The organism is Methylobacterium sp. BE186, assembly GCF_031457035.1.
GTDB classification, from domain to species: domain Bacteria; phylum Pseudomonadota; class Alphaproteobacteria; order Rhizobiales; family Beijerinckiaceae; genus Methylobacterium; species Methylobacterium segetis.
On record NZ_JAVDVV010000013.1, the window covers coordinates 1 to 55,539 of the forward strand.

The following is a 55,539-nucleotide window of genomic DNA, read 5'->3' on the forward strand; positions in this document are numbered from 1 at the left end:
GGACGCAAGCCCCGGGCCGATCCGACGATCGGTCCGGGGCTTGCCGTTCCGGGTGATCACCGGCCTGGACCGCGATCTCGTCTCGAGCCCCGCCCACGTAGATCGCGATCAAGCCGGGATCGAGGCCGGGACACCTGGCCGTCAGGCGTTTGGCCCGGCCTCGCCGTTCAGCAGATCCTGCAGCGAGTGGATCAGGTCCGAGGCGCGGTAGGGCTTCTGCAGCAGCTCGAAGCCGTTCGTGTCCTGGTCCTCGCGCAGGTATCCGGAGGCGAGCAGGATCGGCATCGTCGGCCATTGCTCCCGGATCCGGTGCCCGAGGTCGATCCCGGTGATGGCGCCCGGCATGTTCACGTCGCTGAAGACGAGCGCGACGTCGGGCTCGTGCTCGAGGATGCGCAGGGCCTCGTTGCCGTCATGCGCGCTCAGAACCTTGAAGGCGAGGGATTCGAGCGTCGAGACCACCGTGCCGCGGACATCGGCGTCGTCCTCGACGACGAGGACGGCGCGCCCGGCGCCGTCGATGGCGCAGGGCGCCTCGCCCGGGTCCGCCCCCGTCGGATCGGCGGGAGGACGCGCGAGCGCCGGCAGGGTGATGACGAAGCGCGTACCCTCTCCGACCACGCTCTCGACCGCGATGCTGCCGCCGCTCTGCTGGACGAAGCCGTAGACCATGCTGAGGCCGAGCCCCGTCCCCTTGCCGACCTCCTTCGTGGTGAAGAACGGCTCGAACACGCGGGCGAGGACCGAGGGCGGCATGCCCGTGCCGGTATCGGCCACCGAGATCTCCACGCTGCCCGGCGCCCCGTCCGGCGCGGCCTCGGCCCGGCGCCGCGCGCCGATGCTGAGGGCGCCACCCTCCGGCATCGCGTCGCGGGCGTTGACCGCGAGGTTGATGATCGCCGCCTCGAGCTGCGCGTGGTCGACGCAGACCTCGGGGAGCCCCTCGTCGAGGGAGAAGGCGACGGTGATGCGCTCGCCCAGCGTGCGCTCCAGGAGCTTGATCAGCCCCGGCAGGAAGGTGCCGAAATCGAGTGCCGAGGGCTGCAGGGGCGAGCGGCGCGAGAAGGCGAGGAGGCGGCTCGTCAGCTCCGCGCAGCGTTGCGCCCCCTCGATCGCGCTCTCGACCCGGCGGCGCGCCCGCTCGTCGTCCGGCAGCGACCCCTTCAGCAGGTCGAGATTGCCGATGATGATGCTCAGCATGTTGTTGAAGTCGTGCGCGATGCCGCCCGTCAGGCGGCCGACCGCCTCGAGCTTCGAGGCGTGCTGCAGGCTGAGTTCCATCTCCTTTCGCTCGGTGACGTCGAACCACATCCCGAAGAGCTCGGCCGTCCCACCGTCCTCGCCGCGGTTGATCACGATCTGGTCGAGGATGTGCCGCTCCTCGCCGTCGGCGTTGCGCCAGCGATATTCGAGCGTCGCCGCGCCGGCCTCGGGGACGGTGCTCAGCGTCTCGAACACGCGCGCCCGGTCCTCAGGGTCGAGGCGGGATTCCCACAGGCCCGGCTCCGCGAAGGCGTCCCGCGAGAAGCCGGTGATCCGCTCGATGCTGTCGTTGGTGAAGCGCAGGCGCCGGCCCGTCCCGTCGAGGTCGGCCGTGTAGAGGGCGATGGGGAGGCCGCGCAGCACGGCGGCCTGATGCTCCTCGCGCCGCCGCAGGGCCTGCTCGGCCTCGAGCTTCTCGCCGCGGACCCGCAGGTTCTCCAGGAGGAGCTGCTTCTCGGCAGCGGCCTTCAGCCGGATCTCCTCGGTCTTGCGGTAGAGATCGACGAAGACATCGACCTTGGATTTCAGGATCAGCGGCTGGATCGGCTTGAAGACGTAATCCACCGCGCCGGCCGAGTAGCCGCGGAAGATGTGCATGTCCTCCTTGTTGTGCGCCGTCAGGAACAGAATCGGGACGCGGGAGGTCCGGGGGCGGCTGCGGATCAGCGCGGCCACCTCGTAGCCGTCCATGCGCGGCATCTGCACGTCGAGGAGGATGACCGCGAAATCCTCGCGCAGGGTCCGGCGCAGGGCTTCCTCGGGGGAATCCGCGAGCACGATCTCGATCCCGGGATCGGCCAGCACCTCCGAGGCGGCCAGCAGATTGCGCGGGTCGTCGTCGACGATCAGGATCTTGGCGCCGCCCGGCGCCTCGTCCGCGAGCGCGGCCGAAGGAGCGGGCGCGTCCGCGCCGGGTCTGAGAGGATCCGGGCGTTCCATCACGGCTGCTGCCGGGCTGACGTTGCGGCACTATCGGCGAGGGCGGCCGACCCGTTCAGGGCCTCGCCGCGCCGCTCCAGCTGGACCCGCAGCACGGCGAGGAGCTGATCCATGTCGATCGGCTTCGACACGTAGTCGGAGGCCCCCGCCTCCAGGCACTTCTCGCGGTCCCCCTTCATGGCCTTGGCGGTGACGGCGATGAGGGGCAGGCTGCGGAAGCGGGGCTCGGCCCGGATCTCCTGCATGGTCTCGTAGCCGTCCATCCCCGGCATCATGATGTCGATCAGCATCGCGTCGACGTTGGGGTTGGCCTTGAGCAGGGCGATGCCGTCCTGGCCGTTCTCGGCGAACAGAACCTCCAGCCCGTGCTGCTCCAGCGCGCTGGTCAGGGAGAAGATGTTGCGCAGGTCGTCGTCGACGAGGATGACCCGGCAGCCGCGGAGCGGGGTCGATTCCGTGTGCGCGACGACGATCTGGTCCTCGACCGGGATGTGGCCGATCGCCCGGTGGAGGAACAGGGCGGTCTCGTCGAGCAGCCGTTCCGAGGAGCCCGTGTCCTTGAGGATGATGGTCGAGGCGGTCTGCTTGAGCTGCTGCTCCTCCGCGGGCGTGAGCTCGCGGCCCGTATAGACGATGATCGGCAACTCCTCGCCCTCGGCCGTGGCGCGGATCTGCTCGATCAGCTCGGAGCCGCCGAGATCGGGCAGGCCGAGATCGATGATCGCGCAGTCGAAGCGGCCGCCGGCGAGCGCCTCCAGGGCGGCCGCGGCCGTGCCCACGGCGAAGATCTTCACGTCCTCCTCGCCGAGCAGCGCGGTGATGCTGGCGCGCTGGTTCTCGTCGTCCTCCACGAGGAGGAGGGTGCGGACGGGGCGGGTGATGAAGTCCTTCGAGCGCTCCAGGGCGCGCAGGAGCCCCTCCCGGTCGACCGGCTTCTCCAGGAACCCGAACGCCCCGGCCCGCAGCCCGCGCTTCTTCTCGTCGTTGACCGAGATGACGTGGATCGGGATGTGCCGGGTCCGGCCGTCGTTCTTGAGGAGGTCGAGCAGCGCCCAGCCATCCATATCCGGCAGCCCGATATCGAGGGTGATGGCGTGCGGCTTGAACCGGTGCGCGAGGCTCAGCGCGCCGGCGCCGTCCTGCGCGATCAGGCCCTTGAAGCCCCGCTCGCGCGCGAGTTCCAGAAGCACCGAGGCGAACATCGCGTCGTCCTCGACGATCAGCACGATGTGATCTCCCGCGTGGATGGCGTGGCGGTCGTCGGCCGAGGCCGAGAGCGCCATCGCCGCGTTGGGCGTCCGGCCGAGCGTCGGGAGCGGGCCGGCGGTTTCGGCGCCGTCGAGGGGACGGCCCAGAACCGCGGTCGCCGGCGGCTCGAACGGCAGGAACAACGTGAAGGTGCTCCCCGTTCCGAGCCGGCTCTCCAGCACGATCTCGCCCCCGAGCAGGCGCGCGATCTCGCGGCTGATGGCGAGGCCGAGGCCCGTGCCGCCGTATTTCCGGCTCGTGGTGCCGTCGGCCTGCTGGAACGCCTCGAAGATGATGCGCTGCTTGTCCTCGGCGATGCCGATACCGGTATCCGTGACGGACAGGGCGAGCCACTGGCTCCCGCCGCGGAGCGGGGTCCCTTCCGCGGTGCCGATCCGCAGGGAGACGGTGCCCTTCTCGGTGAACTTGAAAGCGTTCGAGAGGAGGTTGCGCAGGACCTGCTGCAGGCGCTTCGCATCCGTCCGCAGGCTCCGCGGCAGGCCCGGCGCCACCTCGATCTCGAAGGCGAGGCGGCGCTCCTCGGCGAGTTGCCGGAAGGTTCGGTTGAGGTGGTCGACGAGGTCCTGCAGCGCGAGGTCGCCGACCTCGAGCGACACTGTGCCCGACTCGATCTTCGAGAGGTCGAGGATGTCGTTGATCAGCGACAGCAGGTCGGTCCCGGCCGCGTTGATGGTCTTGGCGAATTCCCGCTGCTTGTCGGTGAGGTTGCCGTCCCGGTTCTCGGACAGGAGCTTCGAGAGGATCAGGAGGCTGTTGAGCGGCGTGCGCAGCTCGTGGCTCATGTTGGCAAGGAACTGCGACTTGTAGCGCGAGGTCAGCGTCAGCTGCTCGGCCTTCTCCTCCAGCGCCGTCTTGGCGACGGAGACTTCGCGGTTCTTGCCCTCGACCTCCCGCTTCTGGATCTCGAGGAGGCGCGCCTTCTCCTCCAGTTCCTCGTTCGTGAGCTGGAGCCGCTCGCGCTGGTTCTTCAGCAGGTCCTCGGATTGCTGCAGCGATGCGGCCTGCAATTCGAGGCGGTCGTTGGTCTTCTTCAGTTCCTCCTGCCGGCTCTGCAATTCGCCCGTCAGGAGCTGCGACTGCTTCAGGAGCCCTTCGGTGCGCATGTTCGCCGCGATCGTGTTCAGCACGATGCCGATCGATTCGGTGAGCTGGTCGAGGAAGGATTGGTGCGTCTCGCTGAACCGGTTGAAGGAGGCGAGCTCGATCACGGCCCGGACCTCCTGCTCGAAGAGCACCGGCAGCACGATGATGTTCAGCGGGGCGGCCTCGCCCAGCGCCGAGCCGATCGTGATGTAGTCGCCCGGCACGTTGGTGAGCAGGATCCGCTTCTTCTCGTGGGCGCATTGCCCGACGAGGCCCTGGCGCATCCGGTAGCGGTTCGAGAGATTCTTGCGCTCGGTGAAGGCGTAGCTCGCCACGAGGTCGAGCACCGGGTCGCCGGCATCGTCCTCGACCATGTAGAAGACCCCGCGCTGGGCGCTGACCAGGGGCGCGATCTCGGACAGGATCATGTTCGAGACGGTGGCGAGGTCGCGCTCGCCCTGCAGCATGCGGGTGAACTTGGCGAGGTTGGTCTTCAGCCAATCCTGCTCGGCGTTCTTCAGCGTCGTGTCCCGCAGGTTGCGGATCATCTCGTTGATGTTGTCCTTCAGCGCCGCGACCTCGCCGGAGGCCTCGACCGCGATGGACCGGGCGAGGTCGCCCTTCGTCACGGCGGTGGCCACCTCAGCGATGGCGCGCACCTGCGTGGTGAGGTTCGCCGCGAGCTGGTTCACGTTGTCGGTGAGGTCGCGCCAGAGGCCGGCGGCGCCCGGCACCCGCGCCTGGCCGCCGAGCTTGCCCTCGACGCCCACCTCGCGGGCGACGTTCGTCACCTGATCGGCGAAGGTGGCCAGCGTCTCGATCATCTCGTTGACGGTGTTGGCGAGGGCCGCGATCTCGCCCTTGGCGTCGACCGAGAGCTTGCGCTTGAGGTCGCCCTGGGCGACCGCCGTCACGACGCTGGCGATGCCGCGCACCTGCCCCGTGAGGTTCGCCGCCATCATGTTCACGTTGTCGGTGAGGTCCTTCCACGTGCCGCCGACGCCCTTCACCTGGGCCTGGCCGCCGAGCTTTCCTTCCGTGCCCACCTCGCGGGCGACGCGCGTCACCTCGGAGGCGAACGAATTCAGCTGATCCACCATGGTGTTGATGGTCGATTTCAGCTCCAGGATCTCGCCGCGCACGTCGACGGTGATCTTCTTCGACAGGTCGCCGTTGGCGACCGCCGTCGTGACCTCGGCGATGTTGCGGACCTGTCCCGTGAGGTTGGCCGCCATCATGTTCACGTTGTCGGTGAGGTCCTTCCACGTGCCGCCGACGCCGCGCACCTGGGCCTGACCGCCGAGCTTGCCCTCGATGCCCACCTCGCGGGCGACGCGCGTCACCTCGGACGCGAACGAATTCAGCTGATCGACCATGGTGTTGATGGTCGATTTCAGCTCCAGGATCTCGCCCTCGACGGCCACGGTGATCTTCTTGGACAGATCGCCGTTCGCCACCGCCGTCGTGACCTCGGCGATGTTGCGGACCTGACCGGTGAGGTTGGCCGCCATCATGTTCACGTTGTCGGTCAGCCCCTTCCAGACGCCGCCGACGCCCTTCACCTCGGCCTGACCGCCGAGCTTTCCTTCCGTGCCCACCTCGCGGGCGACGCGCGTCACCTCGGAGGCGAAGGAATTCAGCTGATCGACCATGGTGTTGATGGTCGATTTCAGCTCCAGGATCTCGCCCCGCACATCGACGGTGATCTTCTTCGACAGGTCGCCGTTCGCCACGGCGGTGGTCACGTCGGCGATGTTGCGGACCTGGCCTGTGAGGTTCGCCGCCATCAGGTTCACGTTGTTGGTGAGGTCGGCCCAGGTTCCGGCCACCCCCTCCACCCGCGCCTGACCGCCGAGCTTGCCCTCCGAGCCCACCTCCTTGGCGACGCGGGTCACTTCCGAGGCGAAGGAGTTCAGCTGGTCCACCATCGTGTTGATGGTGTTCTTGAGTTCGAGGATCTCGCCCTTCACGTCGACGGTGATCTTCTTCGAGAGATCGCCGTTGGCCACAGCCGTGGTCACGTCGGCGATGTTGCGGACCTGCCCTGTGAGGTTCGCCGCCATCAGGTTCACGTTGTCGGTGAGGTCGGCCCAGGTTCCGGCTACCCCCTTCACCTGCGCCTGACCGCCGAGCTTGCCCTCCGAGCCCACCTCGCGGGCCACGCGCGTCACCTCGGAGGCGAAGGAGTTCAGCTGGTCCACCATCGTGTTGATGGTGTTCTTGAGTTCGAGGATCTCGCCCTTCACGTCGACAGTGATCTTCTTCGAGAGATCGCCGTTCGCCACCGCGGTGGTCACGTCGGCGATGTTGCGGACCTGACCCGTGAGGTTGGCCGCCATCATGTTCACGTTGTCGGTGAGGTCCTTCCAGGTGCCGCCGACGCCCTCGACCTGGGCCTGACCGCCGAGCTTTCCTTCCGTGCCGACCTCGCGGGCGACGCGGGTCACCTCGGAGGCGAAGGAGTTGAGCTGGTCCACCATCGTGTTGATGGTGAGCTTCAGGGCCAGGATCTCGCCCTTCACGTCGACGGTGATCTTCTTCGAGAGGTCGCCGCGCGCCACCGCCGTCGTCACCTCGGCGATGTTGCGGACCTGACCCGTGAGGTTCTCCGCCATCATGTTCACGTTGTCGGTGAGGTCTTTCCAGACGCCGCCGACGCCCTTCACCTGGGCCTGACCGCCGAGCTTTCCTTCCGTGCCCACTTCCTTGGCGACGCGGGTCACCTCGGAGGCGAAGGAGTTGAGCTGATCGACCATCGTGTTGAAGGTTGATTTGAGGTCGAGGATCTCGCCCTTCACGTCGACGGTGATCTTCTTCGAGAGGTCGCCGTTGGCCACCGCCGTCGTGACCTCGGCGATGTTGCGGACCTGCCCCGTGAGGTTGGCCGCCATCAGGTTCACGTTGTCGGTGAGGTCCTTCCAGGTGCCGCCGACGCCCTTCACCTCGGCCTGCCCGCCGAGCTTGCCCTCGGAGCCCACCTCGCGGGCGACGCGGGTCACCTCGGAGGCGAAGGAATTGAGCTGATCGACCATGGTGTTGACCACCTTGCCGATCCGCAGGAACTCGCCCCGCAGCGGGCGGCCCTCGATCTCGATCTGCATGGTCTGGCCGAGATCGCCCTTGGCGACCGCGCCGATCACGCGCGCGACCTCGGTGGTCGGCTGGACGAGGTCGCCGATCATCGAGTTGACCGAATCGACGCACTCGACCCAGCCGCCGGTCGCGGCGGGGAGCTTGCCCCGCTCGCCGATCCGCCCGTCCTTGCCGACCGTCCGCGCCACGCGGTCGAGCTCGCGGGCGAGGCCCTGGTTCAACTCGACGATGTCGTTGAACGCCTCGGCGATCTCGCCGTCGATTCCGGTGAGATCCAGCGGCAGACGGACCGAGAAATCCCCTTTTCGGAAGGCCCTCAGGCTCTTCAGGAGAAGCTTCGGCTCGAGCTGCGAGGGCAACGGCGACATGGGCACACCTACGGACGACGAGGGTCCGCGGCGCTGGCAGGGGTCTGAGCGAGGCTCTCCGCGGGTCGGGCATCCAACGCGGCGGGAGAAGCGTATCGTCGGCCCTGCCGGAGCTGCGGAACCCCCTGCTGGTACGTACGTGTAGCACGCTGCGCAAGCTCAACCGATAGTTGTCGTTACGTCTCTGCTACGGTCCCTGTGCAGCGGCGAGCGTATTCGATGCCACCCGCGCCCGTTCCGGGCCGGGGCGCCTGCGTATTGGCGGCGATGCGGGGCCGCGGATATCGATGGGTCGAGTTCCGTCGGCGCGGAGCGTTGCGCGAGGCTGCCGGCTGAGGGGCGGCGAGACGACGGGGAGATTGGCTGGGGCGCCAGGATTCGAACCTGGGAATGGCGGTACCAAAAACCGCTGCCTTACCACTTGGCGACGCCCCACCGAGGCCAGCGCTGTCTAGACGGCGGCGCTTCCCGAGGCAACAGGGTTGCGCGCGGGAACGCGTGGCGGGAGAACGCGTGGCGGGAGAGAGACGATGGGCAGGAAGGTCGCGATCGTGACGGGGGCGGGGTCCGGCATCGGCCGGGCGGTGGCGCTCGGCCTCGGACGGGCCGGCTACGCGCTGGCGCTGGCCGGGCGGCGGGCGGAGCCGCTGCGGAGCCTCGCGGGCGAGATCGGCGCCGACGCGCTGCCCGTGGAGACGGACGTGACCGACCCCGATTCCGTGGACCGTCTCTTCGCGGAGACGGGGCGGGCCTTCGGGCGGCTCGACGTCCTGTTCAACAATGCGGGCGTGTTCACCCCGGCGGTCAGCGTCGACGCGGTGAGCCTGGAGGATTGGCGGGCGAGCGTCGACACCAACCTCACCGGCGCCTTCCTCTGCACGCGCGCGGCCTTCCGGATGATGAAGGCACAGGACCCGCGCGGCGGCCGCATCATCAACAACGGGTCGATCGCCGCGCAGGTGCCCCGGCCGAACTCGGCGCCCTACGCGGCCACCAAGCACGCCATCACCGGCCTCACCCGCGCCACCTCCCTCGACGGGCGGCCCTTCGACATCGCCTGCGGCCAGATCGACGTCGGCAACGCCGAGACGGACATGACGCGGGCCTTCGCGGACGGGGCCCGGCAGGCGGACGGCTCGATGCGGCCCGAGCCCGTGATGGACGCGGCGCACGTGGCCGACGCCGTCGTCTACATGGCGGGGCTGCCGCTCTCGGCGAACGTCCAGTTCATGACGGTCGTCGCGACCAAGATGCCCTATATCGGTCGCGGCTGAGGGCGCGGCGCCTTTGCCAATCGGGCGCGATGCCCATACATAGCGCCTGTCGGCGCCCGGCCTCGGCGGGGCGCGCGAGGTCTCGATCCCCCTCGGCCCGAGAAGACGAACGCCCCGCGCGGGGCGCGAGAGCCTTTGTCCGCCATGCTGATGCAGACGCAGAACCCGAGCGACGCCAAGGCGGAGCCCAAGGCTCCCGCCGACCCGGTGGCGCGCCGCCGCACCTTCGCGATCATCTCGCACCCGGATGCGGGCAAGACCACGCTCACCGAGAAGCTGCTGCTCTTCGGGGGCGCCATCCAGCTCGCCGGCGAGGTGAAGGCCAAGCGCAACCGCGTCTCGACCCGCTCCGATTGGATGGGCATCGAGAAGGAGCGCGGCATCTCGGTCGTCACCTCGGTGATGACCTTCGAGTACGGCGATTGCGTCTTCAACCTGCTCGACACGCCGGGCCACGAGGATTTCTCGGAGGACACCTACCGGACGCTGACGGCGGTCGATTCGGCCGTGATGGTGATCGATGCGGCCAAGGGCATCGAGGCGCGCACGCGCAAGCTCTTCGAGGTCTGCCGCCTGCGCGACATCCCGATCGTCACCTTCGTGAACAAGCTCGACCGCGAGGCGCGCGACCCGTTCGACCTCCTCGACGAGATCGAGAAGACGCTCGCCCTCGACGTGGCGCCCGTGACCTGGCCGATCGGCCGCGGCCGCAGCTTCGCGGGCACCTACGAGCTCGGCTCGAACCGGGTGCGCCGCCTCGACGCCGCGGACGATGCCGGGATGGTGCCCGTGTCGGGCCTCGACGACCCGCTCTTCGACCAGCTCCTGACGGAACAGGGCGAGGCGGCCGGCTGGCGCGAGGAGGCGGAGCTCGCCGAGGGCGGCCTCAAGGCCTTCGACCTCGCGGCCTTCCGCGAGGGGCATCTCACGCCCGTCTTCTTCGGCTCGGCGCTGCGCAATTTCGGCGTGCGCGACCTCATCGACGGGCTCGCCCGCTTCGCGCCGCCCCCGCGGGGCCAGGACGCCGACAAGCGCCTCGTCGAGCCGACCGAGGCGCGCATGACCGGCTTCGTCTTCAAGATCCAGGCGAACATGGACCCGAACCACCGGGACCGGATCGCCTTCATGCGGGTCTGCTCGGGGAAGCTGAACCGGGGCATGAAGGCGCGGCTCGTGCGCACGGGCAAGCCGATCTCGCTCTCGGCGCCGCAATTCTTCTTCGCGCAGGACCGCGCCATCGCCGACGAGGCGTTCGCGGGCGACGTCGTCGGCATCCCCAACCACGGCACCCTGCGCATCGGCGACACGCTCACCGAGGGCGAGGACCTGCTCTTCCGCGGGGTGCCGAGCTTCGCGCCCGAGATCCTGCGCCGCGTGAAGCTCACCGACGCCATGAAGGCGAAGAAGCTGCGCGAGGCCCTGCAGCAGATGGGCGAGGAGGGCGTCGTGCAGGTCTTCCTGCCGCATGACGGCGCGCAGGCTATCGTCGGCGTCGTCGGCGCGCTGCAGCTCGACGTGCTGAAGGAGCGCCTCCAGGCGGAGTACGGCCTGCCGGTCGATTACGACGCCACGCGCTTCACGGTCTGCCGCTGGATCGCCTCCGACACCGAGGCGGAGCTCGACCGGTTCATCGGCGCGCACGGCTCCTCGATGGCGAGCGACCTCGACGGGGCGCCGGTCTTCATGGCCACGACCGCCTTCTCGCTGCGCTACGAGGAGGAGCGCTGGGAGAAGATCCGCTTCACGGACGTGAAGGACTACCAGAAGCGGGCGGCGTGAGCCCTCAGAACTTGCCGAGCATGGGGAAGTCGACGCTCAGCGTCGATTCCGTCGCGAGCGGCGCCTCGCGGCGGCGCGGCTTGCGGTTGAGCACCTGCTTCAGCTTGCTCTTCAGGACCGACATGTCGAACGGCTTGAGGATGAAGGCGTCCGCCCCCGCCTGATGGGCGACGTTGATGTCCTCGAAGTCGAACGACGACTCGGTCAGGATGAAGGGCGTGTTCATCAGGGCGTCGTCGCCACGGATCTCGCGCAGCAGCGCGATCCCGTCCATCGGCTCCATGTCGAGATCCGAGATCACGAGCGCGAAGCGGCGCTCGCGCATCAGCGCCAGCGCGTCCGGGCCGCTCGTGACGCCCTCGACCTCGGGGAAGCCGAGGCGGTTCATCAGCATGATGACGAGCTTCAGGAGCTTTTCCTGGTCGTCGACGACGAGGATCGGGGGCGTGTCGCTCATGGCGTGTGTCGGCTCGTGTCCGGGCGTCGGCGTCAGATGAAGAGGTGGTCGATGCCCTGCTTGGACATGGCGTCGGCCTGAAGGCCGATCGCGAGGCTGTGGATCACGCCCGCCTTCGGCGTGCCGCGCTGGAGCTGCGGCAGCAGGCTGGCCTTGTTGAACAGGGTCTCCGTCGCGGAATTGCGGATGCCCGTCTTGAAAGAATGCACGAATTCGCGCTTGGCGATCTCGCGCCACTCGCAGATCTGCACGTCGCGGTGCCGCTGGTCCTCGGCGATCCGGTTGAAGGTCTCCTGGATGGACATGCGCTCGCCCTCGATCACCTGGGCCGCGAAGTTCTGCTCGATGATCAGGAAGCTCGTGATCACGGCGAACTCGTTCTTCTTCTGGGCCTGTCGCGTGATGTCGCCGAGCTGGCTCGCGCGCAGCTGCGGGTCCGAGGACAGGTTCAGACGGGAGAAATAGATGAGATGGACGAGGCTCGTCCGCTTCGCGCGCATAACTGCATTTGTCCGCCGTCGATCGGGAGCATCTTAGTCGGCCCGGAAATAACGGTGCGTAAACGCGCGCGGCGCCCTGCGGCAAACCCGGCAAAAGCTGCCGGGGGGCGGAAGCGGCGCCCCGGCGTTTTTGCCGGTGCCGAGCCCTGAGCCTCGTGTTTTCAAGGGGTTAGGGCTGGCACGCCGGTTGCGGGGCCTGGGATTGCGGGCCGCTCCTTGTCGCGGCGCCCATCGCGTTCAGGCCGGAACACCAAGCCATGGATATCTTCACCGCGCTGCAGACGGCGGTCACCGGACTGAAGGCGCAGTCCTACGCCATCGGCAACATCTCTGGGAACATCGCGAACTCGCAGACGACGGGCTACAAGCGCATCGACACGAGCTTCGTGGACCTCATCGCCGAGCAGACCCCGAAGCACGAGGTGGCGGGGACCGTGCTCGCCCAGGCGCAGCTCACGAACACGCTCCAGGGCAACATCACCGCCACCAACGTCAGCACCAACATGGCGATCAACGGCGACGGCTTCTTCGTGGTGCAGAAGAAGGTCGGCGACGCCAACGGCCAGCCGAGCTTTGCCGGCACGAGCCTCTACACGCGGCGCGGCGACTTCACGGTCGACAAGGACGGCTACCTCGTCAACGGCGCCGGCGGCTACCTCCAGGGCGAGAATCTCGACCCGGTGACGGGGCAGGTGACGACGACCGGCCCGGTCAAGGTCTCGAACGCGACGCTCCCCGCCCGGCCGACCACGGAGGTGACCTACACGGCCAACCTGCCGAAGACGCCGATCACCGCGAACTCGCCGACCACCGGCTCCGCTCTCTACACCCCGCCCGCCAGCATCACGCCCGCCCCGGTCGTGATGGCGACGGACGGCTCGCGCACCGACGGCCTCCAGATCCCGGCCGCGAACGCGCCGGACTTCATCTCGAACAGCATCGCCGGCCCCTCGCTCACGGTCTACACCGAGAGCGGCGCCCCGCTCTCCCTGACGACCCGCTGGGCGAAGCTCACCGATGCCACGGCCGCGCAGCCCGCGGTCTGGAACCTCTACTACGCGAACACGAGCAGCGGCACGGGCGCCAGCACCGCCTGGACCAATGCGGGCACCGGCTTCGGCTTCGATCTCGCGGGCCAGGCGGTCTCGACCATGCCCGCCAAGGTGACGATCGCGAACCTGACCGTCGACAACACGAGCCTCGGCAACGTGGTCGTGAACATCGGCAAGAACGGGTTGACCGAGTACTCGGACGCGACCGGCAAGACGAGCACCAACACGCTCTCGCAGAACGGCTACACCAAGGGCGACCTCAACAGCGTCGCGGTGACGGCCGACGGCAAGATCGTCGGCAATTACTCGAACGGCTCGGCCCTGCCCATCGCGACGGTCGGCCTCGTCCGCTTCGTCAACCCGGACGGCCTGAAGCCCGATTCGGAGGGGAACTACCTGCAGACGATCGATTCCGGCGTGCCGCTGACCGGCCTGCAGGGTTCGACCGTGGTCGGCGGCAACGTCGAGCAGTCGAACACCGATATTGCGGGTGAATTCTCTAAGATGATCGTAACCCAGCAAGCCTACTCTGCGAACACGCGCGTCATGTCGACCGCGCAGCAGATGATGTCCGATCTGCTCAACGTGATCCGCTGACGGTGGCGTGCCGCGAAGCCCTGAGCGCGCCCGGCCGGGAGGTGTGACATGTCGGTGAACGCCCTCGGCACCGCGACCGCCGGCCTGCAGGCCATGCAGGCGGCGATCGGCATCGTCTCGCAGAACGTCGCCAATGCCGGCACGGCGGGCTATGTCCGCCGCACGCTCACGCCCGTCTCGATGGGGGCGGGCAACAACGGCGTCGCGGTCGGCACGGTGGCGCGCACCTTCGACGAGGCGGCGCTGAAGCAGCTCCGCCTCGAGACGGCGGGCGCCGCCTACACCTCGGTCAAGGCCGACGTGATCTCGCAGATGGACAAGCTCTACGGCACGCCCGGATCCTCGACGGCGCTGGACGGCATCCTCAACACCTTCACGCAGGCGCTGCAGACGCTCGCCGCCAACACCAACTCCACCGCCGCCCGCACCACCGTGGTGCAGACGGCCGCGACGCTCGCGGGCCAGATCGGCAGCATCGCCAACAGCGTCCAGGAGCTGCGCAGCGGCGTCGAGAGCCGGCTCGGGACCGAGACGCGCGCGGCCAGCGACCTCCTCTCCTCGATCGCCGACCTCAACATCAAGGCCACGAGCACCTCGGACGACGCGACCCGCGCCGCGATCCTCGACCAGCGCGACCAGCAGATCACGCAGCTCTCCAGCTACTTCGACGTGAAGACCGTGGCGCAGCGGGACGGGACGGTGAGCGTGCTCACGACCTCCGGCGTCACCCTCGTGGACCGTGGCCTTTCCGCGACGCTGACCTTCGACGGGCGCGGCACGCTCGACGCGAAGGCCGCCTACGCGAGCGATCCGAGCAAGCGGGGCGTCGGCACGATCACGGCCACGACGCCGGGCGGCGCGGTGATCGATCTCGGCGAGCCGGGCACCCTGCGCTCCGGCACCCTCGCCGCCGAGTTCGAGCTGCGCGACACGATCCTGCCGCAGGCCCAGCGCCAGCTCGACGACCTCGCAGGCGGGCTCGCCCGCGCGCTCACCGACCAGACGGTCTCCGCGACCGCGAGCGCCGGGGTGACGCCCGCCCAGGCGGATCTCGACCTCACCGGGATCAAGCCGGGCAACACGGTCACGGTGCCGATCCAGCAGAACGGCGTGGTGCGCAACGTCATCCTGATCGCGTCCGGCGTCGGGACGCCGAACGTCGACCCGGCCCAGACGGCCGACCCGACGGCCCTCGTGCAGACCTTCGACATCTCGGGCGGGCCGTCGACCTACGGCGCCTCCCTTCAGACGGCGCTCAGCGCGCTCTCCGGCCGCGTCAGCCCGGCCCTCGACATCACCGCCACCGGCGTCTCGGGCGGGAGGGTGCGCTTCGAGAGCCCCGGCACGTGGCAGGTCGCGTCGGCGAGCGCGGGGATCACGAAGCCCGCCTCGGCGAGCGACGTGAGCTCCGGATTCCCCTACATCCCTCTCTTCGTCGACGGGACGAGCAGCCTCGTCACGGGCTCCTTCGATGCCGGATCGCAGCTCACCGGCCTCGCGCAGCGCCTCGCGGTGAACCCGGCGGTCGCCAACAACACGGCGAGCCTCTTCGCGGGGAGCGCCACCAGCACCTCCCCCGACACGATGCGGCCGCTCTTCCTCTACGACGCCCTGACGAGCGCCAAGCAGACCTTCTCGGCGGCGAGCGGGATCGGCGGCATCGACGCGCCGCACAGCGCCAGCGTGGTCGGATTCACGCAGGACATCATCGCGGCGCAGGGCGCGGCCTCGGTCAACGCCCGGAACCTCGACGAGGGCCAGGGCGTGGCGCTGGCGACGGCGCAGGGGCGCTTCTCGTCGAGCGCGGGCGTGAACATCGACGAGGAGATGTCGCGCCTGATCGAGTTGCAGACCGCCTACACCGCCAATGCCCGCGTGCTCACGGCCGCCCGCGACATGCTCGACACCCTCCTGCGGATCTGAGGGCAGCCATGACGACGATCTCCTCCTTCGCGGCCGGCAGCTACGTCACGAACCGCAACACGCAGGGCATCCTCAACCTGAAGAGCCAGCTCGACACGCTCTCGACGCAGCTCTCGACGGGTCGCACCGCGGAGACCTATGGCGGCCTCGGCTCCGGCCGGGTGACGAGCCTCGGCGCGCACGCCACCCTGAGCGCCCTCGACGGCTACGACGCGGCCATCGACAGCGCGAAGACGCGCGTCGCGCTCGCGAGCGCGAGCGTCAGCCAGGTCATCAAGCTCTCGACGACCCTCACCACCGGCCTGAGCAACAACATCCTGGGCGCGGCGAGCGCCACCACGAACGCGCAGCTCGCCCGCACCAGCCTCGACGGCGCCCTCGACGCCCTGAACCAGCAATCGGCCGGCCAGTATCTCTTCGGCGGCCGGATCACCGACGCCCCGCCCGTCCTCTCGAGCGACGTGATCCTGAAGGGCGATCCGGCGAACGGGCTCGCCGGCCTGACAACCCTCGTCCAGGAGCAGAAGGCGGCCGATCTCGGCGCGCCCGACAAGACCGGCCGCCTCAAGCTGACGGCGACCGGCACGACGCTCACCCTCAGCGAGGACCCCGCCGACACGACCGGCGAGAGCCGCGCCAATTTCGGCTTCCGCTTCGCCAAGGCCCCGGTCGCGACCGGCACCGCGATCTCGGTGACGCCGACCTCGACCGCCGCGCCGACGCAGGCCACGCTGAACCGCGCCCCGCAGGTCGGCGAGAGCTTCCGCGTCGTCGTCAACCTCGCCGACGGCAGCCAGAAGACCCTCGACCTCACCGTCCGCGACCCCGTCCCGGCCGGCTCGACGGATAGTTTCGGGCTCTTCGGCAGCGCCGCCGCGGCGAGCACCGCCCTGCAGGCGCTCGCCGGGCCGAACGGGGAGGTGGCGAGCTTCCAGAGCGCGGCCACGCCCGCGCTCACGGCGAGCTTCGGCGGCGGCTCGCCCGGGGCCTACGGCATCGCGGTGACGGCCCAGCCGAACCCCGGCGACACGGTCACGGTCAGCCTCAAGCTTCACGACGGGACCACGACGACGGTATCCCTGACCGCCAAGGCGCCGCCCGCGACGGGCACGCCGGGCGAATTCGTGATCGGCGCCGACGCGACGGCGACCGCGCAGAACCTGAACACCTCCCTGAATACGGCGCTGCAGAACGCCGCCGCGGGCCCGCTCTCGGCGAGCTCGACCACTCGCGCGGCGAAGGATTTCTTCGCCGGCTCGCCGGTCGCCGGCTTCGAGCCCCGGCGCATCACGACGGACGGCGCCGGCAACCCGGTCTACGGCCAGTCGCCGCAGAACAAGACCGTGATCTGGTACCAGGGCGAGGATTCGGGCGGTGCGGCGCGCGACACGGCGAGCGTGCGGATCGGCGCCAACCGCGATCTGTCGGTCGGCGGGCGGGCGAACGAGCCGGCCTTCCAGGAGGCGCTGGCGGGCATGGCGGCGCTCGCCGTCGAGATCCTCGCCGATCCCGCCGGCGCCGTGACGAACGACCGCTTCCAGGCGCTCGCCTCCCGCACGTCCCAGATCCTCACGAACGCCAAGACGTCGCCCGGCCTGCCCGAGATCGCGAGCGATTACAGCCTCGCCTCGGCCACGCTGACGAGCGCGGCGGACACCAACCGCACGACCCGGGCGACGCTCCAGGATTCCCTCGAGGGCGTCGAGAGCGCGTCGATGGAGGATGTGGCGGCCAAGCTGCTCGCCGTGCAGAACCGCCTGCAGGCGAGCTACCAGGTCACCTCGATGATCTCGAAGCTGTCGCTCGTGAACTACCTCTGATCCCGTCCTCCCGCACGCCGTCGTGAGGCAATCCCGGCCCGGGCCGGGGTGCCGGACCGTGCCGCCATCCGCGAGGCGACCACATTGTCGCCGTCTTGAGGGCGTCTGCAGGTCGCTCACGGTGGGGAAAGGGCGTCGCGGGAACAGCGGGAGACGGTCATGGAACAGCTTGCTCAGTCGATACGCGCCCTGAACCGGTTCGCCGGCGAGGCACCGTCCGGCGCGATCCTGCAGGCCGAGGCCGCCGTGGACGCCTACGTCTCGAATTTTCACGACCGCGCCGACAAGGTCGTCGCGCTCGACATCCTCCTGCGCGACCTCGCGCGCCTCCGGCTTCGCGCTCCCGAACTCGACGCCTTCCTCGACGTGGTCGAGGGCCATATCGACGATCTCCACCGCGACCTCGCCCGCCGCCCGTCCTGAGCGCGGGCGTCGGTGGGAGTGGCTCGGCTCAGCGGGAAGGGCGAGGGATGACGGGGCGTGTCGTGGCTGTCCTGATCGCGGCCGGATGCTGGGCCGGGAGCGAGGCCGCGGCGCGCGACCTTGCCCGCGCCCAGGCGCCGGACGGGCTCGTGGCCTGCCCGGAGCAGGGCGCCGGCTTCTTCCGGGCGAAGGGCGCGCGGACCTGCTTCCGCCTGTCGGGCCGGGTCGGCGCCGGAATCGACGCGCGGACCGGCGCGGGCGCCCGCGTCGCGCCCTCGGCCGCGGGCCGCTTCGCGATCGACACCCGCAGCGAGTCCGAGTACGGGCCGGTGCGCGCCTTCGTGCGCATGGGGCACGGCCGGCCCTGATCCGGCAGGGCGGCCGGGCCACCGGCCGGAGGCCGGGTCACAGGCTGCGCGAGAGGACCAGCGGGCCGCTGCGCGTGCCGCTCCCGTAGGGGGAGGGGCTCGTGGACGGGGAGCCGTAGACGCTCGGCGCACGGGCGCGGCCGATCTCGTCGGCGAGCGACTTGATGAGCCCCTCCGACACGGTCTTGGCCGTCGCCAGCACCGTCTGGTTGGCCTCGACGACCTGCGCGAAGCGGCGATGGGCGGCCTTCAGGCTCTCGACGCCCTGGGGCGCGAAGCGGGCGAGCGCGACCGCGTTCAGCTTCGCCGATTCGGCACCCTGGAAATACGCGGCCGCGAGCGCGCTCTTGCGCTCCGAGAGGCCGATCCCCTCGCGCAGGCGGCCGGCCCGCACATGGGCACTCTCCTCGCCGAGGACGGTCTCCAGGGCCTGCATGATCCCCATCACCTCGGCGACGAGGGTCTCGGCCCCGGCGCGATCGGCGATGCGGAGCGGAGCTCCCCGATCAGGCGCCACGGTTGCCCTCCTGCAGACGCATCATCTCGCGATAGACCTGATCGGCGATGCCGACGCCGCCCGATTTCACGACCTGCGTGGCGTATTCCTTGGTGAGCATCGAGCGGTAGACGCCGCCGCCGGTGCCGTTCTCGCCGAGCGGCCCGTCCGTGCCCTCCGACTGGGTCAGGCGGTCGAGGGATTGCTCGAGGAACATCGACTCGAACTCGGTCGCGGTCTTGCGGGCCTTGGTCTTGGCGGCCTCGGTCGCGGCCGAGGCGTCGGGCTTCGAGGCCGCCGCGGCGATGGAGCCGGCGATCGACTTGCCGACTCCGATGGCCGCCGTGGCGGCGAAGGTTGCGAGCGGGAGCATCGTTTCACCTCGCGGAGGGAAGGGGAGAGGAGGGGGCCATCACATCAGGTCGATGTCGGCCTGGAGGGCGCCCGCGGCCTTGATGGCCTGCAGGATCGAGATGAGGTCGCGCGGGCCGACGCCGAGGGCGTTGAGCCCGTCGACGAGTTCGCGCAGCGTCACGCCCTCCTTCACGAGGGCGAGCTTGTTGCCGTCGCCGGTATCGACCTTCACGGCGCTGCGGGGCACCACGACGGTCTCGCCGTTCGAGAGCGGGTTCGGCTGGCTGACCTGCGGCTGCTCGGTGATCGTGACGGTGAGGTTTCCCTGCGCGATCGCCACTGTGGAAACGCGCACGTCGCGGCCCATCACGATGATGCCCGAGCGCTCGTCCACGACGACCTTGGCGGTCTGGTCGGGCTCCACCTTGAGCTGCTCCACCTCGGTCACGAGGCGGATCATGTTGCCCTGGTAGCGCGGCGGGATCTGGATGGTGACGGTGGCGGGGTCCGTCGGCTCGGCCGTGTCCGCGCCCATGAAGTCGTTGATCGCGGCCGCGATCCGCTTCGAGGTCGTGAAATCGGGGTTGCGCAGCGAGAGGCGCAGGGAGCGCGCGTCGTTCAGCCGGAACGCGATCTCGCGCTCGATGTTGGCGCCGTTCGAGATGCGCCCGTTCGTCGGCACGCCGCGGGTGATCTTGGCGGCCTCGCCCTCGGCCGCGAAGCCGGCGATCGCCACCGACCCCTGCGCCAGGGCATAGACCTCGCCGTCCGCGCCGAGGAGCGGCGTCACGAGGAGGGTGCCGCCCTGGAGCGACTTGGCGTCGCCGAGGGAGGAGACGGTCACGTCGATGCGGGTCCCCTGCGCGGCGAAGGGCGGCAGGCTCGCCGTCACCATCACGGCGGCGAGGTTCTGCGTGCGCATGGTGGCGCCGCGGGTGTTCACGCCGAGCCGCTCCAGCATCGCCTGCAGGGATTGCTTGGTGAAGGGGATGTTGTTGAGCGTGTCGCCGGTGCCGTTGAGGCCGACGACGATGCCGTAGCCGACGAGCTGGTTCTGGCGCACGCCCTCGATCGAGGCGAGGTCCTTCACCCGCGACAGGGCGAGGGCCGGCCCGGTCCAGGTGATGAGGGCGCCGAGCGCCAGGAGCCAGATCGTCTTCAGGGTGCGGGTCATGCCGGGCATCGCGGGAGCAGCTGCTCCTCGTCCTGCCAGGACCATGCCAGAGCCGGGATTTGCGTAAGACTCTGACAAGAAACGAGATTTCTTTCGGAGCCCCGGCGCGCGAGGCCGCCTGCGCATCGGCGCCTCCTGCCGGGCCGGCAGCTTCTGCCGGGTCGTTTACCGACGGTTAACCAACCCGGCACGAGTGTTCCGCCTCAGGCGCCGCCGCGCCCGAAGAACCCGGGATTGAGCTCACCTCATGCGCGTCGACACCCGCCTTGCCGCACAGGGGCCGGCCTCCGTCGCGGCGGGTCGGCGGAGCGAGGGCGGCCGCGCCTTCAGCCTCGGCGGCGCGGCCGAGCCGGGCACGGCGCAGGCTCCGGCGGCCGCCGCGACGCTGGCCGGCCTCGACGCCGTCCTGATGCTGCAGGCCGGGGACGAGCCTCCCTCCGAGCGCCGCCGCCGTCTGGCGCGCCGCGGCCACGACCTCCTCGACGGGCTCGACCGGCTGAAGGTCGCGATCCTTATGGGCCGCGTGCCGGCGCACGAATTGCAGGTCGTCGCCCGACGCTTGGCGGACCGGACCGGCCCGAGCGGAGACCCGCGACTCGACGGCCTGATGGCGGAGATCGAGCTCCGGGCGGCGGTCGAGCTCGCCAAGCTCGCTCGGCCGGCGACCGCCTGAGGCGCACGAGACTGGATGATCCGATCCTTAACAAAGGTTAGCCCGATGGCCGAGGCGCCCCGAGACTGGTCTTGAGCCCCTCGTGCGGAAACCTCTCACCGTGACGTGATTGCCGCATTGTGCACGGCATCCACGCCTCCGATGCCGCGGAAGGGTCGGCATCCGTTGTAGCGGCGGGGGACCTCGACTATACGGCTCGAAAATTATCGTTGCGGACCGACTATACGGGAAGTGTGAGGGCGACGATGGCGAAGGTGACGCTCGAGGACGGCTACGTTCCGACCGACGACGAGCCCTTCATGAACGAGCGGCAGCGCGAGTACTTCCGGCGCAAGCTGCTCGGCTGGAAGAACGATATCCTGCGCGAGGCGCAGGACACCCTGGTCGCGCTCCAGAGCGAGAACGAGAACCATCCCGATCTCGCCGACCGCGCCTCCTCGGAGACCGACCGGGCGATCGAGCTGCGCGCCCGGGACCGGCAGCGCAAGCTGACCGGCAAGATCGACGCGGCGCTCGCCCGCCTCGAGGACGGCTCCTACGGCTATTGCGAGGAGACGGGCGAGCCGATCTCGCTGAAGCGCCTCGACGCGCGGCCGATTGCCACCCTGTCCCTGGAGGCTCAGGAGCGGCACGAGCGGCGCGAGCGGGTCTATCGCGACGATTGAGCGGTCTTACATAGCCCGCCCACGCCTCCGCGCGGCTGCCGCCGAGGCGAGCCGGGTGGACAGTATCGCTGAGTTTTTGATCCTAGTTGCGGTGCAACTCTTCGGTTCAGGATCAAAGTCTCGGAAATAGAGCGCCGGAACTTTGCGCTCAGCCGTCCATTTTCGACGCAGAAACCTCCACTGAGGACGTCGAGATGGACAACAACCTGCTGATCATCGTGCTCGCCGTGGCGACACTCGCGATCGTCATCGGTGTCGCGCTGTGGCAGCGCGCGCGGGTGGCGGCGTCGAAGAAGGACCCGCAGCGCTCCGCCTTCACCGAGCAGCACGGTGCCGCGCCGCGCCCGAACAGGCCCGGCACGGAGCACTGAGAGGGCGCTCAGAAGGGCAGCAGGATATCGACGATCTGCTGGCCGTAGCGCGGCTGCTGGACATCCGAGATCTGGCCGCGGCCGCCATAGGCGATCCGGGCCTGGGCGATCTTGGCCGAGTCGATCGTGTTGTCCGACTCGATGTCCTCCGGCCGCACCACGCCCGCCACGATCAGCTCGCGGACCTCGAAGTTCACGCGGATCTCCTGCTTGCCCTCGACCACGAGGTTTCCGTTCGGCAGGACCTGCGTGACGATGGCCGCGATATTCGTCGTCACCTGCTCGGCCCGCTGGACGGAGCCGGCGCCGTCGCTGGCGCTGGTGGACGTGGCGTTGACGAGCTTGTCCGCGGCGATGCCGGCCGCCTTCGCGTCGTTCTCCAGGCCGAAGGCGTTCGGTAGGCCGAAGCCCTCGGTGTTCGAGCGCGAGCGCTTCGTCTCGTTGTTCAGGTTCGCCTTGTCGGTGACGTTGACCTTCACCGTGACGAGGTCGCCGATCCGCGCCGCGCGCTGATCCTTGAAGAAGGCCCGCGAGCCCGTGCGCCAGAGCGAGTTCGGCGCGTAGGAGACGGGCTGGAGCTCAGGCATCGGCAGCCGCACCGGCTTGTAGCCGGCCTGGGCGGTCGGATCCTCGATCGCCGACAGGGCGGGCCGCTCGCCGACCTGGGACAGGCGGTCGGCCGTGTTGCAGGCGCCGAGGCCGCCCGTGAGGGCGACGAGGGCGGCGAGGGCGATCGGGCGGTTGAGGCAGGGCATCGGACGCTTCACTCGTGGAGAGGGGTCGCTCAGCGGATCGGGGCGGGCAGGGCCGCGCTCGCCTGGCGCTGCGGGGCGGCGGGGCCGACCGAGACGCGGGCGGGCCCGACGACCACGGCCTGGAGGACTTTCTTCGAGGCGACGTTGAGGACGGTGACGGTCGCGCCGAGGCGGCCGGCCTCGTTCGCCTGTCCCCGCATCGTCAGGCTCACGCCCGGCGTCTCGTAGACGATGGAGACCGCCTCGCCGCGGGCGACGAGTTCGGGCGGCGCGGTGTCGCCGACGCGCAGGAGGGTGCCGGCGCCGAGCGCGCGCTGGGCGACCTCGCCGGCGATGGCGGCGAGGTTCGCCTGGGCGTCGACGGGCGTGCTCTCGCGCGGGCGGCGCTCCAGCGTCACGTCGGCGGCGGTGACCGGCTCCCCGTTCCTGATCGCGCGGGCGAGGATGGCGACCTCGCGCATCTCGACGACGAGGCCGGACACGCGCAGGGAAGCCTGCCGCTCGCCGAGGCTGATCAGGCCCGTCACCCGGCGCGAGCGGGGCTCGTAGACCACGTCGAGGGCGGTCGCGGCCCCGTTCAGGTCGACGGGGGCGAGCAGCACCGGCGCCTCGCCGTCGAGGCGGATGCTGATCACGCGCGGATCGAGCCCGTGGCCGCTCTCCAGGGTCCGCTTCAGGGCGGCCTCGATCTCCGGCGCCCCGACCCGGCGCGCCGCCCGCTGAATCGCGACCTGCACCCGGCCGCCGGTCTCGACCGGGCCGAGCCCGAGGCCCGCGACCGCATCGAGGATGCGGCGGGTCTGGATCGTCCCGGTGGCGCCCAGGGCCGGCGCGCGGAACAGGGGCTTGCCGGCCATCTCGGTGCCGGCCCCCTCGACGAGGTCGCCGAGGCTCAGCACGTCGCCGCGGGCGGTGACGTCGCCGCGCAGGCGCAGCGTCTCCGCCGCGAAGGCCGGCAGGGTGAAATAGCCGATCGCGAGCAGCGTCAGCAGCATGCCTGTGAGGCGCCCCAGCACCCCGACGGTGAGGCGGGCGGCGCAGAGCGGCGGCCGCTCCTCGAGCGGCGGGATCGCGTCGGTCGGGTCGGAAGCGAGGGATTCGGGGAACACGGTCATCGCGCTCAGGCGTCCTGCTAGCTGCGGAACATCTGGGAGGTGGTGGAGAGCATCTGGTCGGCGGCGGTGACGACCTTCGAGTTCATCTCGTAGGCGCGCTGGGCCGCGATCAGGGACGAGATCTCGGTGACGGCGTTGACGTTCGCCTCCTCGAGATAGGCCTGCTGCAGGTTGCCGAAGCCCTCCGAGCCCGGCAGCCCGTTGATCGCCGGCCCCGAGGCCGCGGTCTCGACGAACAGGTTGTCGCCGATCGATTCGAGGCCGACCTTGTTGACGAAGCGCGAGAGCTGGAACTGGCCGAGCGCCTGCGGCGCGGTCTGGCCGGGCAGCGTCGCCTGCACGGCGCCGGTGGCGCTGATCTGCACCGAGGTCGCGGTGTTCGGCACGGTGACGCCGGGATCGACGAGGTAGCCGTCGCGGGTCACGAGCTGGCCCTGGGCCGACAGGTCGAACGAGCCGTCGCGGGTGTAGGCCGTGCGCCCGTCCGGCATGGTCACCCGGAAATAGCCCTCACCGCGGACCGCGACGTCGTAATCCTTCTCGGTCGAGGTCAGCGTGCCCTGCGACATGATCCGGGCCGTCGAGACCGTCTTCACGCCGGAGCCGAGGGCGAGGCCCGCCGGGAGCTGCGTGTTCTGGTCCGAGGTGGAGGAGCCGGAGCGGCGCAGGTTCTGGTAGAGCAGGTCCTGGAAATGCGGGGCCTGCCGCTTGTAGCCCGTCGTGCGCAGGTTCGCGATGTTGTTGGAGATGACCTGGACGTTGAGTTCCTGGGCCGCCATTCCGGTGGCGGCGGCGTAGAGGGCGCGCATGGGGGCCTACTCCGGGTTCAGGCGACGTCGGCGAGGCGGCGGATCGCCGTGCCCCGCAGGTCGTCGAGGCGCGAGATCACGCTGGAGACCATCGCGTAGCTGCGGTTGACGTCCATGAGCCGGGTCATCTCGATGACCGGCTTGACGTTGGAGCGCTCCAGCGCCCCGGATTCGAGGCGGCCCGCGATCCCGGCGGGCTGGGGCTGGTCGGCCGAGGAATAGAGGTTCGCGCCCTCGTTCTGCAGGCGCTGCCGGTTCGCGAAGGTGACGAGGCGGATGCGGCCCCGGATGCCGAGATTGGTGGAGACCGTGCCGTCCGGGCCGATCTGCACGCCCGTCTCCTGAGGCCCGATCGCGATCGGGCCGGCCTCGCCCTGCACCGCGTAGCCGTCGCTCGTGACGAGGTTGCCCTGGGCGTCGAACTCGAAGGCGCCGTTGCGGGTGTAGCGCGGCCCCTGCGGCGTCTGCACCGTGAGGAAGGCGTCGCCCCGCACCGCCACGTGGAGCGGGTTTCCCGTCTGCTCGATCGGCCCCTGGCCGAGATCGAGGGTCGTGCCCTGGTCGATCACGTAGGAGAGGCGCCGGTCCGAGGTCTTGAAGGAATCCGCGCTCGCCACCGGCATCAGGTATTCCTGGAAGCGGGTGTTGCGCGCCTTGAAACCGGTGGTCGAGACGTTCGCCATGTTGTTGGCGATCACGTCGAGCTCGCGCTGGAGCGCAACTTGGCTCGAGACACCGACGAAGAGAGCGTTCTGCATCGCTTGGATCCGGATCGGCGCGAGGGGCGCCGTTAACGTTACCCGCATCCGGCGTGCCAAGCCGTGCCGTCGCCGTTCCTCTCGCCAGATCAAGGATTTGCGGGTAGGGCGCTTGCCGGCCGGGTGTGGCAGGAACGCGCCTCCCGGCAAACATCGCCCGGCAGGAATTGCCGGCTTAACCCGCCATTAACCGTACGGGCGAATACCTGAGCTTGGGCCGGACCCCGCACAACCCGCGGTTTCCGGGTCGGAGCTCGGAAGACGCGTCATGGCCAAGAAGCCGAAGAAGGCGCCCGCCGAAGGCGAGGGCGGCGAGGCGGAAGCCCCGAAAAGTAAGAAGAAGCTCGTCATCATCGCCGCCGCGGCACTCCTGGCGGTCGGCGGGGGCGGCGGGTTCGTCATGATGAAGAAGCGGGCCGCAGCCCATGCCGAGGCGGAACAGGCCGCCCAGCCCGCGGATGTCCGCAAGACCGCCGTCTTCCTCGACGTGCGCGAGATGGTCCTCAACCTCACCCCCGAGCTCGGCCAGGACAAGGCGCGCTTCGCCAAGCTGCGCATCGCGCTCGAACTGCGCGACGCCAAGGTCGAGGCCGAGGTGAAGCCGCTGATGCCCCGGGTGGAGGATTCGCTGCAGGTCTACATGCGCGAGCTGCGCGCGAGCGACCTCGCCGGGTCGGCCGGGCTCTACCGGCTGCGCGAAGAGCTGCTGCGGCGGGTCAACATCGCGCTGCACCCCGCCCGGGTCGAGGCGGTGCTCTTCAAGGACGTGATCATCCAGTAGCGGATTGTCGTAAGCATCATGGAACCCGACGATCCGACCCTGGAGGAGGACGACTGGTCCGCCGCGCTGCTGGAGCAGAACGGCGAGGGCGGGGGCGACGCGTCGCTCGCCGAGGAATGGGGCGCGGCGCTCGCCGAGCAGGGCACCACCCGAAACGCCAGCGACGTCGCCGCCGAATGGGCGACGATGATCGAGGACGGGGAGAGCGACAACCTCCCCGAACTCGCCGGAAACGACCGCATCCTCAACCAGGAGGAGATTGACGGCGTCCTCGGCTTCTCGCTGCGCGAGCTGTCGGCCTCCGGCGCGGGGGGCGTGCGCGCCATCGTCGATTCGGGCGTCGTCCAGTACGAACGCCTGCCGATGCTGGAGATCGTCTTCGACCGGATGATCCGGTTGCTGTCGACCTCGCTGCGCAACTTCTTCCAGGACAACGTCGAGGTCACCCTCGACAACATCACCTCGGTCCGCTTCGGCGATTACCTCAACGCGATCCCCCTGCCGACCCTGCTCGGGGTGTTCCGGGCGGATGCCTGGGAGAATTCGGGCCTCGTCACGGTCGAGTCGAACCTCGCCTACTCGACCCTCGACCTGCTGCTCGGGGGCAAGCGCGGCGGCTCGTCGAGCCGGCTCGACGGGCGCCCCTTCACGACGATCGAGATGCAGCTCGTGCGCCGCCTCGTCGAGATCATCCTCGGCGACCTGGAGCTCTCCTTCCAGCCGCTCTCGCCGGTGCGGTTCCAGATCGACCGGATCGAGACGAACCCGCGCTTCGCCACCATCACGCGGCCCGCCAACGCCGCCATCCTGATCGGCCTGCGCCTCGACATGGACGGGCGCGGCGGCCTCCTGCAGATCCTGTTCCCCTACGCCACGATCGAGCCGATCCGTGAACTGCTCATGCAGAGCTTCATGGGCGAGAAGCTCGGGCGCGACCACGTCTGGGAAGGCCACCTCGCCACCGAGATCTGGCAGGCCGACGTGGCGATGGAGGCGGTGCTGCACGAGATGATGCTGCCGCTGAAGCGCGTCATGGGCCTCAAGGTCGGCGAGACGCTGATGTTCGACGCCAAGCCCTCGGACCTGATCACCGTCCGCTGCGGCGACTGGGCGCTCACGCAGGGGCGGATCGGGCGCGTCGACGACAACATCGCGGTGCAGGTGACGCGGCCCTTGCGCCGCTCGCGCACCACGCTGCAGGCCTTCGAGGCCTCCATGAACAACCGGAACGACGGGTAGCGTCATGAGTCTGCTGATCACGCTGCTCGCGGACATCCTCGTCGCCGTGCTCCTCGTGGCGACGATCCTGACCTCGGTGCGGCTCTCGCGCCGGATCGCGCAGCTGAAGGGCGACGAGACGGCCCTCCGCCAGACGATCGGCGACCTGATGGTGGCGACGAGCAATGCCGAGCGGGCGATCGTCGGCCTGCGGGGGGCGCTGGCCGAGGCCGACCGCACCCTCGCCGAGCGCCTCGGCACCGCGGAGCGCTACGCGGCCGACATCGCCGCGCAGGTCCAGGCGGGCGAGGGCGTGATCGCGCGGATCGGTGCCATCGTCGCCGAGTTCCGGCCGGCGGCCCAGCCCCAGCCCCAAGCGCAGAGCCACGCGCACGCCCAGGCGCAGGCCACTCTCCGGCACGAGCCCGCGCCCGCCGCACCCGTCGTCGCCGCACCCGCGCTGCCCGAGAGCCCGAACGGCGAGCGCCTCGGCGCCGCCGCCGCCGCCGCCCTCGCCATGTCCGAGCGGGCGCTGAGCCGCATCCGGAGCCGCGCCGCATGAGCGAAAAGCCCGCCGCCAAAGCGACCCCGGCAAACACGGCGACACCCGCAAACGCGGCGGCTCCGGCCCTCGCGAAGGCCGTGCGGGCGCGCACGCCCCTCGGCCTCGCGCGCCGGCGCCCGCAGCGCCCCTTCCGCCTGCGCCTGATCGACGCCGTGACGCTCGCCGCCGGCGGGCTCCTCGTGCTGAAGCTCGCCTCGATCGCCACCGATGTCGACAGGCCCGGCGCGGATCTGCCGAGCTTCGCCCGCGTCCTGGCGGAGGCGCGCACGGGCTACGAATTGCCGGACCCGACTACGACGGGATCCGTCGGCGCCAAGGAGCCCGAGAAGGAGAAGCCGGCCGAGCCTCCCCCGCAGGCGCAGCCGCCGATGCCCGAGCCCGTCTCGCCGGCCGAGCGCGCGCTCCTCGAGAAGCTCCGCGCCCGGCGCGATGCCCTGAAGCAGCGCAGCCAGGATCTCGACCTGCGCGAGCAGATGCTGGGCGAGGCCGAGCGCAAGCTCGAGAGCGGCCTCAACGACCTCAAGCAGGCGGAGGACAAGGCCGATACCGGGGGCACCAAGCGCGCCGAGGCCGAGAAGGCGGGCCTGCGCAACCTCGTCACGATGTACGAGACGATGAAGCCGAAGGACGCCGCCCGCGTCTTCGACCGCCTCAACCACGACGTGCTCGTGCCGATCGTGCTCGCGATGAACCCGCGCAAGATGGCCGAAGTGCTCGCGGTGATGCAGCCCGACGCCGCCGAGAAGCTGACCGTGGCCCTCGCCAACCGCGCCCGCGGCACCGCCGGACCGCAGACGCAGGCGAGTGCCGGCCCGGCCCTGCCGCCGAACGAATTGCCGGCGATCGAGCCGGGCCGCTGATCGTCGACATCCGAGGCCCGGCCGAGCGCGGCGGGGCGTCTTCCGGTCCTTCCGGGACGACCGGGCCTTCGCTACGCTCGGGCATGACTCGTCCACCCGTCGCCTTCCGACGTCTGCGCTCCCAGGACGCCGCCCTGCTGCGGAGGCTGAACGCGGTCTTCGCCGAAGCCTTCGGCGACCGCGAGACGTATCAGGGCGACCCGCCGCCGGACGCCTATCTCCGGGACCTGCTGGCCAAGGACCACGTCATCGCGATCGTGGCCGTGAGGGACGACGAGGTCCTGGGCGGTCTCGTCGCCTACGAGTTCGACAAGTTCGAGCGGATGCGGCGGGAGATCTACATCTACGACCTTGCCGTCGCCGCGCAGCACCGGCGGCAATCCGTGGCGACGGGCCTGATCGAGCATCTGCGGGCAATCGCCGTGCAGCGGGGCGCCTGGGTCGTCTTCGTCCAGGCCGATCACGGCGACGCGCCCGCCATCGCCCTCTACACGAAGCTCGGCGCGCGCGAGGACGTCCTGCATTTCGACATCGCGGTCGGTTCGGGCGCTCCCTCGGCCCGCCTCGCCCCGTAGCGGACGACCGGCGTGCTCCCCCTCAGGGGAGGGGGCGGCCGCCCGTCCTGTCAGGCGGCGCGTCGTCGCGCCTCGGCCGCGACGGCCGGCACGGCCTGCGCCGGAGCGGGGATGCCGGTCGGGCGGACGAGTCCCTCGGCGCCGGCGAGCGCATCCGCCCGCAATGCGAGACCGAGGAAGCGCTCCCGCTCGAACGGGCCGGGCAGCCAGAGGCCCGCGGCCGCCTCCGGCGTGAAGCCGAAGCGCGCGTAATAGGGCGCGTCGCCGACGAGGAGCACGGCGCCGTGGCCGAGCGCCTCCGCCCGGCCGAGGGCGGCGTGCATCATCACCTTGCCGAGGCCCTGACCGTGGATCGCCGGATCGACCGCGAGCGGCCCGAGGAGCAGGGCCGGGCGGGCGGGACCCGCCTCGACGTGCCAGAGGCGCACCGTGCCGACGAGCCGCCCGCGGCGGGTCGCGGTGAGCGCGAGGCCGCGCGCGGGCAGACGTCCCTCGCGCAGGCGCTCGGAGGTCTTGGCGAAGCGGGACGGGCCGAAACAGGCGTCGAGCAGACGCTCGCGGCCTGCGACGTCGCTCGGGTGCTCTTCGCGGATCTCGATCACGGCCGTGGCCTCCCGGCGGTTCTGGGGAGATGCGACAGCCCTCGCACCCGCCTCATTCGCGAGGCCGGCCGTCCGGGACGGTGAGGTTCGGATGGGCGCAGGTGATGCGCTGGAGCCGGGCGGGGTCGCCGCCCGGGTCGAGGCGTCAGATCACGATCTGCTCGAGCGGGGGGAAGCCGTTGAAGGCCACCGCAGCGTAGGTCGTGGTGTAGGCGCCCGCACCCTCGATCAGGACCTTCTCGCCGATCGAGAGGGAGACCGGGAGCGGGTAATGGACCTTCTCGTAGAGGACGTCCGCCGAGTCGCAGGTCGGCCCGGCGAGCACGCAGGGAGCCATGCGGTCCTCGTCGTGGTCGGTCCGGATCGCGTAGCGGATCGACTCGTCCATCGTCTCGGCGAGACCGCCGAACTTGCCGATGTCGAGATAGACCCAGCGCACCTCGTCCTCCGCATCCGACTTCCGCGAGACGAGCACGACCTCGGCCTCAATGATCCCGGCATTGCCGACCATGCCGCGGCCCGGCTCGATGATCGTCTCCGGGATCTGGTTGCCGAAGTGCTTGGTGAGCGCCCGGAAGATCGCGTCGCCGTAGGATTCCACGCCGGGCACCTGCTTCAGGTACTTGGTGGGGAAGCCGCCGCCGAGATTGACCATCGAGAGCCCAATGCCGCGCAGGGCGCATTCGCGGAAGATCATGGAGGCGGAGGCGAGCGCCCCGTCCCAGGCTTCCGTGTTCGCCTGCTGCGAGCCCACATGGAAGGACACGCCGTAGGCGTGGAGCCCCTGACGGTGCGCGTGCTCCAGCACGCCGACCGCCATCTCGGGCACGCAGCCGAACTTGCGCGAGAGCGGCCACTCCGCACCGGCGCCGTCGCAGAGGATGCGGCAGAACACCTTCACCTCGCCGGCCTCGATGCCGGCCGCCTCGGCCGCGCGAGAGATCTTCTCGACCTCGGCCTCGCAATCGACGGCGAAGAGGCGCACGCCGAGCTTGAGGGCACGGCCGATGCAGCGCTCCTTCTTGATGGTGTTGCCGAAGGAGAGGCGGTCCGCCGTGGCGCCGGCGGCGAGCGCCATCTCGATCTCAGCGACGGAGGCCGTGTCGAAGCAGGAGCCCATCTCGGCGAGGAGGCGCAGCACCTCCGGCGCCGGGTTCGCCTTCACCGCGTAGAAGACGCGGGTGTCGGGCAGCGCACGGGCGAAGGCGGTGTAGTTCTCGCGCACCACGTCGAGATCGAGGACCATCACGGGCCCCTCGTCGCGGCCGAGGTCGCGGCGTGCGCGCAGGAAGTCGCGGATGCGATCGGTCATGGACGTCCCCACCACAGGTTCGCAGGCGCCCTCACGCGGGGCGCGATGTCGAATGTCTGGCGGCCGATGAGGGCCGCCGGCGTCAGGGGGCGATGCGTCGCGCGGGCCCGCGTGCTTTGGAGACACGCAAATCCGAGCGGGCGCAGAGCACCCGGAAGCTGCCGTGGATTGGAAGGGGAGACCCCAACCGCACGCCGGGCAAAGAGAAACAAGCCTCTTCGGTGCCGGCCTTTGGAGGGCCGACGAGACCAAAAAAGCCCGTTCGTCGTTGCTTTAAGCTGCGTCCCCCGTGGAGAGCGGGGTTCGCCGGTTTCGCCTCCGGCTGCCGGTTGTTGTCGGGGTCCGGTGTTGCCACCTGGATGCCGGCCGGAGGGAATCCACCCTGTCGACCATCGATCCTTTAAGACCCCTGGCGGCTGTCCGGCAGTTGACCGGATGCCCACCAACCGACACGCGGCCACAGGCACGTGCGAAATTGGGCAGGCGGGATATACGTGCGGCGGCCCCCCGTCACAAGGGAAAAACGTGGCCGGGCCGCCGGGAATCCCCGCTCTTTCACCGTTTTGTTGCAGAAACGCCGCGGCCCCCGCCCCCCGGGCTTTCCAAGCGCCGGGGGAGGGCGCATCTGAGCCCCCGGACACACGGCCCGGCTCCGCCGGCCAAGCCGCCAACGCGACGAGGATCATGACCGAGCCCAGCCGCCGCGCCATCGTCACGGGCCTCGCGGCCGCCGCCTTCGCGCCCTCGGCGCCGGCATTGAGCGGGGAGGGGAGAAATCCCAAGCCCTTCGGCTTCGAGGCGGTGGAGGCGAGGGCCCGGGAACTCGCCGCCGCCCCGTTCGACCTGCGCGAGCCGGCGCTCCCGCCGCAACTCGCCAAGCTCGATTACGACGCGTGGCGGGACATCCGCTTCAAGCCGGACAAGGCGTTCCTGAACGCCGCCGACAGTCCCTACCGGTTGCAGCTCTTCCACCCCGGCTTCCTGTTCAAGCGGCCGGTGACCGTGAATCTCGTGCGGCGCGGCGTGGCGACGCCGATCCCCTACCAGGCGAGCCTGTTCGATTTCGGCCGCACGAAGATCGAGAAGCCGCTGCCGGTCGATCTCGGCTTCGCGGGTTTGCGCATCCACACGAACCTGAACAAGCCGAACCTCCTCGACGAGCTGATCGTCTTCCTCGGCGCGAGCTACTACCGCTTCCTCGGGCGCGACCAGCTCTACGGCCTCTCGGCCCGCGGCCTCGCGATCGACGTCGAGGGCAGCGCCGGTGCGGAGGAATTCCCGTTCTTCCGTGAGTTCTGGGTCGAGACGCCCGAGGCGCGTTCGGACCCGCTCGTCCTGCACGCGCTCCTCGACAGCCCCTCGCTCGCCGGCGCCTACACCTTCACGGTGCGGCCGGGCGAGGAGACGAGCGTGTCGGTCCGGGCCGCGCTCCACCCCCGGCGGGAGCTCGCCACGATCAGCCTCGCGCCGCTGACCTCGATGTACTTCATCGGCGAGAACGATCGCCAAGCCTCGGACGATTACCGGCCCGAACTGCACGATTCGGACGGGCTCCTGATGGCGGCGGGAACCGGCGAGTGGCTGTGGCGGCCGCTGGACAATCCGAGGGCGCGCCGCATCTCCAGCTTCGCGGATTCCAATCCGAAGGGCTTCGGCCTGCTGCAGCGCGACCGCAGCTTCGAGGATTATCAGGACCTCGAGGCCAGCTATCATCGCCGGCCGAGCTACTTCGTCGAGCCCGAGGGTGCGTGGGGCGAGGGCAGCGTGATGCTGATGGAACTGCCCACCGACAACGAGACGGCCGACAACGTCGTCGCCTTCTGGCGGCCGAAGGCGCCGGCGCGGCCGGGAGAGCCCGTCCGCATCGCCTATCGCGTGCGGGCGATGGGGCGGGACGATCTGCACCGCAACGCCCGCGTCGCCAACACCTACGTGGTGGGCGCGGCCGCGAGCGGGGCCGCCCGCGCCAGCGAGGCGGGGCCTGCGCTCACCCGCCGCTTCCTCGTCGATTTCACGGGGGGCGACCTCGCCTACTGGATGCCCGAACCGGGCGGCGTCGAGGTCGTGGCGACGGCCTCGCCCGGCCGCATCGTCGCGACGTCGCTGGTGCCGAACCCGCACATCAAGGGATTGCGCGCGGCCATCGACGTGCGGTGCGAGGCGGCCGGCGACGCCTCGGAACTGAGGGTCTTCCTGCGCTCGGGCGGGCACGCCCTGTCCGAGACCTGGACCTACACCTGGGTGGCAGCGTGAACACCCTCGCGCCGGCCCGGCACGCGATCGTCGAGGTGCGCCCCGCCGCACGGGACGATCTCGACGCCCTCGTCGCGCTCGAGGACGCCGCCTTCTCCACCGACCGGGCCGAACGCCGCGCCATCCGCCACGCGATCCGCTCGCCGAGCATGACGCTCCTCGTGGCCGTGACCGAGGGCGAGCGGGGCGAGCCGGTCCTCGTCGGCGCCGCGACGCTGGAGCGGCGCAGGGGCTCCCGCCGCGCGCGGCTCTCCTCGATCGCGGTGGCGCCGAGCCGGACGGGGCTCGGCCTCGGCGGTCTGCTGCTCGACGCGGCCGAGGCCGACGCGCGCCGCCACGCCTGCACGCATCTGCGGCTCGAGGTCCGGGCCGACAACAGCGCGGGCATCCGCCTCTACGAGCGTCGCGGCTACCGCAGGTTCGCGGTGAAGCCCGATTACTACGAGGACGGGATGGAGGCGTGGCGCTACGAGAAGGTGCTCGGCGAGGAGACCCCGTAACCGTCGCAGGGGCTCAAACGGCAACGCCCTCTCCCGGCCGGGAGAGGGCGCCTGGTGCAGCCTGTTCGCGGCTGCGGGACCGAGAGGATCGGTCAGTCGCAGCTTTCCTTGTGAACCGTCTTGCGGTCGCCGTACTCGTTCTCCTTCGACACCGTCTTCGACGAGCAGCCGTCGCCCCGATCGCGGGTCTCGACCGTCTTGCGCTCGGTCGACGGCCGGTCGACCACGACCGTGTCCGGCGCATCGCGGCGGATCACCGTGGTCTCGGCGGTGGCGGCCTGCACGCCGAGGAGGCTGAGCAGCGTCGCGGCGGCGAGGATCTGATTGCGCATAAAATCCCTCCAGGGTTGAAACTGCGCAAGCAACGACAACCGTGGCGGGACGGTTCCGGACCGTTCGAACGATCCACACATATGGCGCCAACCCTGCATTCCCGCTCGGCATCCGGCCGCGTCGGGCGGGTGCGGCCGTCATCTTCGCGCCGGATTAGGGGAATCTTACGCGTCCACCGCTATGGAGCGGCGATGCGTCCCGCCGAGCCGATGCGGGGCATCCGTCCGGGGGGCCATGATGGCCGTGATCGCCGCCTTCGTGCTGAATGCCGGTCTGAACTTCATCCTGGGCCTCGTCATCGCGAAGCTGCTCGGGCCGGCGGATTTCGGGCGTTTCGCCCTCGCCACGGCCGGCGCCATCGTCATCAACACCGTGCTGTTCGAGTGGCTGCGCCTCTCCGCGACCCGGTTCTACTCGGCCCGCGTCCGCGCGAACGAGCCCTGGATCCGCCACGGGCTCGACCGGGCCTACGCCGCGCTCGCGCTCCTTCTGCTCGCCGGCGCCCTTCTCTGCGCCGGGTTCGGCATCGAGGGGGGGCCGGAGAGCCGCGGCGCCCTCCTGGCCGGGACGGCCCTCGCGGCTTTGGGCATCGGCGTGTTCGATTACCACGCGGCGCTCGCCCGCGCCCGGTTCGACGGCGGGCTCTATCTCGGCCTCGTGGCCCTCAAGAACGCGCTCGCCTTCGCCCTGATGGCGGCGACCGCGTGGTACCTGCCGCACCCCTCCTACGTCCTCGTCGCCTTCGCGATCGGGCAATGCGCCACGGTCTTCCTGCTGCGGGGGCCGCTGCGCGATCCGTCGGTTCCGGTCCAGCGGGTGCGGCTGCGCGAGACGTGGCGGCTGTTCCTGATCTACGGCCTGCCGCTCATCGCCGCCAACGCGATCTACCAAGCGATGCCCTTCTTCAACCGGGCGACCCTCGCCGCGCAGGCGGGCTTCGCGGAGGCCGGCTACTTCGCCCTCGCCGCCGACGTGACCCTGCGCAGCCTCAGCACCCTCGGCACCGCCCTGGACCTGCTCCTGTTCCAGATCGCCGTCCGGGCGGAGGAGCATCACGGCGCCGCCGAGGCGGAGCGGCAGGTGGCCCGCAATGCGGCGACCGTGGTCGCGCTGCTCCTGCCCTGCGCCGTCGGCTTCTGGGCGATCCTGCCGGCGTTGCAGGCGCTGGTGGTGCCGGAGGCCTATCGCGGCCCCTTCGCCATCTACGCGGTTCTCCTAGTCCCGGGTCTGTTCTGCCTCTCGCTGATGCATTTCGCCCTGAACCCGGTCTTCCAGATCCGGCGGAAGACGATGCCCGTCATCGCGGCGGCCTTCCTCGGCCTCGCCGTCAACGGGATCGGCCTGCTCGTGCTGCCGTCCCGCTTCGGGCCGGCTGGCATCGCGCTCGCGCAGACGGCCGGGCTCGGGGCAGCCTTCCTCGGTCTCGCCCTGCGGGCGCTGACGGGACCGAATCGCCTCGTCCTGCCCTGGCGGGAGATCGCAGCGGCGGCAGCGGCCTGCCTCGCCATGGGGCTGGCGCTCGCGCCCTTCCGCGATCTGCCGCCCGCCACCGCGCTGGCGCTCTGCGTGCCGCTCGGCATGGTGCTCTACGGTGCCCTCGTCTGGGCCTTCGACATCGCGGGTCTGCGCGGCGCCGTCGAGGATCGCATCCGCGGGCGGCATCCCGCCCCGGCCGAATAGGCTGCGGCTTGAAACGCGGGTGCAAACCCGCATGATCCCGCCTAAAGGGACCCCGGCAAGGGGACCCGGAGCGGGCAGGAAACGATGCGTTCATACGAGCCGCAGGCCGAGAACGAGGCGGCCGACACCGTACGCGAGGCCGCCGGCCGGGCCGAGCGGCTGCGCCTCGTCGGCGGAGACACCAAGGCCGGCCTCGGCCGGCCCGCACAGGACGAGGCGACGCTCTCCGCCCGCGGGCTGACCGGGATCACCCTCTACGAACCCGCCGAGATGGTGGTCGGCGCCCGGGCCGGGACGCCGCTCTCCGAGGTGCGGGACCTCCTGGCCGGGCGGGGCCAGATGCTGCCCTTCGAGCCGATGGACCATCGCGGGCTCCTCGGCTCGGCCGGCGAGCCGACGATCGGGGCGGTCGCCGCGATCAACAATTCCGGGCCCCGCCGGATCAACTCGGGTGCGGCCCGCGACAGCCTGATCGGCGTGCGCTTCGTCAACGGGCGGGGCGAGGTGATCAAGTCCGGCGGCCGCGTCATGAAGAACGTCACCGGCCTCGATCTCGTGAAGCTGATGGCCGGCTCCTGGGGCACCCTCGGCCTGCTCACCGAGGTCGTCTTCAAGGTCCTCCCCGTCCAGGAGCGGGTGGCCACCCTCGTCATCGAGGGGCTCGACGACGCGCGCGCCGTCGAGGCGCTCTCCGCGGCCCTCGGCTCGCCCTTCGAGCTGACGGGCGCGGCGCACCTGCCCAGCGGCGTCGCGGACGCGCAGGCACTGACCCTGATGCGGGTCGAGGGCTTCGCCGCCTCGATCGACTATCGCGCGGGCGAATTGCGACGCCTCCTCAAGCGCTTCGGCCAAGCGACATTGATCGAGGGCGCGGCAAGCGACACCCTCTGGACCGCCGTGCGCGACGTGGGCTTCTTCGCGGGGACCGGCGAGGCGGTCTGGCGGCTCTCGACCGCGCCGACGCACGGCCCGGCGGTCGCCGCCGCCATCGGCCGGGCAAGGGCCGCGCGCTGGTTCTACGATTGGGGCGGCGGCCTGATCTGGCTCGCCACCGACGCGGCCGGGGATGCGGGCGCCGAGGCGATCCGCTCGGCGCTGCGCGCCTTCGGCGGCCACGCCACCCTGGTGCGGGCGCCGGAGCCGGTGCGGGCGGCCGTTCCGGTCTTCGAGCCGCTGCCGGAACCGTTGCTGCGGGTCAGCCAGGGCGTGAAGGCGGCGCACGACCCCGCCGGCATCTTCAATCCGGGGCGGATGTACGCCGGGATCTGAGCCGACGCGACATCGGGCGTCTCCATGCGCGCCCGGGTTCGTGTAAGCATTCTCATTCCAGAGTGACGTGTCCGGTCCAGGCGGCGCCCGAGACCCGCCGGACCGCGCCGAGGAAACGACCGTGCAGACGAATTTCAGCCTCGCGCAGCTCGCCGATCCCGCCATGGCGGCCTCGGAGAAGATCCTGCGCACCTGCGTCCATTGCGGTTTCTGCACCGCGACCTGCCCGACCTACCTGCTCCTGGGCGACGAGCTCGACTCGCCGCGCGGGCGCATCTACCTGATCAAGGACATGCTGGAGGGCGGCAAGCCGGCGACCGCCGAGGTCGTCAAGCACGTCGACCGCTGCCTCTCCTGCCTGTCCTGCATGACGACCTGCCCCTCCGGCGTGCATTACATGCACCTCGTCGATCATGCCCGGTCGCATATCGAGACGACCTTCGTGCGGCCGCCCGAGGACCGCTGGCTGCGCGCGCTGCTCGCGGCGGTGCTGCCCTACCCGAACCGGTTCCGCCTCGCCCTGCTCGGCGCCAAGCTCGGCCAGCCCTTCCGCTCGGTCGTCGCCCGCCTGCCGCGGGTCGGCAATCGGCTCGCTGCGATGCTCGACCTCGCGCCCGCGACCCTGCCCGGCCGGAACCCGACCGATCGGCCCGGCGTGTTCCCGCCGCCCGCCAACGCCCCTGCGCGCCGCGGCCGCGTCGCCCTGCTGCGCGGCTGCGCCCAGAGCGTCCTGCGGCCCGACTTCAACGAGGCGGCGATCCGGCTGCTCAATCGCCACGGGGTCGAGGTGGTGCAGCCGAAGGGCGAGAGCTGCTGCGGAGCGCTGACCCACCATATGGGCCGCGAGGATTCCGCCCATGCCTTCGCCAAGCGCACCATCGACGCCTGGATCGCCGAGATGGACGGGCAGGCGGACGGCAAGGGTCTCGACGCCATCGTCGTCACCGCTTCCGGTTGCGGCACGACGATCAAGGATTACGGCTTCATGTTCCGCAACGACCCGGCCTATGCCGAGAAGGCCGCGCGGGTCTCGTCCATCGCCAAGGACGTGACGGAATATGTCGCGAGCCTCGGGCTCAACGAGCCGGTCATCGAGAGCGACCTCGTCGTCGCGTACCACTCGGCCTGCTCGATGCAGCACGGCCAGGGCATCCGCACGGAGCCGAAGAACCTCCTGAAGCGGGCGGGCTTCCTCGTGAAGGACGTGCCGGAGGGCCACATCTGCTGCGGCTCGGCCGGCACCTACAACATCCTGCAACCGGAGATTGCCGAGCGGCTGCGCGCCCGCAAGGTCGCCAACATCGAGCGGATGCAGCCAGACCTCATCGCCACGGGCAATATCGGCTGCGCGACGCAGATCGGGAAGGGAACGGACCTGCCGATCGTCCACACGGTGGAATTGCTCGACTGGGCGACGGGAGGCCCGAAGCCGGAGGCGCTGGCCGCCCTCCCGGAGCGCGCGCTCCCGGTGGCCGCCGAGTAGGGCGGCGCGTCAGGGGGCGCGGTCGCCGGAGCCCAGCCGCACGACGTAGCCGGTCACGGGCTCCGCCCGTTCCAGGCGCAGAACGACCCGGTCGATCGCCTCGATGGAGAAGCCGGCCGCCCCGGCTGCCGCCTCGACATGGGACTTGGCGTGGCTGTAGCGGCCATGCGCGTTGAGCCGCGTGCCCTCGGCCTCCTCCAGCGCCTCGACGCTGAAGACGAAGCGGCCGCCCGGGCGCAGCGCCGTCCGGGCCGCGGCGAGGACGGCGTCGAGGGCGCCGAAATAGCAGAGCGTGTCGGCCGACAGGACGAGGTCGTAGGCCCCGGGCCGGGCGGCGAGATACGCCGTCAGTTCCGCCCGCTCTAACGCATCGTAGAGGCCGCGGGCGGCCGCCTTCTCCAGCATCTTGCCCGACAGGTCGACGCCGCCGAGGTCGCGCGCATACGGGCGCAGCAGCGGCCCGCACAGGCCCGTACCGCAGCCGGCATCGAGCACGGCGAGATCGGCGGCCGGGCGGGGATAGGCTTCGGCGACGGAGGCCGCGCAGAGTTCCGGCGCCCGGTAGTCGAGGCGGGCCAATTTGTGGTCGAAGCTGTTGGCGAAACCGTCGAACAAAGCCTCGACGTAGCGGTCGCTCGCCCGCTCCGGCACGCCGACGCCGGAGATCGAGGCGATGAGATGGTGGACCGAGGGGTTGTCCGGCTCGTCGCGCCGCCACGCTTGCAGGATCTCGAGCGCCCGGTCGTAGACCCCGGCCGCCGTGTAGGCCGCGACGATGAAGCGGCGGCTGCCGGCATTGTTCGGCTCAAGCTCGAGCGCCTTGGCGTGGCAGCCGATCGCCTCCTGGATGCGGCCCCGGCTCGCGAGCAGGCGGCCGAGATTGTCCCAGGCCTCGCGGTGCTCGGGATCGAGGGCGATCGCCTCGCGATAGACCGCCTCGGCCTCGTCCGGGCGGCGGAGGACGCGCAGCGTCACGCCGAGGTTGTTGCGGGCATTGGTGTGGCCCGGCTCGAGGAGCAGAACCCGCTCGTAGACCTTGAGCGCAATTTCAGGTTGGTCCAACTCGAACAGAATGTTGCCGAGGTTGTTGTGCAGGCCCGCCTCGTCGGGCTCGATCTCGATGGCACGCTCCATCAGCCGGATCGCCTCGACGGAGCGCCCGGTCTGGTGGAGGAGGATGGCGAGGTAGTGGAGGGCGTCCGCGCTCTCGGGAGCTACGTCGAGGATCCGGCGATAGACGGTTTCCGCCACCGCGCCATCGCCCGCCTGATGGGCCCGCAGCGCGATGTCCAAGGCTTCGGCGAGGGACAGGCCCTCGTCCTCGGCATTCGGCGCGCTCGATCCGGCCATCACATCCCCGCTGTTCAATGGTCGCGGGGGCGAAGATTAGACCGGCCGGCAGCGAAAGCGTAGCGATTCTTCACAGGTGCGCGTCAAGATTGCGGGCCGCGATAGGCGGCCAGCACGAAGACCCGGATCGCCGAGGATAGGTTCTGGCCCTCGCGGCCCGCGTCGATCTCGCCGATCAGGGCCTGGACGGAGAGGTTCCGGCCCTGCGCGATCTCCCGGAGCGCCTCCCAGAAGGGCTCCTCCAGAGACACGCTCGTGCGATGTCCCGCGATCATCACCGAGCGCTTGGCGACGTTGATCGCGATCATGCCGCCCGGCTCACCCCTCCGGGTCGTCGGAGTTCAGGCGGTGGCCCTCGTGTCGGTCCCGTTCCAGGGATTTGCGGGCGTCGGCCAGGGTCTTGGCCTTCTTCGGGCGTCCGAACAGGACGCGGTTCTGCGCCGCCTCCTCCGCCTTCGCGGCGCGCTCCCGCGATTTCCGGGCCTGGCGGAGGTTGATGATCTCGCCCATGCCTGCCTCCTCGTTCCAGGGAGCGGCGCGGAGCCGGGTCCGCGCCGCGGGATGCTGCACCTACTCGGCGCCGGGCGCCAGCATGTCCTCCGGGCGCACGACCCGGTCGAACTCCTCCTCCGACACGTAGCCGAGCCGCAGCGCCTCGTCCTTCAGGGTGGTGCCCTTCTTGTGCGCGGTCTTGGCGATCTCGGCGGCCTTGTCGTAGCCGATCGAGGGGGCGAGCGCCGTCACCAGCATCAGCGAGCGGCTCATCAGGTCGGCGATGCGGTCCTCGTTCGGCTTGATGCCGACGACGCAATTGTCGGCGAAGCTCACCGCCGCGTCCGCGAGCAGCCGGATCGATTGCAGCACGGCGTTGGCGATCACGGGCTTGAACACGTTCAGCTCGAAATGGCCCTGGCTGCCCGCGAAGGAGACGGTGGTGCCGTTGCCGACGACCTGGGTGCAGACCATCGTCAGCGCCTCGGCCTGGGTCGGGTTGACCTTGCCGGGCATGATCGAGGAGCCGGGCTCGTTCTCGGGCAGCGAGATCTCGCCGAGGCCGGAGCGGGGGCCGGAGCCCATCAGGCGGATGTCGTTGGCGATCTTGAACAGGCCGGCGGCGAGAGCCGAGAGCGCGCCCTGCGCGAAGACGAGGGCGTCGTGGCTCGCCAGCGCCTCGAACTTGTTCTCGGCCGAGGTGAAGCCGAGGCCGGTCAGCTCGGCGACCTTGGCGGCGAAGGCGTCGGCGAAGCGCGGATGCGCGTTGAGGCCGGTGCCGACGGCCGTGCCGCCCTGGGCGAGCGCCAGCAGGCCCGGCAGGGTCGCGGCGACGCGGGCGCCGCCCAGCGCCACCTGGGCCGCGTAGCCGGAGAATTCCTGGCCGAGGGTGACGGGCGTCGCGTCCTGCAGGTGCGTGCGGCCGATCTTCACGATGCCCTCGAAGGCCTTGGCCTTGGCGTCGAGCGCGGTGTGCAGGTGCGTCAGCGCCGGCATCAGCCGGTCGTTGATCTCGCGGGCGGCCGCGATGTGCATCGCGGTGGGGAAGGTGTCGTTCGAGGATTGGCCGCGGTTGCAATGGTCGTTCGGGTGGACCGGCGCCTTGCCGCCGCGCTGGCCGCCGAGGCGCTCGTTGGCGAGGCTCGCGATGACCTCGTTGGCGTTCATGTTGGACTGCGTGCCCGAGCCCGTCTGCCAGACGACGAGGGGGAACTCGTCGTCGTAGCGGCCGGCCACCACCTCGGCGGCCGATTCGGCGATGGCGTCGGCGAGCTGCGGCTCGAGGACGCCGAGATCCTTGTTCACCAGGGCCGCCGCCTGCTTCACGAGGCCGAGCGCGTGGACGAGGGGAGCCGGCATCCGCTCGGTGCCGATCTTGAAGTTCTGGATCGAGCGCTGCGTCTGCGCGCCCCAGTAGCGATGCGCCGGGACTTCGATCGGCCCGAACGTGTCGGATTCCGTGCGGGTGGCGGTCTCGGGCTGCGGCGACATCGTGGCCTCTACGTCTCTGTTTGCGCCGCACCTACTTACGGCAGGCGTATGCAAATCGCGATGGCGGTTTTCCACCCGTCTGACAAACCGCAGCGCCTGTTGGGCGATGCCAGACCGAGCGAGGCCGGATGCTGAGCCTGACCACGAGCCTGCCCGAAGCCCGCTTCCGCCCCAAGGTGCCGCCGCCGCTGCGGGAGCCGATGGGCCTGTTCGCCTTCCTCAGGGCCGCCCGCGCCAACCCCATCACGACCTGGATGGAGGACCATTTCACCGCGCCCGTGGTGGCCGGGGAGGGGGCGATGGGCCGCGTGACCGTGGTGAGCGACCCGGACCTGATCCGCTACCTCTTCGTTGAGAACGCGCGCAACTACCGCAAGGACGACCTGCAGCGCCGCGTCCTCGCGCCGGGGCTCGGCAACGGGCTGCTCACGGCCGAGGGGGACGAGTGGCGGCTGCAGCGGCGGATGCTGGCGCCGATCTTCAATGCGCGCACCGTGGACGGCTTCGCGCCCGCCATGAACGCGGCGGGCGCCCGGATCGGCCGCCGTCTCGCCCGGCGCGACGGGACGCGGGTCGACGTCGCCCTCGAGATGACGCGCGTGACCCTCGACGTGCTCGAGCGGACGATCTTCACCTACGGATTGCCGAGCGAGCCGGACGCGCTCGGGCGCGCCATCACGCGCTTCCTCGAGGCGGTCGGCCCGATCGACCCCCTCGACGTGTTCGGCGTGCCCGCTTTCGTGCCGCGGATCGGCCGCCTGCGGGCGCGGCCCGCCATCCGCTTCTTCGCCGAGGTGGTGGACGAGCTGATCGACCGCCGCCGCCGGCTCATGGAGGCAGGCGAGGCGCCGCGGGACCTGCTGACCCTGCTCCTCGCCGCGCAGGACCCGGAGACGGGGCAGGGGCTCACCGACCTCGAGGTGAAGGCCAACATCGTCACCTTCATCGCGGCCGGGCACGAGACCACGGCCAACGCCCTGACCTGGGCGCTCTACTGCCTGTCGCAGGACGAGGCCGCGCGGGCGCGGCTGGAGGCCGAGGTCGACGCTGCCGATTCCGGCGAGGCGGGCTTCGCGCCCGCCGATCTGCCCTTCGCGAAGGCGGTCATGGAGGAGGCGATGCGCCTGTTCCCGCCCGTGCCCTTCATGAGCCGTCAGGCCGTCCGGGACGACCGGATCGGCCGCATCAAGATCCCGCGCGGCTCGCTCGTGATGGTGGCGCCCTACGTGCTGCACCGCCACCGGACGCTGTGGGAGGATCCCGACGCCTTCGCGCCGGAGCGTTTCCTCGGCACCGCGCGGCAGGCGATCCCGCGCTACGCCTACCTGCCCTTCGGGGCCGGCCCGCGCGTCTGCATCGGCCAGAGCTTCTCGCTGCAGGAGCAGGTCATCGCGCTCGCGCATATCGTGCGCAACGTCCGCCTCTCCCTGCCGGAGGACCACGCGCCGGTCACGCCGCTCCACCGGGTGACGCTGCGGCCGGAGCACGGGCTGAGGATGGGGGTGGAGCGGAGGGGCTAGGACGGGGAAGACGCCGGCCGCCCCCTTTGTGAGCTCGCGGCGACCCGGCCTCTCCCCAAGGGGAGCGGAGGGGGCTCAGCTCTTCTTGCGGAACGCGTCGAGGCTGACCACCTCGGCGCCCGTCTCCGCGCCTTCGCCCTCGCCCTCCTTGCGGGCGGCGGGCTTCGCCTCCTCGGGCTTTCCGGCGCCGGGCAGGGCGGGGACGACCTTCGGCGCCCCGTTGCCGATCGCGGCGAGCCCGGTGCTCTTCGGCTTGGTCTCGCTCGGCTCGGAGGCGGCGCCGCGCGGGCCGGGCTTCGCGGGAAGCGCCGGCGCCTCGTCCTCGGCGATCTCGTTTCCGTCGCTCAGGTCGAACTTCAGGCCGAACTGCACGGAAGGGTCGAAGAAGCCGGTCAGAGCATCGAAGGGGACGAGCAGACGCTCGGGCACGCCCGAGAAGGAGAGCCCGACCTCGAACGAGTGCTCGGTGACGCCGAGATCCCAGAACTGGTGCTGCAGGACGATCGTCATGTCCTGCGGGTACTTCTCGCGCAGGCGCTGCGACATCCGCACGCCCGGCGCCTCGGTCCGGAACGACACGTAGAAGTGATGCTCGCCGGCCAGCCCCTCCCGGGCCGCGTCCGTGAGCACCTTGCGGACCACGCCGCGCAGGGCATCCTGCACCAGGAGATCGTAACGGATCAGGTCGTCTGCCATCTGCGGTCGCTTTGCCCGGGCCACCTGCCGGCAGTGCCGCGCGGTCGGGCGCACCGGATGGAAAATCGAGTGGAGGCTTCTGTTGCCAGGTGCCTCCGAACCCCGCCTAAACGATGCTAACCGCTAGGACTTTAGATCGGTCTTGGGGACTGCTTACGCAGCCACCGCCACCGGAGCAAAGTTGTCGTTGGCAACTATTGCAAAGGCCCGATAACGGCGGAACCATGCCGAGCGAAAGCTCAACCTTTACGCCCTCGTCGATCCTATTTCGCCCCCGCCGAAACCCAACGCCGCTGCGTCCATAGGCCCTGGGTTCGGGTGGAGGCGCCGGGTACCGCCCCCGGGTCCGATAGGTTTATTGCGAAGAACGTTTATCGCCATAGCCGGCCTTGCGACCGGCAAGGTGAATATAGGGGGGATCGCTCCGGTTTTGAAGCCCGAACGTAGCGCTCCGATGCCCAATGAGGCGCCGACGCCACCGCCGGCCTCGATCTGGCGCCGCCTTGGCTCCGGTTTTCTGCGCCTCCTCGGCCTCGCCGCGGCCGTCATCCTCTATCTCGGCGCCGCCAAGCTGATGGCGATTCTGGCCGTGCGCGTCGGCGCGGACCTGATCGAGGGGATCGACCCGCTCCTGTCGACGGACCGGCGCCCGAATATCGGCGCGGCGAGCCTCGCCCGGCGCGAGCTCGCCGCCGACATCCTCCTGCAGGTCAATCTCGTCCTGCTCGTGCTGCTCACCGTGATCTGGCGCCACGGTTCGGGCTGGCGCGAGCGCCTCGCCCTCGACCGGACGCGGCCGAACGGCATGCGGGCGCGCCACCTCCTTCTCGTCCTGCTCCTCTGGCCGATCCTGCACATCACCTGGGTGACGGGGACGGCCGAGGCGTTCGGCGCCACCTTCGCGCAGGGGGTGAAGCTCTCGCCGACGCTGAGCGCGGCCTCCGTGGCGGCCTGGCTCGCCTACGTGGTGATCGTGGCGCCGGCGGCCGAGGAGCTCCTCATCCGGGGCGAGATCTTCGCGCAGGCCCGCGGCTTCCTGCCGCCCGCCCTCGCGATCCTCGTCACCGCGCTCCTGTTCGCGCTCGCCCACATCTCGGCCTGGGGGCTCGCCCGGCCCGTCTCCCTGCTGCCGCTCGCCCTGATGCTCGGCTGGCTGCGCTGGCGGACCGGGCGGCTCTGGCCCTGCATCGCGCTGCACGGCTGGAGCAACCTAGCCCTCGTCGCCTACGTGCTCTGGCCGGCGCCGGGCTGAAGCGGGCACAGCGAGGATAACCCGCCCGGCCGCCTCGCCAAGGCCGGCGCTCCGGGCTAAGCCGGGCCAGGAGCCCGAGCCCATGGACGCCTATCACCAGCTTCTCCGCCGCATCCTCGACGAGGGCGTGCGCAAGGAGGACCGCACCGGCACCGGCACGCTCTCGGTGTTCGGCCACCAGATGCGCTTCGACCTCGGCCAGGGTTTCCCGCTCGTGACGACGAAGCGGCTGCACCTGCGCTCGATCATCCACGAACTGCTCTGGTTCCTCTCCGGCGACACCAACGTGCGCGCCCTCCAGGCGGAGGGCGTGACGATCTGGGACGAGTGGGCGGATGCCGAGGGCGATCTCGGCCCGGTCTACGGCAAGCAGTGGCGCTCCTGGGAGAAGCCGGGCGGCGGGACCGTCGACCAGATCGCCGAGGTGGTGGCCGAGATCCGCCGCAACCCGGATTCGCGCCGCCTCATCGTCTCGGCCTGGAACCCGGCCGACCTCGGGAAGATGGCGCTCGCGCCCTGCCACTGCCTGTTCCAGTTCTACGTCGCCGAGGGGCGGCTCTCCTGCCAGCTCTACCAGCGCTCGGCCGACGCCTTCCTCGGCGTGCCCTTCAACATCGCGAGCTACGCCCTGCTGACGCAGATGATCGCGCAGGTGACGGGCCTCGCGCCGGGCGATTTCGTCCACACCTTCGGCGATGCCCATCTCTACCTGAACCATCTGGAGCAGGCCCGGCTGCAACTCACCCGCGAGCCGCGAGCGCTGCCGCGCCTGCGCCTCGACCCCGCCATCCGCGAGCTCGCGGATTTCCGCTTCGCGCATGTCGCGATCGAGGGCTACGAGCCGCACCCGGCGATCTCCGCGCCCGTGGCGATCTGAGGAGCCGCGCGCCATGCAGAGCCCCACACCCCGCATCACCCTCGTCGTCGCGGTGGCGAGGAACGGCGTCATCGGGCGCGACAACGACATGGCGTGGCGCCTGCGCAGCGACCTGCGCCGGTTCAAGGCGCTCACGATGGGCAAGCCGATCCTGATGGGCCGCAAGACCTTCGCCTCCCTCGGCCGGCCGCTGCCGGGCCGGGCGAACCTCGTCCTGACCCGGGACCGCAGCTTCTCGGCCGAGGGCGTCACGGTGGTCCACGACTGGGACGGGGCGCTCGCGACGGCGGGCGCCGCCGGGGAGCTGATGGTGGTCGGCGGCGGCGAGATCTACGCCATGGCGCTGCCGCACGCCGACCGCATCCACCTCACCGAGGTCGACGCCTCGCCGGAGGGCGACACCCTGTTTCCCCCCTACGACCGGTCGGCGTTCCGGGAGACCCTGCGGGAGGCGCACGGTGCGGGCGAGCACGACGAGCACGCCTTCACCTTCGTCGACCTGGAAAGGATCCGCTGAGGCCGGCCGGGCTCGGTAATCTCCCGGGGTCCCGCGCGCCCGCTTCTTAATCCCTTGTGGAGCATGGGCACCGCGTCGCGGTTGTCTTAGTGGGGCGAAGTGCCCACCTGCGCTCCGGGGGCGAGCCTTGACAGGAGTGGGCGCGCCCAATCAGGTGCTTGGCACCCCTGGGACGCCTTCGGCGCCCCGGCCCCGGATGAGCTGGAGTAGACCTCAAGGATGCCTTGGAGCAATCAGAGCGGCGGCGGCGGCAGCGGCGGGGGAGGGCCCTGGGGCCGCGGCGGCGGCAACGGCGGAGGCCCCTGGGGCACCGGCGGCGGCGGCGGCGGCGGCAAGACCCCTCCGGACCTCGAGGATCTGCTCCGCCGCGGGCAGGACCGCCTGCGCGGCGTGATGCCCGGAGGGTCCTTCGGCGGCGGCCGCGGCATCGTGGTCATCGGCGTGGCCGCGGTGGCGATCTGGCTGTTCACGGGCTTCTACACGGTCGCGCCGAACCAGGTCGGCATCGAGACCGTCTTCGGCCGCTACGTCGGCTCCAAGGGCGAGGGCCTGCGCTACAACCTGCCCTATCCGATCGGCGGCGTCGTGAAGCCGAATGTCGGCCAGGTGAACTCGATCCAGATCGGCTACCGCTCCGGCGTTGGCACCCAGGGGCGCTCCCGCGACGTGCCCGAGGAGAGCCTGATGCTCACGGGCGACGAGAACATCGTCGATCTCGACTTCGAGGTGCAGTGGCGCGTCAACCCGCTCAAGGCGTCGGACTACGTCTTCAACCTGCAGAACCCGGAAGGCACCATCAAGGCGATCTCCGAGAGCGCGATGCGCGAGGTGATCGGCCGCCGCAACATCCAGGCGATCCTGACGAACGAGCAGTCGAGCATCGCGCAGGAGGTCAAGGAGATCGTCCAGGCCGCGCTCGACGAGTACGGCGCGGGCGTGCGCATCGAGGTGGTTCAGCTCGTCAGCGTGACGCCGCCGCCGGAAGTGCGGCCCGCCTTCATCGACGTGAACGCCGCCCAGCAGGACGCCGAGCGCCTGCAGAACGAGGCCAAGACCTACGCCTCCCGCGAGGTGCCCCAGGCGCGCGGCCGCGCCTCCCAAGTGGTGCAGGCGGCCGAGGCCTACCGGACGCAGGCCACCGCCGACGCGACCGGCCAGGCCGCCCGCTTCCAGCAGGTCTACGAATCCTACAGGACCGCGCCGGCGATCAGCCGCGAGCGCATCTTCCTGGAAACGATGGAGAAGGTGTTCGGCTCCGTGAACAAGGTGATCATCGACCAGAGCGGCGGCGCGGCCGGCACCAACGCGGCCGCGGGCGTGCTGCCCGTGCTGCCGCTGACGGAATTCGGCGGCCGCGGCGGCCAGCAGGCGGGTGGGGCGGCACGATGAACGGCAACGCTCTCCGCACCGGCCTCGTCGTCCTCGTCGCGGCCATCGCCGTCGGGCTTTACGCCTCGGTCTTCACCGTGGGGCAGATGCAGCAGGCCCTCGTCCTGCAGCTCGGGCGCGTGCGCGCCGTGCTGAACCAGACCGGCGAGGACCGGCCGGGCCTCTACTTCAAGGTGCCGTTCATCGAGAACGTCATCGTCTTCGACAAGCGCGTGCTCGACCTCGACCTGCCGGTCCAGGCGCTGCTGACGGCCGACCGCCAGAATCTCGAGGTCGACGCCTTCGCCCGCTACCGGATCGTCGACCCGCTGCGCTTTTACCAGTCGGTCGGCAATATCGGGCTGGCCAACCAGCGGCTGGCGAGCTTCACCAACTCGGCCCTGCGCAACGTCCTCGCCCGCTCGACCCGCGACGCGATCGTGAAGACCGACCGCATGCGGCTGATGAACGAGATCCAGGAGGACGTGAACCGGCAGGCCAAGAGCCTCGGCGTCGAGATCGTCGACCTGCGCATGACCCGCGTCGACCTTCCGGCGCAGAACAGCTCGGCGGTCTACGAGCGCATGAAGACCGAGCGCAAGCGCGAGGCCGCCGACGTCCGTGCGAACGGCGAGCAGATCGCCCAGACCATCCGGGCGCGGGCCGACCGCGACGTCACGGTCATCCTGGCGGAGGCGAACCAGAAATCGGAGCAGCTCCGGGGCCAGGGCGACGCGGACCGCAACCGCATCCTGGCGGAGGCCTTCGGCAAGGACCCGGACTTCTTCAGCTTCTACCGCTCGATGCAGGCCTACGAAGCCGGCCTGAAGGGCTCCGACACCCGCCTCGTGATCAGCCCGAACTCGGATTTCTTCCGCTTTTTCGGCGATCCGCAGGGCCGCGCGGCGCAATCCGGCACACCGCGCGGGACGGGCGACCCGAGCGCGGCGACGGGCTCCACCGTCGGCACGGCGCGCTGAGGCGGGATTGGCGCGTGGACCGGCTGCGGCCTGCCGGCCGCGGCGGGTCCGCGCGTGCCCTTGAACCCGGACCCGTGTCGCCGATCTAATGCGCGAGCCCGAGGCGGCTGCCCGGCGGATTGCACCGGGCTTCAGGAAGAACAGGTCGGGAAACGCTCCTTTGAAGAGGTCGATCATGCTACCCGTCGCGAGCGCCACCGCAGCGCGCCGTCCCTCCGCGCTGAGCCGCCACGCTCGGGCGGCCCTCGCCGCCCTCATGATCGGGGCCTCGGTCGCGGGCAGCGCCGTGCCGATGCCGGCCTTCGCCAAGGGTCCCGAATCCCTGGCCGACCTCGCGGAGCGGATCACCGACGCCGTCGTCAACATCTCCGCCTCCACCACCGTGGAGACGCGCTCGGGCGGCGGAGGCGGTCGCACCATGCCCCAGCTGCCCCCCGGCACGCCCTTCGAGGACCTGTTCGAGGAGTTCTTCAACCGGCGCGGCAACCGTGGCGGCGAGCAGCGCGGCGAGAACGACACGCCGCGCCAGCAGCGCAAGTCCAACTCGCTCGGTTCGGGCTTCATCATCGATGCCGGGGGCATCGTGGTGACGAACAACCACGTCATCGGCGACGCCAACGACATCCAGGTGATCCTGTCCGACGGCACCAAGCTGAAGGCCGAGATCATCGGCAAGGATTCGAAGATCGACCTCGCGGTGCTCCGCGTGAAGCCGACCGCGGACCGGCCGCTCAAGGCGGTGCCGTTCGGCGATTCCGAGAAGATGCGCCCTGGCGACTGGGTGGTCGCGATCGGCAACCCGTTCGGCCTCGGCGGCTCGGTCTCGGCCGGCATCGTCTCGGCACGGGGCCGCAACATCGAGTCCGGCCCCTACGACAACTACATCCAGACGGATGCGGCCATCAACAAGGGCAATTCGGGCGGCCCGCTGTTCAACATGGACGGCGAGGTGATCGGCATCAACACCGCCATCCTGTCGCCGACCGGCGGCTCGGTCGGCATCGGCTTCGCCGTTCCCTCAGGGACCGCCAAGCCGGTGATCGACCAGCTCCGCGAGTACGGCGAGGTCCGCCGCGGCTGGCTTGGCGTGCGCATCCAGAACGTCGACGAATCGACCGCCGAGGCTCTCGGCCTGAAGGGCGGCGCCAAGGGCGCGCTGATCGCCGGCGTCGACGAGAAGGGCCCGGCCAAGACCGCCGGCCTCGAGGTCGGCGACGTGATCACGAAGTTCAACGGCAGCGCCGTCAAGGCGTCGAGCGACCTGCCCCGCATCGTCGCCGCCACCCCCGTCGGCAAGACCGTCGACGTGGTCGTCGTCCGGAAGGGCGAGGAGGTGACGAAGCCCGTCACCCTAGGGCGCCTGGAGGACGGGGAGAAGCCGCAGCTCGCCAACGTGAAGCAGGCAGAGCCCGAGAGCGCCGTGCGGCAGGCTCTCGGCCTCAACCTCTCCGGGATCACCGACGAGCTGCGCAAGCGCTACAGCATCAAGGACACCGTGAAGGGCGTCGTCGTCACCCGCGTCGATCCCTCCTCCACCGCCGCCGACAAGCGGATCCAGGCGGGCGAGGTCATCGTCGAGGTGGGCCAGGAGGCGGTGACGTCTCCTGCCGACGTTACCAAGCGGGTCGACGCGCTGAAGAAGGAGGGCCGCAAGTCCGTCCTGCTCCTCGTGGCGAGCGCGAGCGGCGACGTGCGGTTCGTGGCGCTCGGGCTCGAGTAGCTTCAGCGCGCTTCACGCGACTGGGGGCCGCCCATCGGAAGAGGGCGGCTTCCTCGTATCCCCTCTTGCGGGGAGGGAGGCGCGCGAGTCGAAGGCGAGCGCAGACGGTTTTTCCGCACATGGACATCCGTCTCCACTCTCACCGGAGGAGCCGCACGTGTTCGAAACGGAGATGTCCGAGCGCATCCGCGACTTGCGGGACATGGTCAGATCGAATCCGGCCGTCAGCATCGACGATGCGCGCTTTCGATCGCTCGCCGAGGTGCAGTCGGTGTTCTGGCGTCGCAAGGACGAATTGGCGCGCAAGCTGGAAAGCGGCGCGATCACGCCGGACGAATACCGCGACGGTTTCAATCAAGCGCTCGCCGAATCCATGACGGCCAGCAAGCGGATCCTCGGCAGGCAGGACTTCCGAGCCCTGTTCGGCGAGGCGGGTGAGCATCCGGACCAGCTGATCGATCCGGACATCTTCGAGGACGTGCACCGCCCGCGGCCCGGCTTGCAGCCCTTCTGAGCCTCAGCGCGCGAACTCGCTCGCCGCGTAGCCCTGGAGGTACAGGAGGGCCGTCAGGTCGCCGTGGTCGATGCGCACTTGCGCGGCGGCCGCGACGGCGGGCTTCGCCCGGAAGGCGACGCCGAGACCCGCCTCGGCGAGCATGTCGAGGTCGTTGGCGCCGTCCCCCACGGCCAGCGTCTCCGCCGCTTCGAGGCCGAGGCGCGTCCGAAGTTCCGCGAGGGTGTCGCGCTTGGCCGCCTTGCCCACGATCGGCTCCTCGACGCGGCCCGTCAGGTGCCCGCCCGATACCGAGAGCCGGTTCGACCGGTGCTCGTCGAAGCCGATCCGCTCCGCGATCGGCCCGGTGAAGAGGGTGAAGCCGCCCGAGACGAGGCAGGTCCGCGCCCCGTGCGCCCGCATCGTCCGCACGAGCGTCGTGCCACCCGCCATCAGGGAGAGCCGCTCGCGGATCAGCGTGTCGATCACCCCGACGGACAAGCCTTCGAGCAGCGCCACCCGCTCGCGGAGCGCGGGCTCGAAGGCGATCTCGCCGCGCATGGCCCGCTCGGTGATCGCCGAGACGTGAGCCTTGAGGCCGACCACGTCGGCGAGCTCGTCGATGCATTCCTGCTCGATCATGGTGGAATCCATGTCGGCGAGGAACAGGCGCTTGCGCCGGTGGGGACCCGCCGGTAGCACCGCGACGTCGATGGGCTCGCCCTTCAGCGCGCGCCGCAGGCGGCCGGTCAGAACCTCGGCGTCGGCGCCCGCGCCCGGCACCAGGATCTCGGCCGCGACCTCGCCGTGCAGGATCCGCGGCTGGTGCTCGGTGCCGAGAACGGCGCGCGCCTCCGCCAGCACCGCATCCGTGATGGCGGGCCGCGTCTCGTTTGCTATCAGGCTGGCGACCAGGGTCATCCGGGAGCGTTCCGCTGTTGCCGCCGCCTGAGCCGACATTCGCCGACCAGCCGGCGGCCATTCTCATCGCAGGGCCGACCGCCTCCGGCAAGTCGGCCCTGGCGACGGCGCTCGCGCTTCGTCACGGCGGGGTCGTGGTCAACACGGACTCGATGCAGGTCTACAGCGACCTGCGCGTCCTCACCGCGCGGCCGAGTCCCGAGGAGGAGGCCATCGTTCCACACCGGCTCTACGGGCACGTCGACGGGGCGCTGAACTACTCGGCCGGCCATTTCGCGCGCGACGCCGCCGCCCTCGTGGCGGACCTCGACGGCCGCCTGCCCGTGTTCGTCGGCGGAACCGGCCTCTATTTCCGCGCCCTCGAGGAGGGGCTGTCCGACCTGCCGCCCGTGCCCGACGCCGTGCGCGCCGCCCTGCGGCAGACGGCCGAAGGCCGTCCGACCGAGGCGCTCCACGCCGATCTCGCCGCGCTCGATCCGGAGGGCGCGGCAACCCTGCGGCCGAGCGACCGAGCCCGCGTGATGCGCGCCCTCGAGATCCACGCCGCGACCGGGCGCCCGATCGCCGCCTTCCACGGCAGCCGGGTGCCGGGCCCGCTCGCGGGCCGCCCCCTGCGCAAGATCTTCCTGGCACCCGACCGGGACCGGCTTCGGGCCCGCATCGATGCGCGTTTCCGGGCGATGATGTCGGAAGGGGCCCTCGACGAGGTGGCGCGCCTGCGCGAGCGCCGCCTCGATCCGATGCTGCCGATCATGCGAGCCCACGGGGTGCCGGGCCTGATCGCCCATCTCGACGGGACGCTCGGCCTCGAGGAGGCGATCCTGCGCGGGCAGAACGACACGCGGCGCTACGCTAAGCGGCAGTTCACGTGGTTCCGCCACCAGATGGGCGGCGACTGGGCCTGGACCGATCCGGAGGCGGCGCTGGCCGGGGCGTGAGCGCTCAGCGCTCCAGCCGCGCGATCAGGCTCGACGTGTCCCAGCGATTGCCGCCCATGCGCTGAACCTCGGCGTAGAACTGGTCGACGAGGGCCGAGACGGGCAGCGAGGCGCCGTTGCGGCGGGCCTCGTCGAGGAGGATGCCGAGGTCCTTGCGCATCCAGTCGACCGCGAAGCCGAAATCGAAGCGGCCCTCGTTCATGGTCCGGCCGCGATTCTCCATCTGCCAGGAGCCGGCCGCGCCCTTCGAGATCACGTCGAGCACCGCCTCGACGTCGAGGCCCGACCGCTTGGCGAAGTGCACGCCCTCGGACAGACCCTGAACGAGGCCGGCGATGCAGATCTGGTTGACCATCTTGGTGAGCTGGCCCGAGCCCGCCGGGCCCATCAGGCGGCAGGCGCGGGCATAGGCGCCGATCGCAGCCTCGACCTTGGCGTAGGTCGCGGCCTCGCCGCCGCACATCACGGTGAGGACGCCGTTCTCGGCACCTGCCTGTCCACCGGAGACGGGCGCGTCGACGAAGCCGAGGCCGCGCGCCTCGGCCGCCGCCGCGAGCTCCCGCGCCACCTCCGCCGAGGCGGTGGTGTGATCGACGAAGACGGCGCCGGGCCCCATGCCGGCGAAGGCACCGTCCTCGCCGAGCGTGACGCTGCGCAGGTCCTCGTCGTTGCCGACGCAGGCGAAGACGATCTCGGCATCCCCGGCCGCCTCGCGGGGCGTGCCCGCATGCGCGCCGCCATTCGCCTTCACCCAGGCCTCGGCCTTGGCGCCGGTGCGGTTGTAGACCGTGACGTCGTGGCCCTTCTTCGCGAGATGGGCCGCCATAGGGCTGCCCATCACCCCGAGACCCAGGAACGCCACCTTCGCCATCGCTCGTCTCCACAAACTCGCGGCCCGGGGGCCCGGCGCCTGCTTAGGTTCGCCCGGCGGAAGCGTCAAACGCGTGCGCGCGCGCCGGGACACCGGGCGACAGAATCGCGCCGGATGTATGCAACTCGCTGAGCATACGTATTTTCTCGGACAGAATTCTGCGCCACAAGGACAAAGATGGCCGGCCAGGAAGAACCGGCCCTGGAGTGAACGTCCATGGGTGCGATCTCGAAACACGGGCCTTGGGCCCTCGTCGGAGCCCTCGGTGCCGCCGCCCTCGCCATCGTGGCGACGGAGCGCGGCGAGTCCGTCAATGCCCTCTGGATCGTGGTCGCCGCGATCTGCGTCTACGTCATCGCCTACCGCTACTACTCGCTCTTCATCGCCGACAAGGTGATGCGGCTCGACCCGAAGCGCGAGACCCCGGCGGTGCGCCACAACGACGGGCTCGACTACGTGCCCACCAACAAGACCGTGCTGTTCGGCCACCACTTCGCGGCCATCGCGGGCGCCGGCCCGCTGGTCGGCCCGGTGCTCGCCGCGCAGATGGGCTACCTGCCGGGCCTCCTCTGGATCCTGGCCGGCGTCGTCTTCGCGGGTGCGGTCCAGGACTTCATCGTCCTGTTCGTCTCGATGCGCCGCGACGGGCGCTCGCTGGGCGAGCTGATCCGGGCCGAGCTCGGCACCGTGCCGGGCGTGATCGCCCTCATCGGCACCTTCCTGATCATGATCATCCTGCTCGCCGTGCTGGCGCTGATCGTCGTGAAGGCGCTCGCCGGCAGCCCGTGGGGCACCTTCACGGTGATGGCGACGATCCCGATCGCGATCCTGATGGGCGTCTATTCGCGCTACATCCGGCCCGGCAAGATCGGCGAGGTCTCGATCCTCGGCTTCGTGCTCCTCATGCTCGCCATCGTCTACGGTGGCAGCGTCGCCGAGCACCCGACCTGGGGCCCGGCCTTCACCTATACCGGCACGCAACTCTGCTGGATGCTGATCGGCTACGGCTTCGTCGCCTCGATCCTGCCGGTCTGGCTGCTGCTCGCCCCGCGCGACTATCTCTCGACCTTCCTCAAGATCGGCACCATCGTCGGCCTCGCCCTGGGCATCGCCGTCGTCGCGCCGCACCTGCAGATGCCGGCCATGACGAAGTTCGTGGACGGGACGGGCCCGGTCTGGTCCGGCCAGCTCTTCCCGTTCCTGTTCATCACCATCGCCTGCGGCGCGGTCTCCGGCTTCCACAG

General features: G+C 70.4%; 51 protein-coding genes, 1 tRNA gene and 1 other RNA gene (1 of these 53 only partly in view). 30 read left to right on the top strand and 23 right to left on the bottom strand.

The annotated features are described in order from the left end of the window. Positions 1-141 precede the first annotated feature (141 nt). From J2X36_RS14550 to J2X36_RS14560, 3 genes are all read right to left on the bottom strand, one after another. A complete protein-coding gene (locus tag J2X36_RS14550) occupies positions 142-2,202 on the bottom strand; it encodes a response regulator (protein ID WP_310350871.1) in 2,061 nt (686 codons plus the stop codon). Further along, positions 2,202-8,015 (bottom strand): HAMP domain-containing protein, encoded by a 5,814-nt coding sequence (locus tag J2X36_RS14555; RefSeq protein WP_310350872.1) that lies wholly within the window; start codon positions 8,013-8,015, stop codon positions 2,202-2,204. The genes J2X36_RS14550 and J2X36_RS14555 overlap by 1 nt, the downstream gene beginning before the upstream one ends. A 360-nt stretch (positions 8,016-8,375) precedes the next feature. Continuing rightward, a tRNA-Gln gene (locus tag J2X36_RS14560) sits at positions 8,376-8,450 on the bottom strand. Positions 8,451-8,545: 95 nt separating this feature from the next. On the opposite strand from J2X36_RS14560, the gene J2X36_RS14565 reads away from it, so the two are divergent. Beyond that, positions 8,546-9,289: an SDR family oxidoreductase gene (locus J2X36_RS14565; RefSeq protein WP_165937899.1), complete on the top strand. Its 744-nt coding sequence runs from the start codon at positions 8,546-8,548 to the stop codon at positions 9,287-9,289. A 144-nt stretch (positions 9,290-9,433) separates the two neighbouring features. Further along, positions 9,434-11,068, top strand: coding sequence for a peptide chain release factor 3 (locus J2X36_RS14570; RefSeq protein WP_132255050.1), 1,635 nt, complete (start codon positions 9,434-9,436; stop codon positions 11,066-11,068). Positions 11,069-11,072: 4 nt separating this feature from the next. Here J2X36_RS14570 and J2X36_RS14575 read toward each other — a convergent pair whose 3' ends face one another. Together J2X36_RS14575 and J2X36_RS14580 are read right to left on the bottom strand one after the other, a co-directional pair. Then, the gene (locus tag J2X36_RS14575; RefSeq protein WP_132255049.1) at positions 11,073-11,525 is read right to left on the bottom strand and encodes a response regulator; all 453 of its coding nucleotides are present in this window, start codon (positions 11,523-11,525) and stop codon (positions 11,073-11,075) included. A gap of 32 nt (positions 11,526-11,557) precedes the next feature. Then, positions 11,558-12,025, bottom strand: a complete 468-nt coding sequence (locus J2X36_RS14580; protein WP_132255048.1) for a BLUF domain-containing protein — start codon at positions 12,023-12,025, stop codon at positions 11,558-11,560. A gap of 257 nt (positions 12,026-12,282) precedes the next feature. Between J2X36_RS14580 and J2X36_RS14585 the strand changes: the two genes are divergently transcribed. The 5 genes from J2X36_RS14585 to J2X36_RS14605 all read left to right on the top strand — a co-directional run bounded on the left by J2X36_RS14585 (position 12,283) and on the right by J2X36_RS14605 (position 18,208). Further along, positions 12,283-13,674 (top strand): flagellar hook protein FlgE, encoded by a 1,392-nt coding sequence (locus J2X36_RS14585; RefSeq protein ID WP_132255047.1) that lies wholly within the window; start codon positions 12,283-12,285, stop codon positions 13,672-13,674. A gap of 48 nt (positions 13,675-13,722) precedes the next feature. Next, entirely contained in the window at positions 13,723-15,597 is a 1,875-nt protein-coding gene (gene flgK / locus J2X36_RS14590; RefSeq protein ID WP_310350885.1) for a flagellar hook-associated protein FlgK, read from the top strand. 8 nt (positions 15,598-15,605) lie between these two features. Continuing rightward, positions 15,606-17,417, top strand: coding sequence for a hypothetical protein (locus J2X36_RS14595; protein WP_310350888.1), 1,812 nt, complete (start codon positions 15,606-15,608; stop codon positions 17,415-17,417). A 159-nt stretch (positions 17,418-17,576) separates the two neighbouring features. After that, positions 17,577-17,840, top strand: a complete 264-nt coding sequence (locus tag J2X36_RS14600; protein ID WP_310350891.1) for a hypothetical protein — start codon at positions 17,577-17,579, stop codon at positions 17,838-17,840. Positions 17,841-17,887: 47 nt separating this feature from the next. Continuing rightward, positions 17,888-18,208, top strand: a complete 321-nt coding sequence (locus J2X36_RS14605) for a porin (RefSeq protein WP_310350893.1) — start codon at positions 17,888-17,890, stop codon at positions 18,206-18,208. Positions 18,209-18,245: 37 nt separating this feature from the next. Here the strand turns inward: J2X36_RS14605 and J2X36_RS14610 are convergent, their stop codons facing one another. Genes J2X36_RS14610 through J2X36_RS14620 form a run of 3 tightly spaced genes read right to left on the bottom strand, consistent with a single transcriptional unit; the run spans position 18,246 to position 20,232 of the window. Then, complete coding sequence (locus J2X36_RS14610) at positions 18,246-18,725, bottom strand: hypothetical protein (protein ID WP_310350895.1); 480 nt, start codon at positions 18,723-18,725, stop codon at positions 18,246-18,248. Then, the gene (locus tag J2X36_RS14615) at positions 18,715-19,077 is read right to left on the bottom strand and encodes a rod-binding protein (RefSeq protein WP_310350899.1); all 363 of its coding nucleotides are present in this window, start codon (positions 19,075-19,077) and stop codon (positions 18,715-18,717) included. Before J2X36_RS14615 ends, J2X36_RS14610 begins: the two co-directional genes overlap by 11 nt. A gap of 39 nt (positions 19,078-19,116) precedes the next feature. Beyond that, on the bottom strand, positions 19,117-20,232 hold the full coding sequence (locus J2X36_RS14620) for a flagellar basal body P-ring protein FlgI (protein ID WP_132255040.1): 1,116 nt from the start codon (positions 20,230-20,232) through the stop codon (positions 19,117-19,119). Positions 20,233-20,479: 247 nt separating this feature from the next. On the opposite strand from J2X36_RS14620, the gene J2X36_RS14625 reads away from it, so the two are divergent. From J2X36_RS14625 to J2X36_RS14635, 3 genes are all read left to right on the top strand, one after another. Continuing rightward, a complete protein-coding gene (locus J2X36_RS14625) occupies positions 20,480-20,905 on the top strand; it encodes a flagellar assembly protein FliX (RefSeq protein ID WP_132255039.1) in 426 nt (141 codons plus the stop codon). Between the two features lie 245 nt (positions 20,906-21,150). Then, on the top strand, positions 21,151-21,570 hold the full coding sequence (dksA, locus tag J2X36_RS14630) for an RNA polymerase-binding protein DksA (RefSeq protein WP_132255038.1): 420 nt from the start codon (positions 21,151-21,153) through the stop codon (positions 21,568-21,570). 194 nt (positions 21,571-21,764) lie between these two features. Continuing rightward, positions 21,765-21,941, top strand: a complete 177-nt coding sequence (locus tag J2X36_RS14635) for a hypothetical protein (protein WP_165937898.1) — start codon at positions 21,765-21,767, stop codon at positions 21,939-21,941. An 8-nt stretch (positions 21,942-21,949) separates the two neighbouring features. Here J2X36_RS14635 and flgH read toward each other — a convergent pair whose 3' ends face one another. From flgH to flgF, 4 genes are read right to left on the bottom strand one after another with little or no spacing between them, the layout of a single operon-like run. Then, positions 21,950-22,696, bottom strand: coding sequence for a flagellar basal body L-ring protein FlgH (gene flgH, locus J2X36_RS14640; RefSeq protein WP_132255037.1), 747 nt, complete (start codon positions 22,694-22,696; stop codon positions 21,950-21,952). A 29-nt stretch (positions 22,697-22,725) separates the two neighbouring features. Beyond that, complete coding sequence (gene flgA / locus J2X36_RS14645) at positions 22,726-23,811, bottom strand: flagellar basal body P-ring formation chaperone FlgA (protein WP_310350920.1); 1,086 nt, start codon at positions 23,809-23,811, stop codon at positions 22,726-22,728. Positions 23,812-23,828: 17 nt separating this feature from the next. Continuing rightward, complete coding sequence (gene flgG, locus J2X36_RS14650; protein ID WP_109891304.1) at positions 23,829-24,620, bottom strand: flagellar basal-body rod protein FlgG; 792 nt, start codon at positions 24,618-24,620, stop codon at positions 23,829-23,831. Positions 24,621-24,637: 17 nt separating this feature from the next. Then, positions 24,638-25,378 (bottom strand): flagellar basal-body rod protein FlgF, encoded by a 741-nt coding sequence (flgF, locus tag J2X36_RS14655; protein WP_132255035.1) that lies wholly within the window; start codon positions 25,376-25,378, stop codon positions 24,638-24,640. A 268-nt stretch (positions 25,379-25,646) separates the two neighbouring features. Between flgF and fliL the strand changes: the two genes are divergently transcribed. The 5 genes from fliL (at position 25,647) to J2X36_RS14680 (ending at position 29,377) form a co-directional block, all read left to right on the top strand. Next, complete coding sequence (gene fliL / locus J2X36_RS14660; protein WP_132255034.1) at positions 25,647-26,159, top strand: flagellar basal body-associated protein FliL; 513 nt, start codon at positions 25,647-25,649, stop codon at positions 26,157-26,159. A gap of 18 nt (positions 26,160-26,177) precedes the next feature. After that, complete coding sequence (gene fliM, locus J2X36_RS14665; RefSeq protein WP_310350930.1) at positions 26,178-27,398, top strand: flagellar motor switch protein FliM; 1,221 nt, start codon at positions 26,178-26,180, stop codon at positions 27,396-27,398. A 4-nt stretch (positions 27,399-27,402) separates the two neighbouring features. Beyond that, on the top strand, positions 27,403-27,939 hold the full coding sequence (locus tag J2X36_RS14670; RefSeq protein WP_310350934.1) for a DUF6468 domain-containing protein: 537 nt from the start codon (positions 27,403-27,405) through the stop codon (positions 27,937-27,939). After that, on the top strand, positions 27,936-28,802 hold the full coding sequence (locus tag J2X36_RS14675; protein WP_310350937.1) for a hypothetical protein: 867 nt from the start codon (positions 27,936-27,938) through the stop codon (positions 28,800-28,802). Before J2X36_RS14670 ends, J2X36_RS14675 begins: the two co-directional genes overlap by 4 nt. Positions 28,803-28,885: 83 nt before the next feature. Further along, positions 28,886-29,377, top strand: a complete 492-nt coding sequence (locus J2X36_RS14680) for an AAC(3)-I family aminoglycoside N-acetyltransferase (RefSeq protein WP_310350940.1) — start codon at positions 28,886-28,888, stop codon at positions 29,375-29,377. 50 nt (positions 29,378-29,427) lie between these two features. Here J2X36_RS14680 and J2X36_RS14685 read toward each other — a convergent pair whose 3' ends face one another. Together J2X36_RS14685 and J2X36_RS14690 are read right to left on the bottom strand one after the other, a co-directional pair. Beyond that, positions 29,428-29,979, bottom strand: coding sequence for a GNAT family N-acetyltransferase (locus J2X36_RS14685; RefSeq protein ID WP_132255030.1), 552 nt, complete (start codon positions 29,977-29,979; stop codon positions 29,428-29,430). A 145-nt stretch (positions 29,980-30,124) separates the two neighbouring features. Further along, on the bottom strand, positions 30,125-31,291 hold the full coding sequence (locus J2X36_RS14690; protein ID WP_132255029.1) for a type III PLP-dependent enzyme: 1,167 nt from the start codon (positions 31,289-31,291) through the stop codon (positions 30,125-30,127). 684 nt (positions 31,292-31,975) lie between these two features. On the opposite strand from J2X36_RS14690, the gene J2X36_RS14695 reads away from it, so the two are divergent. After that, entirely contained in the window at positions 31,976-33,544 is a 1,569-nt protein-coding gene (locus J2X36_RS14695; protein ID WP_310350945.1) for a glucan biosynthesis protein G, read from the top strand. Next, the gene (locus J2X36_RS14700; RefSeq protein WP_310350947.1) at positions 33,541-34,044 is read left to right on the top strand and encodes a GNAT family N-acetyltransferase; all 504 of its coding nucleotides are present in this window, start codon (positions 33,541-33,543) and stop codon (positions 34,042-34,044) included. The genes J2X36_RS14695 and J2X36_RS14700 overlap by 4 nt, the downstream gene beginning before the upstream one ends. A gap of 92 nt (positions 34,045-34,136) precedes the next feature. Here J2X36_RS14700 and J2X36_RS14705 read toward each other — a convergent pair whose 3' ends face one another. Next, positions 34,137-34,376 carry a hypothetical protein gene (locus J2X36_RS14705; protein ID WP_310350948.1) on the bottom strand — a complete coding sequence of 80 codons (240 nt, stop codon included), beginning with the start codon at positions 34,374-34,376 and terminating at the stop codon, positions 34,137-34,139. 238 nt (positions 34,377-34,614) lie between these two features. On the opposite strand from J2X36_RS14705, the gene J2X36_RS14710 reads away from it, so the two are divergent. From J2X36_RS14710 to glcF, 3 genes are all read left to right on the top strand, one after another. After that, positions 34,615-36,057 carry a polysaccharide biosynthesis C-terminal domain-containing protein gene (locus J2X36_RS14710; protein WP_310351126.1) on the top strand — a complete coding sequence of 481 codons (1,443 nt, stop codon included), beginning with the start codon at positions 34,615-34,617 and terminating at the stop codon, positions 36,055-36,057. An 84-nt stretch (positions 36,058-36,141) separates the two neighbouring features. Next, the gene (glcE, locus tag J2X36_RS14715; protein ID WP_310350949.1) at positions 36,142-37,326 is read left to right on the top strand and encodes a glycolate oxidase subunit GlcE; all 1,185 of its coding nucleotides are present in this window, start codon (positions 36,142-36,144) and stop codon (positions 37,324-37,326) included. Positions 37,327-37,447: 121 nt separating this feature from the next. Then, positions 37,448-38,809, top strand: a complete 1,362-nt coding sequence (glcF, locus tag J2X36_RS14720; protein ID WP_310350953.1) for a glycolate oxidase subunit GlcF — start codon at positions 37,448-37,450, stop codon at positions 38,807-38,809. Between the two features lie 9 nt (positions 38,810-38,818). On the opposite strand, the gene J2X36_RS14725 is transcribed toward glcF, so the two are convergent. The 4 genes from J2X36_RS14725 to fumC form a co-directional block, all read right to left on the bottom strand. Further along, entirely contained in the window at positions 38,819-40,159 is a 1,341-nt protein-coding gene (locus J2X36_RS14725) for a tetratricopeptide repeat protein (RefSeq protein WP_132255210.1), read from the bottom strand. Positions 40,160-40,242: 83 nt separating this feature from the next. Continuing rightward, positions 40,243-40,467, bottom strand: a complete 225-nt coding sequence (locus tag J2X36_RS14730) for a ribbon-helix-helix domain-containing protein (RefSeq protein ID WP_132255211.1) — start codon at positions 40,465-40,467, stop codon at positions 40,243-40,245. A gap of 10 nt (positions 40,468-40,477) precedes the next feature. Beyond that, on the bottom strand, positions 40,478-40,669 hold the full coding sequence (locus tag J2X36_RS14735; RefSeq protein ID WP_310350958.1) for a DUF4169 family protein: 192 nt from the start codon (positions 40,667-40,669) through the stop codon (positions 40,478-40,480). A 60-nt stretch (positions 40,670-40,729) separates the two neighbouring features. Then, positions 40,730-42,142 carry a class II fumarate hydratase gene (gene fumC / locus J2X36_RS14740; protein WP_310350961.1) on the bottom strand — a complete coding sequence of 471 codons (1,413 nt, stop codon included), beginning with the start codon at positions 42,140-42,142 and terminating at the stop codon, positions 40,730-40,732. 128 nt (positions 42,143-42,270) lie between these two features. Between fumC and J2X36_RS14745 the strand changes: the two genes are divergently transcribed. Then, positions 42,271-43,662 carry a cytochrome P450 gene (locus tag J2X36_RS14745; RefSeq protein ID WP_310350963.1) on the top strand — a complete coding sequence of 464 codons (1,392 nt, stop codon included), beginning with the start codon at positions 42,271-42,273 and terminating at the stop codon, positions 43,660-43,662. Positions 43,663-43,737: 75 nt separating this feature from the next. Here J2X36_RS14745 and J2X36_RS14750 read toward each other — a convergent pair whose 3' ends face one another. Next, positions 43,738-44,358, bottom strand: coding sequence for an SspB family protein (locus J2X36_RS14750; RefSeq protein WP_132255215.1), 621 nt, complete (start codon positions 44,356-44,358; stop codon positions 43,738-43,740). 68 nt (positions 44,359-44,426) lie between these two features. Further along, positions 44,427-44,797: a transfer-messenger RNA gene (gene ssrA / locus J2X36_RS14755) on the bottom strand. Positions 44,798-44,812: 15 nt separating this feature from the next. Here ssrA and J2X36_RS14760 point away from each other — a divergent pair. From J2X36_RS14760 to J2X36_RS14790, 7 genes are all read left to right on the top strand, one after another. Next, the gene (locus J2X36_RS14760; RefSeq protein WP_310350965.1) at positions 44,813-45,610 is read left to right on the top strand and encodes a CPBP family intramembrane glutamic endopeptidase; all 798 of its coding nucleotides are present in this window, start codon (positions 44,813-44,815) and stop codon (positions 45,608-45,610) included. An 82-nt stretch (positions 45,611-45,692) separates the two neighbouring features. Further along, on the top strand, positions 45,693-46,487 hold the full coding sequence (locus J2X36_RS14765; protein ID WP_132255217.1) for a thymidylate synthase: 795 nt from the start codon (positions 45,693-45,695) through the stop codon (positions 46,485-46,487). 13 nt (positions 46,488-46,500) lie between these two features. Continuing rightward, positions 46,501-47,004, top strand: coding sequence for a dihydrofolate reductase (locus J2X36_RS14770; RefSeq protein ID WP_310350967.1), 504 nt, complete (start codon positions 46,501-46,503; stop codon positions 47,002-47,004). A 219-nt stretch (positions 47,005-47,223) separates the two neighbouring features. Next, a complete protein-coding gene (hflK, locus tag J2X36_RS14775) occupies positions 47,224-48,393 on the top strand; it encodes an FtsH protease activity modulator HflK (RefSeq protein ID WP_132255219.1) in 1,170 nt (389 codons plus the stop codon). After that, positions 48,390-49,352, top strand: a complete 963-nt coding sequence (locus tag J2X36_RS14780) for a protease modulator HflC (RefSeq protein ID WP_310350972.1) — start codon at positions 48,390-48,392, stop codon at positions 49,350-49,352. The genes hflK and J2X36_RS14780 overlap by 4 nt, the downstream gene beginning before the upstream one ends. 175 nt (positions 49,353-49,527) lie before the next feature. Then, positions 49,528-51,072, top strand: coding sequence for a DegQ family serine endoprotease (locus J2X36_RS14785; protein ID WP_310350974.1), 1,545 nt, complete (start codon positions 49,528-49,530; stop codon positions 51,070-51,072). Between the two features lie 172 nt (positions 51,073-51,244). Further along, positions 51,245-51,586, top strand: a complete 342-nt coding sequence (locus tag J2X36_RS14790; protein ID WP_310350975.1) for a hypothetical protein — start codon at positions 51,245-51,247, stop codon at positions 51,584-51,586. Positions 51,587-51,589: 3 nt separating this feature from the next. On the opposite strand, the gene serB is transcribed toward J2X36_RS14790, so the two are convergent. Then, entirely contained in the window at positions 51,590-52,486 is an 897-nt protein-coding gene (gene serB / locus J2X36_RS14795) for a phosphoserine phosphatase SerB (RefSeq protein ID WP_310350977.1), read from the bottom strand. A gap of 17 nt (positions 52,487-52,503) precedes the next feature. Here serB and miaA point away from each other — a divergent pair, with 17 nt between their 5' ends. Then, on the top strand, positions 52,504-53,424 hold the full coding sequence (miaA, locus tag J2X36_RS14800; RefSeq protein ID WP_310350978.1) for a tRNA (adenosine(37)-N6)-dimethylallyltransferase MiaA: 921 nt from the start codon (positions 52,504-52,506) through the stop codon (positions 53,422-53,424). 4 nt (positions 53,425-53,428) lie between these two features. Here miaA and J2X36_RS14805 read toward each other — a convergent pair whose 3' ends face one another. Further along, on the bottom strand, positions 53,429-54,295 hold the full coding sequence (locus J2X36_RS14805; protein WP_132255225.1) for an NAD(P)-dependent oxidoreductase: 867 nt from the start codon (positions 54,293-54,295) through the stop codon (positions 53,429-53,431). A gap of 216 nt (positions 54,296-54,511) precedes the next feature. Between J2X36_RS14805 and J2X36_RS14810 the strand changes: the two genes are divergently transcribed. Further along, on the top strand, positions 54,512-55,539 hold the 5' portion of the coding sequence (locus J2X36_RS14810; protein ID WP_132255226.1) for a carbon starvation CstA family protein. 1,030 nt of this gene lie beyond the right edge of the window; the window shows 1,028 of its 2,058 coding nt (coding positions 1-1,028); it begins with the start codon at positions 54,512-54,514; the stop codon falls past the right edge of the window.

Bases quoted from the DNA above. Each gene is read 5' to 3' on its own strand.
- J2X36_RS14550 (WP_310350871.1), bottom strand. From the start codon at position 2,202: ATGGAACGCCCGGATCCTCTCAGACCCGGCGCGGACGCGCCCGCTCCT.
- J2X36_RS14555 (WP_310350872.1), bottom strand. From the start codon at position 8,015: ATGTCGCCGTTGCCCTCGCAGCTCGAGCCGAAGCTTCTCCTGAAGAGC.
- J2X36_RS14565 (WP_165937899.1), top strand. From the start codon at position 8,546: ATGGGCAGGAAGGTCGCGATCGTGACGGGGGCGGGGTCCGGCATCGGC.
- J2X36_RS14570 (WP_132255050.1), top strand. From the start codon at position 9,434: ATGCTGATGCAGACGCAGAACCCGAGCGACGCCAAGGCGGAGCCCAAG.
- J2X36_RS14575 (WP_132255049.1), bottom strand. From the start codon at position 11,525: ATGAGCGACACGCCCCCGATCCTCGTCGTCGACGACCAGGAAAAGCTC.
- J2X36_RS14580 (WP_132255048.1), bottom strand. From the start codon at position 12,025: ATGCGCGCGAAGCGGACGAGCCTCGTCCATCTCATCTATTTCTCCCGT.
- J2X36_RS14585 (WP_132255047.1), top strand. From the start codon at position 12,283: ATGGATATCTTCACCGCGCTGCAGACGGCGGTCACCGGACTGAAGGCG.
- flgK (WP_310350885.1), top strand. From the start codon at position 13,723: ATGTCGGTGAACGCCCTCGGCACCGCGACCGCCGGCCTGCAGGCCATG.
- J2X36_RS14595 (WP_310350888.1), top strand. From the start codon at position 15,606: ATGACGACGATCTCCTCCTTCGCGGCCGGCAGCTACGTCACGAACCGC.
- J2X36_RS14600 (WP_310350891.1), top strand. From the start codon at position 17,577: ATGGAACAGCTTGCTCAGTCGATACGCGCCCTGAACCGGTTCGCCGGC.
- J2X36_RS14605 (WP_310350893.1), top strand. From the start codon at position 17,888: ATGACGGGGCGTGTCGTGGCTGTCCTGATCGCGGCCGGATGCTGGGCC.
- J2X36_RS14615 (WP_310350899.1), bottom strand. From the start codon at position 19,077: ATGCTCCCGCTCGCAACCTTCGCCGCCACGGCGGCCATCGGAGTCGGC.
- J2X36_RS14620 (WP_132255040.1), bottom strand. From the start codon at position 20,232: ATGACCCGCACCCTGAAGACGATCTGGCTCCTGGCGCTCGGCGCCCTC.
- J2X36_RS14625 (WP_132255039.1), top strand. From the start codon at position 20,480: ATGCGCGTCGACACCCGCCTTGCCGCACAGGGGCCGGCCTCCGTCGCG.
- dksA (WP_132255038.1), top strand. From the start codon at position 21,151: ATGGCGAAGGTGACGCTCGAGGACGGCTACGTTCCGACCGACGACGAG.
- J2X36_RS14635 (WP_165937898.1), top strand. From the start codon at position 21,765: ATGGACAACAACCTGCTGATCATCGTGCTCGCCGTGGCGACACTCGCG.
- flgH (WP_132255037.1), bottom strand. From the start codon at position 22,696: ATGCCCTGCCTCAACCGCCCGATCGCCCTCGCCGCCCTCGTCGCCCTC.
- flgA (WP_310350920.1), bottom strand. From the start codon at position 23,811: ATGACCGTGTTCCCCGAATCCCTCGCTTCCGACCCGACCGACGCGATC.
- flgG (WP_109891304.1), bottom strand. From the start codon at position 24,620: ATGCGCGCCCTCTACGCCGCCGCCACCGGAATGGCGGCCCAGGAACTC.
- flgF (WP_132255035.1), bottom strand. From the start codon at position 25,378: ATGCAGAACGCTCTCTTCGTCGGTGTCTCGAGCCAAGTTGCGCTCCAG.
- fliL (WP_132255034.1), top strand. From the start codon at position 25,647: ATGGCCAAGAAGCCGAAGAAGGCGCCCGCCGAAGGCGAGGGCGGCGAG.
- fliM (WP_310350930.1), top strand. From the start codon at position 26,178: ATGGAACCCGACGATCCGACCCTGGAGGAGGACGACTGGTCCGCCGCG.
- J2X36_RS14670 (WP_310350934.1), top strand. From the start codon at position 27,403: ATGAGTCTGCTGATCACGCTGCTCGCGGACATCCTCGTCGCCGTGCTC.
- J2X36_RS14675 (WP_310350937.1), top strand. From the start codon at position 27,936: ATGAGCGAAAAGCCCGCCGCCAAAGCGACCCCGGCAAACACGGCGACA.
- J2X36_RS14680 (WP_310350940.1), top strand. From the start codon at position 28,886: ATGACTCGTCCACCCGTCGCCTTCCGACGTCTGCGCTCCCAGGACGCC.
- J2X36_RS14690 (WP_132255029.1), bottom strand. From the start codon at position 31,291: ATGACCGATCGCATCCGCGACTTCCTGCGCGCACGCCGCGACCTCGGC.
- J2X36_RS14695 (WP_310350945.1), top strand. From the start codon at position 31,976: ATGACCGAGCCCAGCCGCCGCGCCATCGTCACGGGCCTCGCGGCCGCC.
- J2X36_RS14705 (WP_310350948.1), bottom strand. From the start codon at position 34,376: ATGCGCAATCAGATCCTCGCCGCCGCGACGCTGCTCAGCCTCCTCGGC.
- J2X36_RS14710 (WP_310351126.1), top strand. From the start codon at position 34,615: ATGGCCGTGATCGCCGCCTTCGTGCTGAATGCCGGTCTGAACTTCATC.
- glcE (WP_310350949.1), top strand. From the start codon at position 36,142: ATGCGTTCATACGAGCCGCAGGCCGAGAACGAGGCGGCCGACACCGTA.
- J2X36_RS14725 (WP_132255210.1), bottom strand. From the start codon at position 40,159: ATGGCCGGATCGAGCGCGCCGAATGCCGAGGACGAGGGCCTGTCCCTC.
- J2X36_RS14730 (WP_132255211.1), bottom strand. From the start codon at position 40,467: ATGATCGCGATCAACGTCGCCAAGCGCTCGGTGATGATCGCGGGACAT.
- J2X36_RS14735 (WP_310350958.1), bottom strand. From the start codon at position 40,669: ATGGGCGAGATCATCAACCTCCGCCAGGCCCGGAAATCGCGGGAGCGC.
- fumC (WP_310350961.1), bottom strand. From the start codon at position 42,142: ATGTCGCCGCAGCCCGAGACCGCCACCCGCACGGAATCCGACACGTTC.
- J2X36_RS14745 (WP_310350963.1), top strand. From the start codon at position 42,271: ATGCTGAGCCTGACCACGAGCCTGCCCGAAGCCCGCTTCCGCCCCAAG.
- J2X36_RS14750 (WP_132255215.1), bottom strand. From the start codon at position 44,358: ATGGCAGACGACCTGATCCGTTACGATCTCCTGGTGCAGGATGCCCTG.
- J2X36_RS14760 (WP_310350965.1), top strand. From the start codon at position 44,813: ATGCCCAATGAGGCGCCGACGCCACCGCCGGCCTCGATCTGGCGCCGC.
- J2X36_RS14765 (WP_132255217.1), top strand. From the start codon at position 45,693: ATGGACGCCTATCACCAGCTTCTCCGCCGCATCCTCGACGAGGGCGTG.
- J2X36_RS14770 (WP_310350967.1), top strand. From the start codon at position 46,501: ATGCAGAGCCCCACACCCCGCATCACCCTCGTCGTCGCGGTGGCGAGG.
- hflK (WP_132255219.1), top strand. From the start codon at position 47,224: ATGCCTTGGAGCAATCAGAGCGGCGGCGGCGGCAGCGGCGGGGGAGGG.
- J2X36_RS14780 (WP_310350972.1), top strand. From the start codon at position 48,390: ATGAACGGCAACGCTCTCCGCACCGGCCTCGTCGTCCTCGTCGCGGCC.
- J2X36_RS14785 (WP_310350974.1), top strand. From the start codon at position 49,528: ATGCTACCCGTCGCGAGCGCCACCGCAGCGCGCCGTCCCTCCGCGCTG.
- J2X36_RS14790 (WP_310350975.1), top strand. From the start codon at position 51,245: ATGTCCGAGCGCATCCGCGACTTGCGGGACATGGTCAGATCGAATCCG.
- serB (WP_310350977.1), bottom strand. From the start codon at position 52,486: ATGACCCTGGTCGCCAGCCTGATAGCAAACGAGACGCGGCCCGCCATC.
- J2X36_RS14805 (WP_132255225.1), bottom strand. From the start codon at position 54,295: ATGGCGAAGGTGGCGTTCCTGGGTCTCGGGGTGATGGGCAGCCCTATG.